Here is a 56,364-nt window from a genome sequence, read left to right as displayed (position 1 = left end):
CGACCCGCCGCAGCCTTATCCTGACCGCGCTGGCCGTGACGCTTGTGCCGCCGTTGGCGCGGGCGCAGAGCATCTTCACCGACGAGGGGGTCGCGTTGCGCGGCTACGATCCGGTCGCCTATTTCACCGAAGGCGCGCCGGTGCGCGGGCGGGCCGAGCATGCCGCCGATTGGGCCGGGGCGCGGTGGCACTTTGCCAGCGCGGCCAACCGCGCGGCGTTCCTGGACGATCCCGAGGCCTTCGCGCCGCAATACGGCGGGTACTGTGCCTGGGCGGTGGCGCAGGGATACACGGCGCCGATCGACCCCACCGCCTGGCGCATCGTCGACGGCCGGCTTTACCTGAACTTCGACGCCCGCATCCAGCGCCGGTGGGAGCGCGACATTCCGGGCTTCATCGCCGAGGCCGATGCCAACTGGCCGGCGCTGGCGAACTGAGGGCGCGGGGGCGTCTGATGACCGATGTCGGGCGGATCAGGCCGTGACAGGGGTGGATGCTCAAGCTTGAGCAATCGCGTAACGCTTTGAGCAGAAAAGGAATCGGTTTTTTTGTTAACCTGAAATCAACCACTCAAGAGGGGGCCGTCAGTCCTGACCCATGCCTTCGAGCAGCGGCACGAAGCGGACCGGGCGCAACTCCTCGTAGTCGAAACCGCTTTCGAGGCGGCGGACCTTGATCAGGTTCTGCACCGAGTCCGACTGGCCGACAGGCAGCACCATGATGCCGCCGATGCGCAGTTGCTGAAGCAGCGGGCCGGGGGGGTCCTCGGCGGCGGCGGTGACGAGGATGCGGTCGAAGGGGGCCTGTTCGGGCAGGCCGAAGGAGCCGTCGACGGCGAGTGCCGTGATGTTCGACAGGCCGAGCTTGTCGAAGATCTCGCGCGCTTCCTTCACGAGCCGGCGGTGGCGTTCGACCGTGTAGACGCGGCGCGCGAGCTTGCTGAGGATCGCGGCCTGATAGCCCGATCCGGTGCCGACCTCGAGCACCTTGTCGCGGTCGCCGACCTCCAGCGCCTCGGACATCAATGCGACGACGGTGGGCTGGCTGATCGTCTGGCCGCAGGCGATGGGCAGCGGCATGTCCTCGTAGGCGCGTTCGGCGAAGATGCCGCGCACGAAGGCGCCGCGATCGATCGCCTCCATCGCCCTGAGCACGCGCGGGTCGGTCACCCCGCGCGAGCGCAGCGTGTAGATGAAACGCATGATCCGTTCGGCGCGGTCGGGTTCGGGGTCGTCGGGTTCGGGGGTCATTCCAGCCGCTCCCTCAGCGCGTCGAGCGCGTCATGCGCGGTCAGGTCCGCGCGCATCGGCGTGACCGAGATCCAGCCGTCGAGATTGGCCGCGGCATCGGTGCCTTCGGCGGTGGGCAGGTGCTGCGGGCCGCCCTTGATCCACAGGAACTTGCGACCCGATGGCGAAATATGCGGTTCGACCCCGAAAAATGTATCTTTTCTATAGCCTTGCGCGGCGACCTTCATCCCCTTCACCTCGGTCGCGGGGACCGGTGGGAAGTTGACGTTGTAGAACAGCCGGTAGTCGCCCGCGTCCCACAACCCCTTGTCGAGAAGCGCGCGCACCAGCGCGGTGCCGTGGGCGATGGCAGGCTCGAACGGATCGGACATGTCCTCGGTCTTCGGGCCCATGTATTGCGAGAGCGCGATGGCGGGCAAGCCTTGAAGTGCTGCCTCCATTGCGCCGCCCAAGGTGCCGGAATAAAGCGCATTTTCCGCCGAGTTGTTGCCCCGGTTCACGCCCGACAGCACGAGGTCGGGCTTGGCCCCCTGAAGCACCTCGTAATAGCCGGCCAGCACGCAATCGGCGGGCGAGCCTTCGGCGGCGTAGCGCCGCGAGTCGAGCTTGGCGATCATCATCGGATGCGTGTAGCTGATCTTGTGCGCCACGCCCGACTGCTCGAAGGCGGGCGCGACCACCCAGACCTCGCCCTTCGGCCCCGCGATTTCGGCGGCGATTTCCTCGAGCACCTTCAGCCCGGGCGCGTTGATGCCGTCGTCGTTGGTGACCAGAATGCGCATGTCTTCCCCTCGATCGGATGGGGAATGCTTAGTGCAGCCGGCCTCAGGCGGCAAGGGCGGGCTCAGCCCAGTCGGTCCAGAAGGCGCGCCAGCGCCATGCCGGCGCGCAGCGCGGGACGGCGCAGGGCGGGCAGGGGAAACCGCCGCGGCGGGGTCCGCGTGACGGCCGGCGCGCGGTTTTCGCCGCCGACCAGCGCGGCGGCAATCCGGCGGCCCCCTTCGGATGCGGCCGCGACGCCGTTGCCGTGCCAGCCGAGGGTGGCGAAAAGCCCCGGCGCGCCGGGGACTTCGCCGCAGAACGGCGTGCCACTGCCGGTAAGGCAGACGAGGCCCGACCAGTACTGCTCGGTCCCGGCGGCGGCGAAGCCGGGAAACATCGCCTCCATCTCGGCGCGCAGCGGGGTGTGGAAGGCCGCCAGCGCCGCGGGCGCGGCGGAGGTGCCCCCGCGACCGCCGAACAGGAACCGCCCGCAGGGCAGAAGCCGGAAGTAATGCAGCAGCCGGCGGCTGTCATAGGCCATGATCCGGCTGGTCCAGCCCTGCGCGGCCAGTTCCTTCGCGCTCAGGGGGCGGGTGACGAGGATCGCCGAGAGCACGGGCAGGATGCGGCCGCCGAGAAAGGGGGTCAGCGCCTCGTCGCTGTAGCCGTTCGTCGCGATCAGGACGCGCGGCGCGGTCAGTCGGCCGCGGACGGTCTGGAGAACCCAGTCGCTGCCGTCCCTTGAGAGCGCGGTGACCGCGCTGTCGCCGTGGATGCGAGCGCCGGCCGAATGGGCCGCCCGCGCCAGGCCGCGGGCGTAGTTCAGCGGGTGGATCGGGAAGCCGAGGGGGCGGAAGAGGCCGCCGTGCGACCCTGCGGCGTGCAGCCCGCGTTCCTGAAGCGCTTCGGGGGGCAGCCATTCGTCGCCCGGCCCGGCCTCGGCCGTCAGGCGCCGCGCGGCACGGGCGGAATGGGCGAGGCAAAGCTCGCCCTCCGGCCCCGGATCGGCGTCGATGGCGTAGCGGTTGAGGTTGTCACGCACCCGGTCGACCGCGTCGCGTTCGAAGGCCGCCCATTCCTGCGCGGCCTCCGCGCCGTGGTGGCGGCGCATCGCCGGCTCGGACAGCGGGGCGCCGCCCTTGCAGGCAAAGCCGCCGTTGCGCCCGGATGCGCCCCAGACGGGCTGCGCGGCCTCCAGCACCGTCACGGCCACGTTGTGCCGTTCGGCCAGTTCGAGCGCGGCGTTCAGGCCCGCGTAGCCTGCGCCCACGATGGCGACGTCCGCGCGCGCGTCACCGGGCAGCGGGTCGAAGGGGGCAAGCGGCGGGGCCGTGGCTGCCCAGTGGCTGCCGGTCCAGACCGCGGCGTCAAAGGCGGAAGCATCGTAGAGGCGTGCCATGCGCGGCTCCGTCGGTTGGGAATTTCGCTTCCTTTCGGATTTGATAGGTGCAAGCCTGCCGGCGCGCAATGAAGGCGGGACGCAAAGGAAGGCGGCGATGAATTACGGGGTGATCGGGCTGGGCAATCTGGGGGCGGCGCTGGCGGGGTCGCTGGCGCGCGCGGGGTTTGCGCCCCTGGTGCACGACCGGGCGGAAACGGCGCGCGCCGGGCTAGAGGCGCAGGGCGCCCGCTGGGCCGAGAGCCCCGCGGCGCTGGCCGCCGGGGTCGACGCGGTGATCACCTGCCTGCCGTCGCCCGAGGCCTCTGCCGCGGTGCTGGACGCGGTGCTGCCGGCGGTGCGGCCCGGCATGGACTGGATCGAGATGTCGACCCTGGGCCGGGCGGAGTTGATGGCGCTGGCGGCGCGTGCGCAGGCGGCGGGGCTGGGCGTGCTGGAGGCGCCGGTCACCGGCGGCGTTCATCTGGCCGCGCGGGGCGAGATCACCGTGCTGGTCGGCGGCAATGAGGCGCTGATCGCGCGCCACCGCCCGGCCCTTGAGGCGATGGGCGGGCAGGTGATCGAGATGGGGCCGATGGGGTCTGCGTCGCTGATCAAGGTGATCACCAACATGCTGGCCTTCATCCACCTTCTGTCCTGCGGCGAGGCGCTGATGCTGGCGCGCCGCGGCGGGCTGGATCTGGGGCGGGCCTGGCAGGCGATCGCGGCGTCTTCGGGGACGAGTTTCGTGCATGAGACCGAGGGGCAGCTGATCCTCAACGGCAGCTACGACGTCGGATTCACGATGGACCTGGCGCTGAAGGACCTGCGCTTCGCGATGGAATTCGCCCGCGAGTTCGAGGTGCCGCTGGATCTGGCGGCGCTGACCGAGCAGACCTTCCGCCGCGGGCGCGCGGCCTATGGCGGGCAGGCGCAGTCGACGCAGATCGTCAAGCTGATGGAGGATCTGCTGGGCACCGATCTGCGTGCCCCGGGTTTTCCGGCGCGGCTGGAATAGCTCGGTTGCACCCGACCCGGGATTTGACCATATCCCGTCCCGTTCAGAGTGAAGGAGACGCCGGATGGCGCTGGAAGATGCAGGAACGCAGGTCGATCTGGCCTTCACGCGCAAGGACCGCCGCGGGCTGGCGCATGAGAATGCCTTCGGCGGCGCGGTCAGTTTTTTGCGGCGGCGCTATACCAAGGACCTGGCCGGGGTGGATCTGGCGGTCACCGGGGTCCCGTTCGACCAGGCGGTCACGCATCGGCCCGGCACGCGCTTCGGGCCGCGGGCGATCCGCGAGGCGTCCTGTCTGCAACCCTTCGATCCGCCCTATGGCTGGGGATATGACCCGCTTTCAGAACTGGATGTGGTGGATTACGGCGATCTGGCCTTCGATTACGCGCGCGTCGCGGATTTTCCGGCCGCGCTGCACGCGCATGCGGCGACGATCCTGCAGAGCGGCGCGGGCATGCTGATGCTGGGCGGCGATCATTACCTGACGTTGCCAGTGTTGCAGGCCCATGCCGAGCGGCACGGGGCGATGCGCGTGATCCAGTTCGACGCGCATTCCGACCTCTGGGCCGACGACGACCTGACGCGGATCGACCACGGCACGATGATGTACAAGGCGGTGAAGCAGGGCCATGTCGATGCGGCGCATTCGGTCCAGGTCGGTATCCGGACGGAATGTGATGATTACCTGGGCTTCAACGTCATCGACGCGCCCGAGGTTCACCGCGCCGGCCCCGAGGCGGTGGCGGCGCGCATCCGCGAGATCGTGGGGGACGGGCCCTGCTACATCACCTTCGATATCGATGCATTGGACCCGGCCTTCGCACCAGGAACCGGCACGCCGGTCTGGGGGGGGCTGGCCAGCTGGCAGGCGGCGGCGATCCTGCGCGGGCTGGCCGGGATCGACCTGAAGGGGGGCGATGTCGTCGAGGTGTCGCCGCCCTATGACACCACCGGGGTGACCGCGATCGCCGGGGCGCATGTGGCGATGGAGCTGCTTTGCATCTACGGCTGGACCCGTCGCGGGGGGTGAGCGCGGGGGTTGGGACGGTGCCGTTCCGGCCGCATTCCGGCCGCCGGCAGGGTGCTGGCGGGCGTATGGCAAGCGGCTGGCAAGCGTATGGCAAACGTATGGCAGTTCCGAACGCTGCGGCAGGGATTTGGCAGGGATTGCGCCCGCGGGTTTCGGGACATTGCCGGGGCGCGGAAGGGGGGCGCTGCCCCCCTCTTGGCTGCGCCAATTCACCCCCCGGGATATTTTCGGACAGAAAAATGCCGGATGGCGGTAGGGGCGGCCCACCATTGGCGGCGGAGCCTCTTTTCGCCGCGCGCGTAGCGCGCGGCGCCCGGCCCAACGCGAGGAAGGTTCGTGCGCGGAACGCGCACAGCCTGACGAGGGGCGGGAGAACATCCGGGGCACGTTCCTGCGGTCGGGGAATAGCGTGCGCGTCGGCGGCCTTGCCCCCGGGCGCCGAATTCGGGCGGTTGACGTCGGCGGCGTGTCTGGTCTTTGGCGGGACGCGGGGCTAGGTCTGGGCGCAGGGATAACGGGAGGCCGGGATGGCGACGCAGACGGAGTGGGAAGGCGCGGTGGCGGGCAAGGCGGTGCTGATCACCGGGGCCAGCAAGGGGATCGGCGCGGCGGCGGCGCGGCTATTCGCCGACAAGGGCGCGAAGCTGGGTCTCGCCGGCCGGCCGAGCCGGGAGTTGGAGGCGGTGGCCGAGGAAACCGGCGCCGAACTGCTGGTCTGCGACGTGTCCGAGGCCGGCGCGGTCGACGCGGCAGTCAAGGCGATGGTGGCGCGTCACGGCGGGCTTGATGTGCTGATCAACAACGCCGGCACCATCGACCCGATCGTGCGGATCGAGGAGGCCGACCCCGCCGCCTGGGCGCGACAGATCGACGTCAACCTGAACGGCGTCTTCTACGGCATGCGCGCGGCGCTGCCGGTGATGCGCGCGGCCGGCGGCGGGACGATCCTGACCGTCGGGTCGGGTGCGGCCTACAACCCGCTGGAGGGTTGGAGCGGCTACTGCGCGTCGAAGGCCGGGGCGATGATGCTGACGCGCGCGGCGCATCTGGAGGCGGGCGACGTGGTGCGCGTGCTCAGCCTGTCGCCCGGCACGGTGGCGACCGGGATGCAGGCGGCGATCCGGGCGTCGGGCGTCAATCCGGTGAGCCAGCTCGACTGGTCGATGCATGTGCCGCCCGAATGGCCGGCGCGGGCGCTGTTGTGGATGTGCAGCGCGGACGCCGACGACTGGCGCGGCGCCGAGGTGTCGCTGCGCGAGGCGTCGATCCGGCAGCGGCTGGGGCTGCCCGGATGATCCGGCGGGCGGTCGACGGCGCGGTCTGGACCCTGACCATCGACCGGCCCGAGAAGGCCAATTCGCTGACCCGCGCCATGCTGGGCGCGCTGCTGGAGCATCTGGAGGCGGCCGAAGGCCGGGCGCGGGCGGTGATCCTGACCGGGGCGGGGGGCGTCTTCAGCGCCGGGGCGGACCTCGACGAGGCGCGGGCGGGGCTGGCGACCGACCCGGCCTGGGAGGCGCTGTCGGCCCGGATCGCCGCGCTGCCCTGCCTGACCATCGCCGCGCTGAACGGCACGCTGGCCGGCGGCGCCTTCGGGATGGCGCTGGCCTGCGACATCCGGCTGGCGGTGCCGGGCGCGCGGTTCTTCTACCCGGTGATGAAGCTGGGCTATCTGCCGCAGCCCTCGGACCCGGCGCGGCTGGCGGCGCTGGTCGGGCCGGGGCGGGCGCGGGTTCTGCTGATGGGCGGCGCGAAGATCGCCGCCGAGGAGGCGCTCGCCTGGGGGCTGGTCGACCGGCTGTGCCCGGCCGAGGATCTGCCCGCCGCCGCGCGGGCGCTGACCGAGGATGCGCTCACCGCGCCCGAGGGGCATGTGGGGCGGATCAAGGCGATGATCCCGCGGATCTGGTCGCAGGGCTGAGGCGCCGATGGCGCTTTCGTTCGCCACCGCCGGGCGCTAGGAAAACGCATGCGGATTGCGCGCGCCCTCACGCTGAGTTTCCTGGTGCTGGTCCTGTCGCTGGCCAGCGTGACCATGGCGCTGGCGCGGCATCAGGCGCGGCCGGTGGACGCCGTTGTCCTGTGCACCGGCTACGGGATGGTGACGGTCAGCCTGGATGCCGAGGGGCGTCCGACCGGACCGGTGCTGCCCTGTCCGGAGTGCACCCCGCCGATGGCCGGGCTGACCGGCGAGACCGGCGCGCTGCCGGGGCCGGCGGTGCGGCTGGTGGCGGTGGATTTCGACCGCCGCGCCCGGCCCGCGCCCGCGCGTCTGCCGCTGCGTCCATACCCGCCGAGGGGGCCGCCCGGAAAGGTCTGACGCCTGCCTTCAGACCTTTTCAGAGACCGGAGACCACGATGTTTCGAAATTTCTCGCTTGCCGCCGCGGCGGCGCTGTTTGCGGCTCCCGCCCTTGCCTGCGACGGGTTCGAGGTGCGCGACGCCTATGCCCGCGCCACGGGCGCGATGGCGCAGGCCGGCGCGGCCTTCATGAGCCTGCACAATACCGGCAGCCGCGATTGCCATGTCGTCGCGGTCCGGTTCAATGCTGCGGCGCGGACCGAGTTGCACACCCATCAGGAGGACGATCGGGGCGTCATGCGCATGGTCGAGATCGACGCGGGAATTCCGCTGCCGGCCGAAGGCGTGCGCGTTCTGGATCGCGGCGGCGACCATGTAATGTTCCTGGGCCTGACCCGGCCCTTCGCCCAAGGCGACACGATCGAGGTGACCTTCGTGTTCGAGGACGGGGCCGAGCGGACCGTGCCGGTGACCGTGGACAACGAACGCCAGCCCGGGGGGCATGGCCATTCGCATTCGCACGGGCATTCCCACGGCAAGCAGGACTGAGCGGTCGCGCCCGGTCGGTCAGTCGGCCGGGCGCAGGCGGCGCAGGACGGGGCCGCTGCCGGCGGCCTCGATCCGCGCGATGGTGGCTGCCAGCGGCTCCTCGACCGTCGCCAGATGATAGGCGTTGGCGTGGACGATCCGGTCTGGCGCGCTGACCATCGCGACATGCCCCTTCCAGAAGATCAGATCGCCCGGCCGTTCGGCGTCCGGGGCGATGTCGGTTCCGGGCAGGGCGCGCTGCAGGTCGCTGTCGGGCGGGCAGGGCAGGCCGCAGGCGGCGCGCGCGGTCTGCACCAGGCCCGAGCAGTCGATGCCGGCATGGCTGTTGCCGCCCCAGAGGTAGGGTGTGCCGAGGAAGCCGCGGGCGACGGCGACCGGATCGTCCGCCCGGTCGTCCAGTGGCCGCAGGTGACGGGCGAAGATCCAGCCGTCGGCGGTGCGGGCAAAGCCGTTCTCCTGCCCCTCGACCGCCACTTCCGCGCCCATCGAGAGCGGCGCGATCTCGTGCAGTTTCAGGTCGGGGCCGGGGTAGAGGTGGCTGGCCGGGACCGCGAGCCAGTGCGTGGGCGGCAGCGGGTCGGCCAGCGCGTCGGCGCTCAGCCAGCCGCAGTAGCCGTGGCGTGCCTCGAACCCGAAGGCGTGGCCATCGCGTTCCTCGAGCACGGTGAAGCCGGTGCCGAGCAGAAGCTGCCGGTCGCGCGCGCCGCCTGGTGCGGCGCAAAGATCGACCAGCGGCGCGGCGATGCGCGCCGCGCGGCCGGCGGTGAAGGCGCGCGCGTCGATCCGGCCGCGCAGGCTGTCATGCGCGACGCGGTCGGTGGCGCGTCGGAAGCGGCGGTCGGGGGACAGGGCGCTCATGACAGATTCAGCACGCTGGGCAGGGCCGCGAAGAGCGCGCGAGCGCCCTGGCCCACGCCGCCTTTGGGGCGGGCCGGGGCGTCCTTTTGTTGCCAGCCGTAGATGTCGAAATGCGCGAAACGCGGCGTGGCGCGGACGAACCGGCGCAGGAAGAGCGCGGCGGTGATCGAACCCGCCATGCCGCCCGAGGGGGCGTTGTCCAAATCGGCAATGCCGGGTTCGATCAACGGCTCGTAAGGATCGTGAAAGGGCATGCGCCAGACCGGATCGCGCACCGCGGCTGCGGCGCGAGCAAGGGCGGCGGCGAGGGGTTCGTCATCGGTGTAGAGCGGCGGCAGGTCCGGCCCCAGCGCCACCCGCGCGGCGCCGGTCAGGGTCGCCATGCAGATGATCGCGTCCGGGGCCTCCTCGTCCGCCAGCGCCAGCGCATCGGCGAGCACGAGGCGGCCTTCGGCGTCGGTGTTGTTTACCTCGACCGTCTGGCCGTCCCGCGCGGTCAGGATGTCGCCGGGGCGGAAGGCCACGCCGGCAACCGCATTCTCGACCGCCGGGACCAGCACGCGCAGCCGGACCTTCCAGCCGGTGGCCATGATCATCTGCGCGAGCCCAAGCACCGTCGCCGCGCCGCCCATGTCCTTCTTCATTAGCCCCATCGAGGCGCCGGGTTTCAGGTTCAGCCCGCCGGTGTCGAAACAGACGCCCTTGCCGACCAGCGTCAGCCGCGGGCCGTCGGTGCCCCAGCGCAGGTCCAGCAGGCGCGGCGCGCGGGGCGAGGCTCGGCCGACGGCATGGATCAGGGGCAGGTTGGCCCCGAGCAGGGCGTAGCCGGTTGTTGCGGTGAGGTCGGCACCATGCGTCGCGGCCAGATCACGCATCGCGGTTTCCAGCTCCTCCGGCCCCAGGTCGGCGGCGGGTGTGTTGATCAGATCGCGGGTCAGCGCCTCGGCCTGGGCGATGCGGGCGAGGCGCACGGTATCGACGCCCGCGGGCGCGACGAGTTGCGCGCGCGCAGGGGGCTTGTCCTTGCGATAGCGGTCGAAGCGATAGCCGGCGAGCAGCCAGCCCAGCACCTGCTCGTCAAGATCGTCGTCGGTGAGCCGGCAGTCGAGACGAAAGTCGCGGGCGGGCAGTTTGGCCCGCGCCGCCGCCAGGGCAAAGCGGGTGCGCCGCCGCGCGGCCGCATCCCCCAGGCCCGCGGCCGCCATGACGAGTTTGCCCGAACCGTCCGGCACCAGCACGACCTGTCCGATCCGGGCGGAAAACCCGGCGGCGTCGACCCAGTCGCGGGCGGCGTCGGGCAGCGCCTGGCGCCAGTCCGCAAGGTCCTCTGCGCGCAGGGCATGCAGGGGCAGGGCGGCGGAATCGCCGTCAGCGAAGTCAGGTTCGATCGGCATGTCAGGCTCGCGTCGAGGAAGAGTCGCGCGGAACCTAGAGGATCGCCAGGGGAAAGAAAATCGGGCGCGTGCGCCCGGTCAGAGCGAAAGCCCCGGAACTTCCCAGACCTGGGCGAGCGACCGATCGCCGATCCGTACCAGACGTTGCCAGACGGCGCGAAAGGCGATCATGTCGCCCCGATCGGCGGAAATGCCCAGGTCGCGCACGACGCGCGCAAGCGAGATCAGTCCGATCTCGCTGCTGAGCCGCGAGACGATTTGCGCTTCGCGCGCAAGTTCGGTCAACGACCCCTGGCGATAGCGCCACTCGATATCGGCCAGCCGTTCCGAGATGTCCTCGACACGGTCCATGACAAATTCTTCTGCGCCACGCTGACCCATGCTCTGAAAAAGCCGGTCAAGCCGCGTCGTGTCAATCACGACGCGCTCATGATGACGCAAGTCGACTAATGTCCTCACACCCACACCTCGATAGATCTACCCCGCGCAGGAGCCTGCTGGGCGGCACCTAACAAAGTCTTGCGGCAACTACCTTATAACTCTCGCATTCGAGTCGACTGTTAGACGTCGGCTGAAGCGACCGCCTCTCTCTACTGCCGGTTGATTTCAACACTCAGGGTCTGCAACCGAAAATGCAACCAAAATTAACAATGGTTGTGAAAAGGTATATCGTGTTCGCCTTTCAATCAAGTCTGGAAACGGGGGGCGAGAGCCGGTAACTGCTTCACAACCCCGGCGCCTGAGGGAGGCACGATGACGTCCGACGCGATTCTCAAGTTGCCGTCATCAGCCGCGCTTATCAAACCTTGGGCGGAAGCGCTGAGAAGCCGGGACGCGGAGAAGCTGGCCGCGCTCTATGCGCCCGAGGCGATCCTGCTGCCGACGCTGTCCCGGGAGATCCGTCGCACGCCCGCGGAGATCGTCGAGTACTTTCGGGCTTTCCTCGAGAACGGGCCGGAATGCCAGGTGCTGGAGAGCTCGGTCCAGCGCGCGGGCGGGGTGATCCTGCACGCGGGCATCTACCGCTTCACGATGACCGCGCAGGAGGGTCGGCCCGAGGTCGATGTCCGCTTCAGTTTCGTCCACCAGGGAAAGGGCGAGGGCTGGGAGATCATCCTGCACCACTCCTCGTTCATGCCCGAGGGATAACCCGGGATCGGCGTGGTGCCAACGGGATGGACAGGAGCGCCCGACGGCGCTGCTTCTTTTGGCGAGGATCCGCGAAAGATCGCCTTTAGCGTGAACGCTTGCTTGCCCAGCCCGGCTGGGTTGCGTAATGCTGCGTCGCACAGGTAGGAAACGCGAGCCGGTTTCCACGGGCGTTCGGGGCTTCGGCGCCGCGTGATCGGTGGTTGCACCCAGGCAAGCGGCGTTCGGTGAATGGGGCAGCGAATGCTCGGTTTCGTCAAATGGCTTTCGCGGCCGCAGAAACAGGCGATCATCCTCGCCCTCGATGTCGTGCTTGTGCCGATGTCGATGCTTTCGACGGCGGTGCTTCAGTACGGGAGCGGCCTTTCGCCGACATGGCTTCTGGACAACTGGCTGGCGATCGCGCTGATGATGGCGTCCTGCGCGGCGCTGTCGGTGGCGCTAGGACTGCCGCGCATCCAGATGAAATCCTACGAGATGTCCGCGATGGGGCGCAGCGCAATCCTCGCCGCGGTTCTGACCGTTCTGCTGTCGCTGCTGAACGGTCGGCCGGGAACGATTCTGCTGACCACCGGGCCCGTGATCTTCGGGCTAAACTTCCTTTTCCTGAGCGCCGCATGCCGACTGGTGCTGCTGCATGTCCTGATGCGGGTCTACCGCGGCGGTCAGCCGATGACCCGAGTGTTAATCTACGGCGCTGGCACGACTGGCATGCAGCTTGCGCTTGCGCTGCGCACGCATGCGACGATCCGTCCGCAAGCCTTCGTCGACGACAACGCCGTGCTGCACGGTTTGACCGTTGCCGGGCTGCGGGTGCATCCGCCGCAGAAGCTGGCGGCGCTGATCGCCGATCTGGAAATCGACCGCGTGATCCTGGCCATGCCCTCGCTCAACTCGCCGCGGCAGGCGCAGATCGCGCGCCGGATCGCCGACCTGGAGGTTGAAGTGCAGAGCGTGCCCTCGTTCTCGCAGTTGATCGGGGAGGAGGAGATCGTCGCGCAACTGGCCCCGGTGCTGCCCACGACGCTGCTGGGGCGGACGCATCTGGGTGACCAACTGGGGAGCGGTTGCGAAGGCTATCGCGGGCGCTCGGTCCTGATCACCGGTGCCGGCGGTTCCATCGGGTCCGAGCTTTGTCGGCAGGTGCTGAACTGCCGGCCGGCGCGGCTGGTGCTGATGGAGTTGTCGGAATTCGCGCTCTACTCGATCGAAAGCGAGTTGCGCGCGCTGGCGGGGAAACTGGATTGCACGATCGTTCCGGTCCTGGGCACGATCACCGACCGCCGGCAGGTCCGCCATGTGCTGGAGCTTCACCAGATCGAGGTCGTGCTGCATGCGGCGGCCTACAAGCATGTCCCGATGGTCGAGGCCAATCCGTTGGCCGGGGTCACCAACAACGTGCTGGGTACCAACACGCTGGCGCGCGAGGCGCTCGATTTCGGGGTCGAGCGGTTCATCCTGGTATCGTCGGACAAGGCGGTGCGCCCGGTCGGCGTGATGGGCGCGACCAAGCGGCTGGCCGAACTGATCGTCGCCGACCTGGCGCGCGAGTCGCCGCGCACCGTCTTTGCTACCGTGCGCTTCGGCAACGTGCTGGGCTCGTCGGGCTCGGTGATCCCGCGGTTTCGCGAACAGATCCTGCGCGGCGGTCCGGTAACCCTGACCCACCCCGAAATCACCCGCTACTTCATGACGGCGCAAGAGGCCACGCGGCTTGTCCTGTGGGCGGGAACGATCGCAAAGGGGGGCGAGATCTTCGTCCTAGACATGGGGCGCCCGGTACGGATCGCGGATCTGGCGCGGCAGGTGATCGAAACCTCGGGCTATTCGGTGCGCGATCGATCGAACCCGGAAGGCGATATCGAGATTGCCGTGATCGGGTTGCGGCCGGGCGAGAAGTTGCACGAGGAACTGTCGATCACCGGCGAGTTGCAGCCGACGCGGCACGACAAGGTCTTCGCCTCGGTCGAGGCGGGGTTGTCGGGGTTCGAACTGGCGCGTGCCTTGCACGCGCTGCGCAAGGCCGTGGCGACCGGCGATGGCGACCAGGCAGTTGCCGATGCGCTTTACTGGAGTCGACGCGATCTGGCAGTGCGGGAAGCGGATATAAACCAACCCGTGGCCGAACGCGGGCGCGGGGCGACCTGATTCCGTCCTCGCCCTGTTTTTGCCGTTCCGGCGCCCGTTTTCGCGCCTAACCCGCCGGCAGATAAATCCCCGTTCCCGGTATGCCGAGATCGGAGTACACTGCACGCGGGCGGCACAGGTCAAGCGATTGAATCAGAGGCTGACACCGGATCTGTTTGGCTTTCCCCTCGAGATCGGGGGGCTTCGCAGTTGCCGGGCGGTCGGTGATGCGCTCTTGCGGGCGATGCGTCCGTTCGAGATGAACACCTACGCGATCGGGGCGTGCCCGCCCCCCGACGACCCCTATCCCGGCGCCTTTACCGTCAGCAACTGGCCGACGGAATGGACCGAGATGTACATCGCCGGGCAAATGGGGCCGCACGATCCGGTCCAGCGGGCGGTGCAACTCAATTCGGTTCCGATGTCGCTGTCCGAGATACGCGCGGGGTATGCGGGTTTCGTTCCGTCCGCCGAGGAGGTGACCCTGCTGGACGCGGCTGCGCGGATCGGGCGGTCCAACGGCCTGGCGATACCGATCTACGGCGCGCAGGGCTATCGCGGCATCGGATGTGTCTGCGGGCCGGGTCCAGACCCGGATCCGCGCGCGCGCGTCGTGCTGCAGTTCCTGGTCTGGCACGCGCACGACAGGATGCGCGCGCTGCACGCCACCGAAGGCGACGTCGCGCTGCCGCGGCTGTCGCTGCGCGAGCGCGAGGTCCTGACCGCGGCGCGCCGGGGTCAGAGCGATGACGAGATCGCGCAGGCGGCCGCGATCTCGGTCCGGACGGTGCGCTTTCATTTCGAGAACGCGCGGCGCAAGTTGGAGGCGCGCAATCGCACCGAAGCCATCGTCAAGGCGGTGCAGTTACAGCTTCTGGGTGTATGAACTTTGGCTTTGCACCTGTGAAATCTGACAGTTGTTCGTTCACGTTCCCGCAAGCTAACTGGACCCATTGAGAGGCGTGTTCCAGTTCGACATTGAGAAGCGGCCTTCCGGCAAACCCGGAAGGCCGCTTTCGTTGTTACGCCGACGCGATTTGAATTCGGAAGCCTTCCGCCCCAAATTGATCCTGGAGACAGTCATCGAGGAGGATTGGAATGCGCATTGTATCGAGTCTGGCAATTGGCGCGCTGGCGTTGGGTTTTTCGGCCGCGGCCGAGGCCGAGAACGGATATGCGGTGGAGGTGCTGGCCGAAGGGCTGGAGAATCCGTGGGCGCTGAATATCCTGCCCGGCAGCAGTGACCTGATTATGACCGGCCGGCGCGGGAAGGTGATGATCTACGAGGCCGAGAGCGGCGAGATCGTCGAGATCGCGGGCGCGCCCGAGGTCGATACGCGCGGCCAGGGCGGGTTGCTGGACATCGTCCCGGCGCCGGATTTCGCCGAGACCCAGTTGCTCTACATGACTTGGAGCGGCGCGACCGAAGGCGGGCGGACCACCACGCATCTGGGACGCGCGCGGCTGGACCGCGCCGGCGGTGCCTTGAGCGATTTGGAGGTGCTTCATGTCGTCAGCCCCGCCATGGACAGCCAGGCGCATTACGGATCCCGCATCGTCTTTGCCGATGGGCATGTCTTTGTCGGACTGGGCGACCGCAATCAGAAGGATTTCGGACCCGAGCATATCGCGCAGGATCTCTCCAGCGAGAACGGCTCGGTCATCCGGCTGACGCTGGAAGGCGAGATCCCCGCGGACAATCCTCTGGTCGGACAGGAAGGCGTGGCCGAGGCCATCTGGTCCTATGGTCACCGGAACATCCAGGCCATGGCGCGCAACCCCGAGACGGGCGAGATCTGGGTGGCCGAACATGGCGAGGCCGGTGGCGACGAAATCAACGTGGTCGAACGCGGCGGCAACTTCGGTTGGCCGCTGGCCGCCTTCGGTGTCGACTACCGTACGGGCGAGCCCTTTGCGCAGCCGCACGAACCCGGCGATGGCTTCATCGCGCCGGTCTTTCACTGGGCCCCGGGGCGGAGCGATCACTTCCCCCCTTCCGGCATGGCCTGGTACGAGGGCGAGGCGTTTCCCGAATGGCGCGGGCATCTGCTGGTCGGCAACCTCTTCCATCGATATCTTGGGGTCTTTGCCGTCGACGGGCACGAGGTGAGCGCGCCGATCCGTGTGCTGGACGGGCAGGGATGGCGCATCCGCGATGTCGCGGTCGGCCCTGAAGACGGCTATATCTACCTGATTGCGGACGACGATTCGGCACCATTGCTGCGTCTGGTTCCTGACAACGAGGAAGATTGATGTCCGACACAGACGGCGCCCGCATGCGCGCGATCCTAGTGCTGGCCGCGGCAGTCGCGTTCATACTGTTTTCGTACCTGGCGCCGGACTTTCAGGGCTATCGGACCGATCAGATGCCCTATGGCGAGCCGCGCCCGCCGATACAGCCCGCGGGCTACGCCTTTGCCATCTGGGGGCTGATCTACCTGTGGCTGATCATCGGTGCCGGTTTCGGCCTGCTGCAACGGGCCGACGCGCCCGATTGGGACGCGCATCGCCTGCCCCTGATCGGCGCGCTGGTGCTGGGGGCGGGCTGGCTCTGGGTGGCTGTGCAGAGCCCGATCCTGGCGACGGTGATGATCTGGGCGATGCTGGTCCTTTCGATCCTAGCGCTGGCGCGCGCGCCCGTGCGGGACTTCTGGTTCGCGCGGGCGCCAATAGGGCTCTTTGCCGGCTGGCTGACCGCGGCGAGTTTCGTCTCACTCGGGTTGGTGCTGGCGGGCTATGGATTGTTCGCGTCGGGATGGCTGGCGGCGCTGGTTTGCCTGCCGCTGGCCGCGGCCTTTGCCGTTGCCATCTACCTGTGGCTGGCGCCGGGGGGCGGCTACGCTTTCGCGGCCGGCTGGGGATTTGTCGGCATCGCGGTTGCCAACATGGAACGCCACGCCGAAATCGCCGTTCTGGCAGTGATCGGCGCTGCGGTTCTTGCGGGGCTCTGGTGGCGGCAACGGTTTCGGCGTGGCTGATCCCGGTTAGGGCAGGGCGATGTCGACCCAGACCAGAGCATGCCGCCCTTCGTCAGGCCAGATGGTCCCGGAATCGAGCACCTGCAGATCGCGCGACGGTAGGATGTAGCTGACCCGCATCGCCCCGGGTCCCCGCGGCCAGTAGGCGGTCGTCCGATCCGCCCCGTCGGCGCCGGGGCGCGTTCCGGTGGGGGCGGGGTCCTGCAGCGCCGGATGCGCGAGCAGGTTGCGGATGGCGGCGTGGATCCCGTCGCCCACTGAGGGGTCGAGGTTCGCATTGCCGATGACCACGAAGGGGCGGTCCGGGGGTGGCATCGGCAGCGCGTCGTCCAGAAGGTGGTGCCAGAAGGCGGTCTCGTCATGGTTTCGTCGGCGGTTGCGCGCGTGCGGGCCGCCGAAAACGGGTGGGCCGGCGTGCCAGGCCAGCAATGAGAGGCGTGTACCGGCGGGAGTGACGATGGGCACTTGCCAGTGTCCGGTCGATGAAAGGCGCTGAATGGCGAAGACCTCTTCCGATGGAAAGTTCCTTCCCTGATGCTCGGGCAAGAGGGCGCCAGGTAGGTCGCGCCAGAGAAACCCGGAGTGATCGCGCACCCCCGCGTCGTCGAACGGAAGCCGGGACAGGATCGCCATTCCGCCGGCGCCCGCAAAACGCCCGTAGCCCTGCGCGTCGTCGGGCGTGCCGAGGCGTCCGTCGCCATCAAGGTCCAACCCGGTGGCGAGGCCGCTGTTGGGGCGAATTGCAAAGCGATGGGGCATCGGATGACCGGCCTCTGCCAGGCGCTCGGCGAACGCGCCGAGTGCGACACCGTCCAGATCGTAGTCGATGCGCAGCAGCAACAGGACGTCGGGTCTTGCCGCTGCGATCAGGTCGCGGACGGCAAGAACATCGGGGGCGTCGCGCCGGATGTCACGCAGGAGGAGCCCGGGTCCATCCCGCCCCAGTCCGGAGTTCAGAACCGCAAGTCGCAATGACTCCGCATGCGACAGGCCGGGGGAAGCCAGCAGGAGCGCAACGACGCTTGCCGCGATGCGGATCAGGCGTCGGTGTCGGACAATGCGATGCCGATGCGCGTGCGGCGTTCCTCGATCATCTGCGCGATACGCGCCATCGCCATGCCGCGCATGATCAAGGCGCTGGAAACGTAAGCCCACAACACGATCCCCCAGACAAAGCCCAGCGGCGAGGTCAGGCTAACCGGTTGCATGAGGATGGTCGAGGCCAAGATCAAGCCCGGGGTGAGGAAGGGCAGGGCACAGCCCAGAATCAGGCTGAACGATGATTGCCGGCGCAGGCGTGCGACCACATCGCGGCCGGCGGTGGGTTCGAAGGTGGGCAGGTTGATCCAGACGTTGAAGGGCCGCCCACCATGCGGCCAGCAACCCAGGTGCATCGCGCTACCGAAGAGCGCGATCACGCAAATGCTGAACATCAGGATCAGTGCCGCACCATCGCGGACCAGATCACGCTGCGCATCGGAGACACTGTCTGGAAGCGCTTGGGCCAGCAGGGCGACCGGGCTTGGGGCGCCTGCGAGCAGGTCACCGCAAATCGCTGCGAGCGTGGCAACGACGCCACTCAGCGCGCCGGGATCGGTCTCATGCCGTTGAAGCAGCGCCAGGAGTGCGGCTGCAATCCCGATCAGCAGGAAGCGCGTACGGTTGTAGGGCGCGCCGAAGCGAAACTCGAGCAGGCCCGGATAGGGCGAGGCGTATTCGTAGGCGGTCAGTGCGGCCGCGAAGAGCGCCAAGAGGACGACGAGATGCGCGGTTTCGGGGGGAATCCCAGGGATCACCAACGCCGGAAGCAAGACCAGTCCCGCGATCGCCATCCCGCGGGCGAGCGCCCCGGGCAAGCCTGGACCGCGGAACACATGCGGTTCGGGGTTCTGTTCGGCCGTTCCTGGCTTCACGAGAACGGAGCCCACGACCGGCTTTGCGGTTATGGGCGAGAAGGGGCGATGGGCGGCGCGGAATTCGAAGCTCATGTTCCACCGGTGTTCCGTCGCCCAAGAGCTAGGCGATTCGGGGGCGGTGGCGCGAGCGAAATTCTTGCGGTCTTTGGATCAAAATTGGCGAAAATTCCGGGGTTTACCGGTCAGGACCCCGTCTTTTTCCGCGGTTTCCGGGGTCATGCCCAGGGGAATCGGGTTTGGGCGGTCGCCTCGAAAGCATCAATTGCCGACACTTTTTCCAGCGTGAGGCCGATATCGTCGAGCCCGTTCATCAAGCAATGTTTCTTGAAGGGGTCGACTTCGAATTCGAAAACCTGACCATCGGACGAGGTGACGGTCTGTGTCTCGAGGTCGACGCTGATGCGGGCGTTGGCGCCCTTGCTGGCGTCGTCCATCAGGATGTCGACCGCTTCTTGTGGCAGGACGACGGGCAGGATGCCGTTCTTGAAACAGTTGTTGTAGAAGATATCGGCGAAGGAGGTGCTGATCACGCAGCGGATACCGAAATCCAGCAGTGCCCAGGGCGCGTGTTCCCGGCTGGATCCACAGCCGAAATTGTCGCCGGCGATCAGGATCTCCGCCTCGCGATAGGCGGGCTGATTCAGAATGAAGTCAGGGGTTTCCGCGCCGTCCAGAGTGTAGCGCATCTCGTCGAAGAGATGGATGCCGAGACCGGTGCGCTTGATCGTCTTCAGATACTGTTTTGGGATGATCATGTCGGTGTCGATATTGACCAGCGGCATCGGTGCCGCGATCCCGGTCAGCTGTGTGAACTTGTCCATTCCGGTACCCTGCGTCGTCTGAGTGGGCGCGCCAAACCGGTGCCAGAAAGCGTATGGCAAGCGTATGGCAAGCGTATGGCAGATGTATGGCACCTGATGGCAGACACCGCAACCCGGCAGGGGGCGGGACGCAAGAGCCTGACGTAGTGCAAGGCAGCGGCGAAATGCAAAGGCCCCGCTTTCGCGGGGCCTTCGACATTCGGTACGTCAGAGCCGGATCAGGCCGACTTGCGGCGGCGATGCGCCGTCAGACCGAGCGCGCCCAGACCACCCAGCAGGAGCCAGGCAGCGGCAGGCAGCGGGATCGGAACAACCGACAACTGGGCATACAGCCCCGCCGGGTTATTACCGCCTTCGGGCGACTGGAAGAAGTTCTTGATCGTCGTCCCGCCATCGGTGCTGAAGCCCAGCAGCGAGAACGTGTACCTGTCCAACCCAACGGTCAAAGTCGTCGACCCGGACCCGGCAGCGAGCGAGACGTCGACGAAGTCGTCACAGATCGTCGACACGGGATCCGATCCAGCGGGTTGCTCGCATGGTGACGTGTTCGGGGTCTCGTTGTGGTCGAAGCGCCAAGAGGGCGACAGCGAGAACGGCATGCCGTCGACCGTGCCGGCCAGCGTCAGTTGAAGGTCGACGCTGGCGATCGCAGACCCGGTCGGAATCGGCTGGTTGAGGTGGGTGAAAGTGCCGATCAGGAAGGGGCCACTGGTCCACGGCCGATCGGGAGGAATGATACCCGCCAGCGGGGTGGGAACCGCTTCGAAATCATACCCGGACTGGTTTCCGTCATGATCGGGCCAGCGGATCGTGCTGAGCGGGTCACCGTTGTTGATCACGGTTCCGCCGCCATCGCCGGTAACGTTCACCCAATCTCCCAATATTGTGTCGAGGGATACGGGGGTTGCCATCGCGCTCGTGCTGACCAGCGCAGCGACCGCCGTAGCGGCAAGCAATCTTGTATGTTTCACGTTCAATACTCCCAATACTGTTCCTCGGTATGCCGCCGAAACAGCCGACGCCACCGATTAAGGAAAAGTTAACGGAAATCGGGCCTTCAGGCCAACATATTCTTGCCGATCGCCGGGATAAATTGGCCTTGCGGGCCGCTTCTTCAACCGTCGGTAGAGGGGCTGGGCGGCGGGATCACGCCTGCCGGGCAGAAGTTGCAAATCGCCGTCTTCCTGAGGGCTACGCGCGCCGTTTCCGATGGTATGGCGAATCACCTGACCAGATGGAAGTGGGGCGCCGGGGCGGCAGGGTTCCTGCCCCGGCGCCATTGCAATCAGGCGTCCGCGGGGGCCGTCATCAGCTCGCGGATGTCGGTCAGCCGGCCGGTCACGCCGGCTGCGGCGGCCATCACCGGCGACATCAGATGGGTGCGCCCACCGCGGCCCATCCGTCCCTCGAAGTTGCGGTTCGAGGTGGCGGCGCAGCGCTCGCCCGGTGCGAGCTGGTCGGGGTTCATGCCGAGGCACATCGAGCAGCCGGCGAGCCGCCATTCGAAGCCTGCGTCGAGGAAGACCTGAGCCAGCCCCTCCTCCTCGGCCTGGGCGCGTACGAGGCCCGAGCCGGGGACGACCATGCCGCGCACGCCCGGTGCGAGCCGGCGGCCGCGCAGCACCCCCGCGGCGGCGCGCAAATCCTCGATCCGGCCATTGGTGCAGGACCCGATGAAGACCGCGTCGATGGCGATGTCGGTCAGTTTCATGCCGGGCTTCAATCCCATGTAGTCGAGCGAGCGCTTCGCCGCGCCCGCCTTGCCGCCGGGAAAGCTGGCGGGGTCCGGGACATCGGCGGTGATGGGCAGCACATCCTCCGGCGAGGTGCCCCAGGTGACGACCGGCGCGATATCCTCGGCGCGGATGGTGACGACCTTGTCCCAGTGCGCGCCGTCGTCAGATTTCAGCGTCTTCCACCACGCCATCGCGGCCTCCCATGCCGCGCCCTTGGGGGCGTGCGGGCGGCCCTTGACGTAGGCGAAGGTCTTTTCGTCGGGCGCGATCAGGCCGGCGCGGGCGCCGCCCTCGATCGCCATGTTGCAGACGGTCATGCGGCCCTCCATCGAAAGCTCGCGGATCGCCTCGCCGCAGTATTCGATCACGTGGCCGGTGCCGCCGGCGGTGCCGGTGGCGCCGATGACCGAAAGCGTGATGTCCTTGGCCGTGACCCAGGGTGGCAGCTTGCCCGAGATCTCGACCTTCATGTTCTTGGCCTTGCGCTGGATCAGCGTCTGCGTGGCGAGCACATGCTCGACCTCGGAAGTGCCGATGCCGTGGGCCAGCGCGCCGAAGGCGCCGTGCGTCGCAGTGTGGCTGTCGCCGCAGACGATGGTCATGCCCGGCAGGGTCCAGCCCTGTTCGGGGCCGATGATGTGGACGATCCCCTGGCGAATGTCGCTGACCGGATAGTAGTGGATGCCGAAGTCGCGGGCGTTCTTGTCGAGTTCGTCGACCTGGATGCGCGATTCCTCGTTCTCGATGCCCTTTTCGCGGCCTTCGGTGGTGGGCACGTTGTGATCGGGCACGGCGATGGTCTTTTCGGGGCAGCGGACCGTGCGGCCGGCAAGGCGCAGACCTTCGAAGGCCTGCGGGCTGGTCACCTCGTGCACCAAATGGCGGTCGATATAGAGAAGGGCAGTGCCGTCGGCGGCGTTTTCCACCAGATGGGCATCCCATATCTTGTCATACAGCGTTGTCGGAGCGGTCATGGCTCTGTCCAGTCCTGGAAAGTGTGGCGAGACGAACCGGCGCGCGGCCGGCGGCGGCGGGTCAGCCGAGGTGCGACAGGACCGAACGGCCTTCGCGGCAGAAACGCTGCGGCAGCCGGGCGTGATCGGTGATGTCGAAGAAGCGTTTCATGGATCAGGTGATACGCCGAAAGCGGCGGTCTGACAACCGTCCTCGGGCTTGGGCAGGCGGCGCGAAAGGCGGATCGGCGGATGGCCGGATGCCCGGAACCGCAAGCGATGCCGGTCCCTGCATGCGGGAGCCAGGATTTGTCTGCGGACACATCGGGGGCTAGGTCATCAAAGACCGCTCTGCGCTGCCTTTGATGGCCCGCGCCTGCTGGCGCCCTGTGGGGGCGACCCGAAGCGGCGAAGAAACGAGGAGAAGTGATATGCAGCACATGCAACGACGGACGCTCCTTCTGATGCTCGGGTCCGGGGCGCTGGGGGCTTGCGCGCCGCAGCCCTATACCAACCCGCTGAGCCGCGAGGCGCGGGCGGCCCTGGGGATCACGCGCATCGAGGTGGTCACGACCGGCACCGCCTTCGAAAGCGCGCTGGCCGCGGAGTCCGCGACGCGCCTGGGTCCCGATCTGACCGGTGCGCTGCGTCAGGAGTTCGCCGACCGCATGCGTCCCGACGGGGTGGTCATGTCGGTCGAGTTGGCCCGTCTGAACATGGCCAGCAGCCTGCGCACCGCCTTCGGGCGCGACCAGTCGCGGCTGCAGGGCACCGTGCGGCTGCTCGATGCCTCGGGCAGGCTGCTGGCGGCATACCCGGTGCAGGTCGAGGCCGGCGCCGCCGCGGCGACCCGCACCGGCGCCCTGGCCCGCGCGAGCGTCACCACCGCAGAGGGGTTCTACCGCGACCTGCTGCGCGCCTTCGCGCGCGCCGCGCGCGAGCAGATCCTGGGCGCCGGCATTCCCGGTCAGCGGCTTCTGCGACGGGTCACGTCCGGCTAGCACCTTCCGTCAGCGGACAAATGGCGCAGCGCGGCCCGCGAAGGGCCTGCGCTTGTGAGACGCTGAGTGCATGCTAAGGTGACCTTCGGGCCAGGAACGGACGCGGGAATGGAGCTGATCGATCAGGGGATTCTGGACGCGGGCGCGGGCCTGATCGGGCAGATCGAGATCTTTGTTCGTTCGATGCTGCTACCCTGGCGGCTCTATCAGTTGGCGATCCTCGGGGTGCTGTTCGCGGTCGCGCATCTGCTGGGGCTGGCGGCGCGCCACCGGCTGGAGGCTTGGGTGCGCAGCCGCGAGGGCTGGCCGAAATGGCGGCTGCGACTTGCGGTCATCGTGTCGAGTCGGATGCGCGGCGCGATCTTCGTGCTGCTGGCCTGGCTCGTCTGGGCGGTCATGCAGCAGGTCACCTGGCCGTCGCGCAGTTTTCTCATCGGCCTCTGGGCGACGATCGCGACCGCCTGGGTGGCGGTGGGATTTGCGGCGCAATTCATCCGCAACCGGCCGCTGCGCCGCGCGATCACCTGGTTGGCCTGGACATACATCGCGCTGCATTACCTCGGCTTCCTCGACGGGGCGGCGGCGTTTCTCGACTCGATCGCGGTCACCTTCGACGATTTCCGCCTTTCTGCACTTGGGGTGCTGAAAGGTCTGATCGTAACCGGCATCCTGCTGTTCGTCGCACGCGCGCTGACGCAGGCGTTGATCCGCCGCATCACGACGAATGAGGATTTTTCGCCCTCGATGCGGGTCCTTTCGGTCAAGGCCGTGCAACTGAGCTTCTTCGGCATCGCGATCGTCATCGGCCTGCGCGCCATCGGATTCGACCTGACGGGCCTTGCGGTCCTGTCCGGCGCGATCGGGCTGGGCATCGGTTTCGGCTTGCAGAAGGTGGTGTCGAACCTTGTGTCGGGTGTCATCATCCTGCTGGACAAGTCGATCAAGCCGGGCGACGTCATCAGCCTGGGCGAAACGTTCGGCTGGATCAACGAGTTGGGGGCGCGATACGTCTCGGTCGTCACGCGCGACGGACGCGAATACCTGATTCCGAACGAGGATCTGGTCACGGGGCAGGTGGTCAACTGGTCGCATTCGGACGAATTTGTACGCATCGACCTGCACTTCGGCACTTCCTATGCCGACGATCCGCATCAGGTGCGCCGGATCGCGGTCGAAGCGGCAACCGGCGTGCCGCGCGTCCTGGCCGACCGCGAGGTGCGGTGCCACATCACCGATTTCGGAGACAGCGCGATCAATTTCGTGCTGCGTTTCTGGATCCGCGACGCGCACGAGGGCTTGGCCGGCGTGCGCGGCGCGGTCTACCTGGCGCTCTGGGACGCCTTCCAGGCGCATGGGATCACCATTCCTTTCCCGCAGCGCGAACTGCGCGTGCTGGATTCAACGGTGAAGGTCGAAAGCGCCGGCGTCGCGGCACGCCAAGCGTCGGGCGGCGCCCCGGAGCCCGGCTGACAGGGCACTTGCACGCTTGACGCAGGGGGCGCTTTCGGGGATCGTTTCCCCGCCTGGCCCCTTGCATCCGCGAGCGACAAGGGTTATCCCGCCCTCCGACGCACCCGTAGCTCAGCTGGATAGAGCACCAGACTACGAATCTGGGGGTCAGGAGTTCGAATCTCTTCGGGTGCGCCATCTTTCCACGGATCGGTGTTCTGGATTGGCGGCGATGTCGTCTCAGGCGATGCGCCGACGCTAGAAGATCGGCTTCGCTGGTATTCCCGACATGCATCCAAGGCGTTTTGCGGATCATGCCGCCGGGTCCTTGCCCGCGCTTGCGGGTTATATGCGCGAGCGGGTGGGGTGGTTAAGAAAAGCTTGCCGTGGCGCGTCCGGGGTTTCGGCCGGGGCGGGCATGAGAGGCCTTATGCGGCTGATATTGCGAGATTTGTGCCTGCCAGAAAGTGGCTGGCAGGCGTATGGCAAGCGTATGGCAAGCGTATGGCAGTTTCGAGCGGTGCGGCCATGAATCGTCAAGGTTTCGCGCTTGGGGCGGCGAGCCCCCCGGCGGTTGCGGGCCGCGGCGGCCGGGCGCCGGAACAGGGGCGTGTCGCGTAAGCGGAAGCGCGCGCTGGTATCTTCGGTGGCCCTGACCGCACCCGTCCCGTGGAAGCGAAATCCGAGTCGGTTCTGGCGGATGGTCACGCGGAAGTCGGGCGGGCGAGCGCTATGATCTGTCGGTGACTGCGCGCAACCTTGATTGCAGATTGTCGATGCAGGGTGCGCCGGCCTCTGCCGCCTTGGCTTCGAAGGTTCTGTAAATGCTCAGAACCTCGCGCCCGGCCGGGGTCAGTATCGCGCCGCCGCCGCGCCGGCCGCCGCGCGTGCTTTCGACCAGCGGGTCACGGAACATCGCGTTGAGGGTGCCGACGAGTTCCCAGGCGCGTTTGTAGCTCATGCCCATTTCGCGCCCCGCCGCTGCGATTGACCCGCACCGGTCGATGCCTTCCAGCAATTCGGCCTTGCCCGGACCGATCATCTCGTCCTCGCCGAAGGCGATCCGTATCCGCAGTCGGGGGCGTGGAAAATTCCGAGGCATGCCGCGATGTTCCTGCGAACGCGCGCGAAACACAAGATGCCAGACGGCGCGGGTTGGCGCACGGGACGGTGCCTCCGAGGGCGGGTTCGGGGGGCCCCGTGAGAGATGGCCTTCGATCCGGCGCCTCGACGAAGTTTTGGCCGCGGTGCACGCATTCTGATGGAACCTACGTCGCCGCTTGCTTCCTGCTGTCGGTAAGAGGGCCCTTAGGAAGGTCCTGACGATCGTTCGAACCCGAGGGCTTGAAACTGCCCGAATACCCGGGTTCAACGTGACCGCAGAAATCCGTTCTACCGCGCAGCGTTCGTCGCGTCGTCGCGTTCTAGCATGAAGGGCCACAAATCATGAACTCCCCCGATCCCTCGGATCAGCCCTATTGGTGGACGACCCAGGCGCTGCCGGAACTCCCTGAAGCAACCCCTCCGGGGCGCGTGGACGTCGCGATTGTCGGCGCGGGCTATACCGGGCTTTCGGCGGCGATAACTCTGGCGCGCGCCGGGCAGAGCGTGGCGGTGCTCGACCGCATGCGGCCCGGCGAAGGGGCGTCGACGCGAAACGGGGGCATCACCAGCGGCAACCTGCGCCTGAGCCTTGCGCAGATGACGCGGCGGTTCGGACCGGAAAGGGCGCAGGCGATCCTCGAGGAAAGCCGCTTTGCGCGCGAGGATCTCTACCGCTTCCTGAGCGAGGAGAAGCTGGAGTGCGATTTCGCGCTGACCGGGCGCTTCGGCGGGGCGCTGACACCGGCGGATGCCGACAGGCTGGCGCGTGATGCCGACGCGTTGCGCGAGCGTTTCGGGATCGAGGCCCATCCGGTCAGTCGCGCCGAGGTCCGCGCCTATATCGGGACGGATCTGTATTGCGGCGGCAACGTCCGAATGGATATCGGCGGGCTCAATCCCGCGAAGCTGCATGCCGGGATGCTGCGTTTGGCCCTGGACACGGGGGCGACGGTGCATCCGCGGACGGCTGTACAGGGGCTGGAGCAGCGCGGCGACGGGCACGTCCTGGCCACCAGCAGGGGTCAGGTCACGGCGCGGCATGTCATGATGGGCACCAATGGCTACACCGATGGCGCCGACAGATGGCTGCGGCGTCGGCTGGTACCGGTGCGCAGCCGGATCATCGCGACGGCAGAACTGCCTGCCGATATGATGCAGCGCCTGGTTCCGAAACGGATGATGTTGGGCGATACGCGCAAGCTGAGCTACTATTATCGACCGAGCCCGGACGGACGGCGCATTCTTTTCGGCGGGCGAGACGGGGCGACCTCGGGTGATCCCGGCTGGTCCACCGCCCATCTGCGGCGCGAACTGGTGCGAATCTGGCCCGAACTGTCGGACGTTCCGATTTCGCACAGCTGGTACGGGCATGTCGCGATGAACCGCGACATGGTGCCCCGCATCTTTTCGCATTCGGGCCGGCGCTATGCGACCGGGTATTGCGGGTCCGGGGTGGTCTGGGCGCGGTGGGCGGGCCAGAAGGTGGCCTGGCAGATCCTGGGCGGCGACGCCGGAGAAAGCGCGCTGGATTTTCGCGCGCCGGCTGCCGTGCCGTTCTTCAATGGATATGCGTGGTTCATGCCGGGCGTCTACGCATGGCTTTCCGCACAGGACAGGTTCCGGCTGGGCAGCGGCGCCCGCAGGACCGGAACGGCGGGGTGAGCGGATGCAGCGCATGAGCGACGCGATGTCCCTGCCCATCGATCATTTCGTGATCCCGGTGCGGGATCTGCAGGCGGCGCGCGACGCGTGGATCGGCGCGGGGTTTGTCGCGTCGCCGATTTCGTATCACGACTCCGGCCTGGGGACGGCCAACAGCTGCATCGTGTTCGAGAACAGCTACATCGAACTGATGGGCGTGGTGGAGCCGACCGAGGCGAATGCGGGGTGGCGGGCGTTGCGCGACGCGGGGCCGGGGCTGCGCGGCGTCGCGCTGCGCAGCGACGGCATCGAGGCCAGCGCCGAGGCCCTGTCGCGACACGGGCTTGCGCACGATCCGATCCGTCGGTTCGCGCGGCGCGTCGGGTCGGATGAATTGCGGTTCTCGGTCATTCGCATCGCCCGAAGCGAAACGCCGGGCCTGCTGTGCCTGTTCTGCCAGCACCACACGCCCGAGCTGTTCTGGACGCCCGCGGCGCTGGCGCATCCCAACGGGGCGCGGCGTATCGTCGGCGCGGCGTTGCCGGGCATCGCGGCGTTGCGGCCCTTGGCGACGGCCGAGCCGGCAGATATTTCGGTCGAGGAGGGGGCGGATCGGTTGCGCCTGCTTTTCGCGTCGAACGGCGTGGGGGTCGAGACTGACGCTCTGGCGGGAAGTTGCGGGCTGGTCCTGAAGGCGGTTGCGGGATGAGCGAATGGCCGCAAGAGCCGCCCGCCGCGCTTTGGCGCGAGTTGTCGCGAGAGCGGTTCTCGGCCCCGGCGCTTGTCGGCGATCGGATCAGCGATGTGGCGGTCATCGGGGCCGGGATCTCGGGCCTTTGCACGGCGCTGGAGCTTGCGCGCCGTGGGCGTAGTGTGACGGTGCTTGAAGCCGCGACGGTGGGTGCGGGCGCTTCAGGCCGGGCCAACGGGCAGGTGATCTCCGCCCTGACGCGGCACGGCCCGGAAGCGATCGTCGAGGCTTTGGGCGAACGGTTCCTGCGCCTTCTGTCCGGCGCGGCGGATCGGCTGTTCGATCTGGTCCGGCGTCACGACATCGATTGCGACGCGGTGCAGGCCGGCTGGTTGCAACCGGCCCACAGTCCCGGCCGTCTGCGCCGCGTGCAGGGGCTGGCCCGGCAATGGGCGCAGGCGGGGGTGCCCGCCGCCGCGCTTGATGCGCCCGAGATGGCGGCGCGGCTGGGCACCTCGGTCTATCCGGGCGGATGGGAGAATTCGCAGGGTGGGCATATCAATCCCTATGCCTTCACGCTGGGTCTGGCGCGGGCGGCGACCGGTGCCGGGGTGGTCGTGCACGAGCAGAGCCCGGCCTTGCGTCTGACGCGGAGCGCGTCGGGGTGGCAGGTCGATACGCCCGAGGGCCGGGTTCTGGCGCGGAAGGTGGTCTTGGCGACCGCGGCGCATACCGGCGACCTCTGGCCCGGGTTGCGCAGGTCGATCGTGCCGGTGACCTCGTACCAGGCGGCGACCGCGCCGCTGGGTGCGCGCGGGGCGGCGATCCTGCCGCAGGGGCACGCCTTTTCGGACACGCGGTTCGATTTGCACTACATGCGCAAGGATCGCGACGGCAGGCTGGTGTCGGGCGGGGCGCTGGCGGTCCAGGCTTTGGCGGGGCGGCGGTTGCCGGCGCGGGTGCGGCAGCGGATCGCCGATACGTTTCCGGATCTGGGCGCGATTGATGTGCCGTATTTCTGGGCGGGGCGCATCGCGATGACGGTCGACCGGCTGCCGCATCTGCACCGCACGCCCGACGGGCTGGTGACGTGGATCGGGTGCAACGGACGGGGTCTGGCACTCGCCTGCGCGATGGCCGAGGTCGTGGCGGATGCGGTCTGCGACGTGCCGGACGCCGAGTTGGCACTGGCGCCGGTTCCGGTGCCGCGCGTGCCGTTCCATCCCATCGTGTCGCGCACAGCCCGGCTGATCTTGCCGTGGTACCGCTGGTGCGACTCGCGGGACGTGGCCGCGGGCTGACCGGGCGGGTCGCGGTCCACGCGTGGACTTATCTTCAGATCATTGATTCGGAACGGAAAAGATTTTTCTGTTAACCGGATTTTAACCTGGTTTGCAGGCGCTGTCGTGGCAGCGTCGGTGCCCTTTGCCGGCAGGCGGGGAGGCCCGGCGCGCGGTTGCGATTCTGTCGTTCGGGGCCCGCGCGGCCGGGAGTTTCCGGCGGGAACTGCCTGTTTCAAGGGCGGTCGCGGCGGGCTTGGGCGCGAAAATCGTCGGTGGATGCTGAGGATCGAGGCGTTTCGTGACGCGGCGTCACTTGGGGCCGCGAAACGTGTTGACTTGTGCCCAGTTCCTGACATTCTGAACTCATGTCAGAACAAAGTTCACATATATGAACGAAGTCAAGTCAGCCGCGCGGGTTCTGGAGCTGCTCGAACTGCTGTCGATGCAGGCCGAGCCGACGCGTTTCGTGACGATCGTCAAGGAATTGGGTTATCCCAAGAGCAGCGCGCACGCGCTGCTCAACACGCTGGTCGAACGCGGCTACGTGATGCGCGACAAGAGCGACCACTATGAGCTGGTCGCGGCGTTCCGCGACGGCTTCAACTGGGTCGGCGGGTTCGAGACGCTACTGAAGCGGCACGCCATGCCGATCATGACGGCCGCGCGCGACGAATCCGGCGAGACGCTGTTTCTCTGCGTGCGCGACAAGAACCTCGATGCGAAGCATGTCCACAAGGTCGTGAGCACGCACCCGATCCGTTACGACAGCGGCAGCCGGGCAACCGTACCGGCCTATGCGTCGGTCATGGGGCGCGTGCTTCTGGCCTATTCCGAACCCGCAGAGATCGATGTCTATTTCGCGCGCACCGAATTGCGTCAGATCACGCCCCTGACCCTGACCGACGAGCAGGCGATCCGCCGGACGCTCGAGTCTATTCGGGAGCGGGGCTACGGGACGATCGAGGAAGAATACGCGCTGGGCGGCTGCGGTATTGCCGCGCCGGTGCGCGACCGGACCGGCAAGGTGATCGCCGTGCTCGACATCGCGACGGTGGCCCAGCGCTACGCGCTCAGGAAAGACGAGATGCTGTCTTGCGTCCTCAAGGCCGCGGCGGAGTTGAGCGCGCGGCTTGGATATCAACCCGAAGAGAACCAGGGGAACTGAATGGCCTACCGCGTTGGCGTGGATATTGGCGGGACTTTTGCGGATTTCTGCGCCTTCGACGAGGAAAGCGGACAAATCGAGACTGTAAAGGTCCTGTCCACCCCGGATACTCCCGGTCAGGAAGTGATCGACGGGCTGCGCGCGCTGGAGGAGCGGGTCGGAATTGCGCCTTCGCAGATCTCCTACTTCACGCATGGCACGACGGTCGGGATCAATTCGATCATCATGCGCAAGGGGATCCGGCTGTGCCTGCTGACCACCGAGCATTTCAGCGATGTGCTGGAACTCGCGCGGCTGAAGATGCCCGATCCCTATGACCTTTTCTCGGTCCGACCCGAGCCTCTGGTGACGCGCGACCGGGTATTCGGCGTGCGCGAACGGCTGCGCGCGGATGGAAGCGTCGACGAGCCGCTGGATCTGGACAGCCTGCGCGATGCCATCGCACGGGTGCGCATGGTCGGGGGCGAAGGCATCGTGATTTCATTCCTGCATTCCTATCGCAACCCGCAGCACGAGGCGGAGGCGGCGGCGTATATCGCCGAGATCGCGCCGGAACTGCACGTCTATTGCTCGCACCAGATCCGGCCGATCATCCGCGAGTACGAGCGCACCTCGACCGCGGTGATCCACGGCTATGTGCAGCCGCGCGTCGCCGGCTACCTGGACGCGCTGCAGGGCGCATTGCGCCGGATCGGGGTCACGCCCGAGGCGATGATCACCAAATCGAACGGCGGCGTGATGTCGGCGGAACTGGGCAAGACCGCCTGCGTCGACATGCTGCTGTCGGGGACCGCGGCGGGGGTCATGGGGGCGGCCTATGTCGCCCGGCTGGCCGGGGCGGACAAGGTGCTGAGCCTCGATATCGGGGGCACCAGCGCGGATGTCGCCATCATCCAGGACGGCGCGCCGGGCTTCGGCACCGCCGAATACATCGGTGATTTCCCGATCTTCGTGCCCACGGTTTCGGTGACGTCGATCGGCGAGGGCGGCGGCTCCATCGCGCGGATCGACGGTGCCGGGCTGTTGCGCGTCGGTCCCGAAAGCGCGGGCTCGACCCCCGGGCCGGCCGCCTACGGGCGCGGCGGCGTCGAAGCGACGATCACCGATGCCTTCGTGGCGCTGGGTCTGATCGACCTGGGCGCGGTCGGTTACGGGATGGTCAGCATCGACCGTGGCAAGGCGGTCGAGGCGATCCGTCCACTGGCCGAGAAGCTGGGCCGCAGCGTCGAGGAAACAGCCGAAGGGATCATCGGCATCGCCGTTTCGGGGATGTACCGCGAGGTCAGCAAGCTCTGTTCGCGGCGGGGCATCGGCGAGCAGGAATTCACCCTCATGGCCTTTGGCGGCGGGGGGCCGATGATGGGCTGTTTCCTCGCGCGCGAGCTGGGCATGACTGAGGTGATCGTGCCGCCGGTGCCGGGGGTGCTGTCGGCGTTGGGCGGGCTGACCGCGGATATCCGCAACGATTTCACCTCGACCGCGTATTTCGATCTGGCGCCGGAAAATATTTCGCGCATCCGCGAAACGGTGGCGGAGCTGTCGACGCGGGCGTTGGAGTGGATCGTCGAGGCGCAGAAATATAGTGGCCAGCCGGTGCTGATGCCCTCGGCCGAGATGCGCTATCGCGGGCAGAGCTTCGAGATTGAGGTGGCGCTGGATCCCGAGGCCTTGGCGGCGGGCGATCTGGCGGCAATTACCCGCGCGTTCTACGATGAGCATATGCGCCTCTACGGGCATGCCGACGACGGCGCGCCAATCCAGATCATCGCGATCAACATGGTGGTGACCGGACATTCGGCCAAGCCGAGCCTGCCGGAAAGCGAGGTCCACGACCGCGAGGTGGCGCCGTCGCGGATGATGGATGTCTATCTGGACGGACGGCCGCAGCAGATCGGCCTTTACGCGCGCGAGATGCTGACGCCGGGGGCGCGACCGCGCTGTCCCTGCGTCATCGCGCAGAACGACACCACGACCATTGTTCCCGAAGGGTTCACCGGCCGGGTGGATGCGTTCGGAAACCTGATCCTGACCCGCGGAGACCGCCATGCGCATTGATCCCGTCACCCTCAAGGTTCTGGAGAACCACGCGCAGGCTGTCGCCGAGAGCATGGCCTACACGCTGTTCCGGACCGCGCATTCGACCTTCGTGAAGGAGACCGAGGATTTCACCACCGGGCTGGTCACGCCGCAGGGCATGACCTTTGCCAGCCCGCGCGATCTGGGGGCGACCTGGTTCATCGGGCTTGATTATGCCGGGGCCATAAGCCTGATCGACAATTACGAAGAGGGCGACATCTGCGTCACCAACGACCCCTATAGCGGGTTCGTCTGTACCCATACGCCGGACATGCACATCTGGAAGCCGATCTTCTGGGAAGGCGAGATCATCGCCTTCGCGGTCGGCCATATCCACAATACCGACATGGGCGGCGCGGTGCCGGCCTCGCTGTCGCGGGCGAATACCGAGGTCCATCAGGAGGGCATCCGGTTCAAGCCGACGAAGCTTTACACCGGGGGCGTGCTGAACAGCCAGCTGGTCGAGACGATGATGCTGAACGTGCGCATGCCGGATCAGAACTGGGGCGACCTGAAGGCGCAGATCGCGGCGGTGAACACCGGCGAGCGGAAGGTCCACGAGATGATCCGCAAGTTCGGCGTCGATGTCGTCCGCGACGGAATCCAGGATCTGCTGGACGTGGGCGAGGCGCGCGCGCGGCAGGTCATCGCGGGGCTCAAGGACGGGGATTACCGGTTCGTCGACTACTTGGACGAGGACGGGCCGAACGGCCTGCCGGTGCGGCTGGAAGTGACCCTGCGCGTCAAGGGCGACCGGGCGGAGATGGATTTCACCGGCTCGGACCCGCAGCTGCAGTCGGCGCTGAACATGCCGACGGGGGGCAACCCGCGGCATATCCTGCTGATGGTTGGCTATAATTACTGCATCTACACGCTGGACCCGAGCGTGCCGCTGAATGGCGGTATCCTGCGGGCGGTCGACTGCGTCGTGCCCGAGGGGACGATCCTGAACCCGCAGGCGCCGGCCGCGGTGGGCATGCGATCGCTGACCTGCAACCGGCTTCAGGGGCTGGTCATGGGCGCGTTCCATGCCGCGGCGCGCGACCGGCTGCCGGTCGGGCCGGCGGGGGGCGGTGGCATCGTCAACGTGAAGACCTTCGACAACCGCACCGGCAAGATCGCCATGGCCTCGATCGATCCGGTCGTGGGCGGCGCGGGCGGGTCGGCCTTTGGCGATGGCTCGGACGGGTCGGGGGCGAACAGCTCGTTCCTGAAGAACACGCCGGTCGAGATCAACGAGGTCGAGGTGCCGATCAAGCTGCGCCGCTACGGACTGGTCAGCGACAGCGGCGGGGCGGGCTGGGCGCGCGGCGGGCTTGCCACCGTGCTGGAGGTCGAGGTCTTCGCGCCCGACAGTGTGGTGACCGCACGAAACCGCGACCGCTCGATCTTTGCCGCCTGGGGTGGCAGCGGGGGCAAGGCCGGGCAGACGTCGAGCTTTACGCGCAAGACGGCGACGGGCGAGGTCTTCGATCTGGGCAATACCGATGTGATCGTGCTGGATCCGGGCGATGTCTTCACGCTGACATCCGGCGGCGGGGCGGGCTATGGCGATCCGCTGACCCGGCCGGTCGAGCTTGTCGCGCAGGACGTGGCGCGCGGCACGGTTGGCGTCGCGGCGGCGGAGGCGGAATACGGCGTCGTCATTCGGGATGGCGCGGTCGATACCGCCGCGACCGAGGCGCTGCGCGCCGCGCGACCGGCGGCGGATACCGACGCGGTCTATTCCTACAACGGAAGCCGGATCGAGTTCGAGTCGGTCTGGACCGACGCGAACTACGCCGCGCTGACCGAGGCACTGGCGGCGGTCCCGGTGAACTGGCGCCATTTCGTCAAGCGCAGCGTCTTCAAGCACGTTGCCGCCCTGCCGGAGAGCGACCGGCGCGGCGATGGCAGCGAAGTGCGCGCGGCGCTTTCGACGGTGCTGGAACGGCTGCCGAACCAGCCCCGCAAGTTGCCCGAGGCTGCGGAATGATCGCACTCGACTTCACGGGCCAGAAGGTCGTGGTCACCGGTGCCGCGCGCGGGATCGGCACCGGGATCGTCGGCGCCTTTCTGGACGCGGGGGCCGCGGTCACCGCCGTCGACATTCTGGGCGACGGGCTGGCTGAACTATCGGAGGCCCACGACGGTGCCACGCTGCGTTGCCTGACGCTGGATCTGGCGGACGAGGGGGCGGTGCAGTCGGCGATGGCGCAGATGGCGCCCGATGTGATCGTCCATGCCGCGGGAGGCGTGCGCGGCCAGAAGCCGCGACCGATCGAGGAGATCAGCGACGACGACTGGATGCAGATCTACGAGGGGAACGTGTTATCGGCGCTGCATGTGCTGCGCAGCGCGATTCCGGGGATGAAGGCGCGGGGCAGGGGGCGGATCGTCACCATCTCCTCGGGGGCGGGGCTGCGGCCGAGCCTGACCGGCATCCAGGCCTATTGTTCTGCCAAGCATGGGCTTATCGGCCTGACCCGGCAGCTGGCGCTGGAACTGGGGCCTTTTGGGATCACCTGCAACTCGATCGCGCCCGGTTTCCTGCGCACCAGCCCCGACTACGAGCGTCAATGGCAATCCTACGGCGCCGAAGGGCAGAAGCGCATGGTCGAGGGCATCGCCATGCGCCGGCTGGGCGAGCCGCAGGATATTGCCGCGGCGGCGCTTTTCCTGGCGTCGCAACATGCGGGCTGGATCACCGGGCAGGTGCTGCCGGTGACCGGCCACCCGTTTCCGTAGCCCACCCCTTCCGATCCCGGAGCAGCCGAAAGGATATCGAATGACGGACGAGCAGAACCCCTGGGAATGGAGCGAGGCGGAATGGCGGGCCAAGGTCGAGCGCGTGCGCGCCGGCCGCAGCTACCGCCCGTCTAGCTGGCCCGGCGGGGCGCGGTGCGCGGTCGGGCTGTCGTTCGACGTGGATCACGAAACCAATGAGTTGCGCGACGGCGGCAAGTCGATTGGCGCCATGAGCCGCGGGCAGTACGGCAACCGGCAGGGGATTCCGCGGATCATGGCGCTGATGCGCAAGCACGATATCCGCACCAGTTGCTATGTGCCGGCGGTGGTGGCGATGCTGTACCCGGACGAGGTGCGCGGGTTCGTCGCCGACGGGCACGAGGTCGGCATTCACGGCTGGATCCACGAGCGCAACTCGATCCTGCCGCCGGTCGTCGAACGCGACCTGCAGATGCGATCGGCCGACACGCTGGAGCAGATCGCCGGGGTCCGTCCGGTCGGCATCCGCACGCCGTCCTGGGATTTTTCGGACATCACGCTGGAGATCACGCGCGACATGGGGCTGGCCTATGACAGCTCGCTCATGGCCGATGTCGACTGTCATGAACTGCTGCTCGACGGGCAGGAGACGGGCGTCGTCGAATTGCCGGTGGAATGGATCCGCGACGATGCGGTCTATTTCAACATGAACCGGTTCTCGGCTTTGCGCCCCTACACGCCACCGGAGGCTGTCTTCGACATCTTCTGTCGCGAATTCGAGAGCGCCTATGCCGAAGGGGGCATCTTCCAGTTGACGATGCATCCGCATGTCATCGGCTACCGCTCGCGCATGTGGATCCTGGAGGCGCTGATCGAGCGCATCAAGGACAAGGGCGACGTGTGGTTCGCGACCCACGCGGAAATTGCCGCGCATGCGCGCGCCAATGGAGACTGACCTGGAAGTCGTGTCCGCACGGCGTTCCAACAAAGAACAAGAAAACACCGAACCAAATAGAGAGGAATGGAAAGATGAAATCCAGATTGCTTGCGTTATCCGTGGCTTTAGCCCTCGGGGTCTCCTCGGGCGCTGTGGCGCAAAGCCGGTATGTCCACGCCAACAACTCGTCCTACGACACGCTGGACCCGCATACGGTTTTCGACGTGGCGCGCGTGGCGTCGCGGCTGAACTTCTACGACGGGCTTTATCGCTGGGTCGACAACCCGCCGGAACTGATCCCGTGGCTGGCGACGGGGCACGAGGTGTCCGAGGACGGGCTGACCTGGACCTTCACCCTGCGCGACGACGTGCCGTTCCATGACGGCCGGATGATGACCGCCGAGGACGTCGTCTATTCGGTCGAACGCATGCTGGCGATTGCGCGCGGTTCGGCGGCGCTGTTCCTGCCGGTCCTCGACCCCGGCAACACCGTCGCGGTCGACGAGCACACCGTCGCCTTCACGCTCAAGGAGCCCTCGGCGCTGTTCGGATCGTTCGTTGCGGACCTGCTGGTGCTGAATTCGGAACTGGTGAAGGAAAACGAGGTCGACGGCGACTGGGGGCAGGCTTTCCTGACCGAGAACGTCGCGGGCAGCGGGTCCTTCACGCTGACGCGCTATGACCCGGCGCTGGGGTTCATCGGGACGCGGTTCGCCGACCATTTCGCCGGTTGGGGCGAGAACTACCTCGATGAGATCGAGTTCCGCACCGTCCTGGAGACGAACACCCGTATCCAGGGGCTGATGCGCGGCGACTATCACGGGCTGGACGGCTATCTGGCACCGGATCAGGTGCAGCGGCTTCGGGCGTCGGACGCGGTCCAGATCTTCGAAGAGGAGTCGATGCGCGTCTTCTACTTCGCGGTACACAACGGCCGCGAGCCGATGGACGACCTGAACTTCCGCAAGGTGCTGGCGCATGCCTTCGATTACGATGGCTACATCAACGGCATCATGCAGGGGACCGTGGCGCGCAACCCGACGATCAACCCCAACAACCTCTGGGGCGTGCCGGACGTCGAGCCCTACACCTACGACCTGGACAAGGCGCGCGAGTATCTGGAACTGGTCGAGGGGCCGATCCGCACGCTGCGCATCGGCACGCTTGCCGGTTTCAGCGAAACCGAACAGGCCGCGGCGCTGCTGCAGAACGGGCTGGCCCAGCTGGGGATCAATGTCGAGATCGAGAGCGCGCCCTGGCCGGTGGTCAGCAGCAACATGCAGGACCCGGACACCATGTACGACATGGTCCCGCTGTGGAAGAGCACCTACTATGCCGATCCCAACAACTGGGTAGGCGAGCTTTACGGATCGCGTTACGCGCCGACCCGCAACGCGTCTGCCTACCACAATCCGGAGTCGAACGAGCTTCTGGAAGAGGCGCTTGTCGAGACGGATCAGGCCCGCCGTGCCGAGCTTTATGAAGAGGCGACGCGTATCATCTACGAGGATGCCGCCGGCATCTGGATCTACAACACCAAGTGGTTCGGGCCGTATTCGAGCCGCCTGCAGGGCGTGCGCTTCAGCCCGGTCGGCAACGGCCAAGACATGCGCTGGGCCTATTTCGAGGACTGAGTTGACCGGTCTACGACCATCTCCCGTGGCGCGCCGCGCGCCACGGGAGCCGCTTTCCAACCTGTCCGCTTCCTGAGGAACGCCTATGCGCCGCCTGGAAATCATACTTTCGCGCTTCGTCTGGTTCATTCCGACGCTCTTCGGGTTGCTGCTGGTGGTGTTCCTGATCGCCAATGTCGTGCCCACCGATCCGGCGCGGATCATCGCCGGCGAGAATGCGACCGAGGCGCAGCTGGCCATCCTGCGCGCGCAGCTTGGCCTCGACGAACCGATTTACGTGCAGTTCTTCATCTATGTCCGTGACCTGCTTTCGGGTGATATGGGGCGGAGCCTCTATACCCAGCGCGAGATTTCGGACGATCTGTTGCGCCGTCTGCCGGCGACGATGGAACTGACGCTGGTGTCGATCACGCTCGCCATCCTCATCGGCGTTCCGTTTGGCGTGATCTCGGCGATCCGGGCGAATACCTGGGTCGATCAGACGCTGCGGGTCATTTCCGTCTCAGGCCTTGCCGTGGCGAGTTTCTGGTTCGCGATCGAGCTGCAGCTCTTCTTCTCGACGCGACTGGGCTGGATGCCGCTGAATGGCCGGATAGCAGGTTTCGGACCCGAACGGATCACGGGCTTCCTGCTGATCGACAGTGTCATCACCGGCGACTGGGCCAGTTTGCGATCCGCGATGTGGCACCTGATATTGCCGACCCTCACGCTGGCCTTGCCGGCCGCGGCGACGCTTTTGCGCTTCACGCGCGCGGGCGTGCTGGAGGTGATCAACAGCAACTATGTGCTCTATGAGACCGCAATGGGCTTTCCGCGCGCGCTGGTGGTCTGGAAGTATGTCCTGCGCAACGCGCTGATCTCGACCGTGACGCAGATCGGGCTGATCTTTGGCACGCTCTTCGCGGGGGCGGTCGTCGTCGAAGCGGTGTTCGACTGGCCGGGGCTCGGTACATATGCGGTCCAGTCGATCCTTCAGTCCGACACGAAAGCGATCCTCGGCTTTTCGATACTTGTCGGCGTCGTCTTCATCGGGATCAACCTGCTCGTCGATATCGTCCACACATTCATCGACCCGAGGATGGTGAAATGAAAGCGATCCGTATCCTGCTGACCGATCGGGCCGCCACCTTCGGCTCAGGGATCATCCTTTTCCTCGTCGCGGTGGCGATACTGGCGCCGTGGATCGCGCCGCATCCGGGGGATGTGAACACCTTTCATCTGATGAATCGCCTGCAACCCCCGAGCGCCGAAAACCTTTTTGGCACCGACAGGATGGGCAGCGACATCTTCAGCCGGATCCTGTTCGGCGCCCGCATCACGATCACCATCGCCGTCATCGCGGTCGGCGTGGCGGTCATCATCGGTGTGCCGATCGGGCTTCTGGCCGGGTACTATGGCGGCTTTCTCGGCGGGTTCCTGATGCGGACCTCGGACGTGTTTCTGGCCGTGCCGCAGATCGTCCTGGCGATTGCGATTGCGCAGACCCTTGGGCCGAGTCTGGAGAATGTCATCCTTGCCCTGTCGCTGACCTATTGGCCGTTCTGGGCGCGACTGGTCTACGCCGAGACGCGTGCGTTGAAGAACCAGACCTTTGTCGAAGCCGCGATTGCGCTGGGGGCGTCGGACTTCCGGGTGATCGTGTTGCATATCCTGCCGAATACGGCGTCGGCGATCATCGTGCGTACTTCCATCGGGATGGGGGCGACGATCCTGACCGCGGCCGCACTGGGCTTTCTGGGTCTGGGCGCGCCGCCGCCGACCCCGGAATGGGGGCGCATGATCTCGGAATCGCGCGAGTATCTGCCCGAGGCCTGGTGGTACGCCACGGCGCCGGGGATCGCGATCTTCCTTGTGGTGATGGGGTTCAACCTGCTGGGCGATGGCCTGCGCGACATCCTCGACCCGAAGACACGCCGCCGAGGTGGAAAATGAGCCAACCGCTATTGAAGGTCGACGGGCTGAGCCTGGGGTTTCGGGGCGATGGCGGCTTCGCGCATATCCTGGACGGGGTGAACGTCACCATCCAGCCCGGCGAGATCATGGGGCTGGTGGGCGAAAGCGGCTGCGGCAAGACGACGCTTGCCCGGGCGGTTCTGGGCGTGCTGCCCCGCAACGGGCTGCAGATCCGCGGCGGGGCGATCCGGTTGCGCGATATCGACATGCTTTCGCACGAGCCGGCCGAAGTGGGCCGACAGAACCGGGTGCGCGGGCGCAAGGTGACCTTCATCCCGCAGGATCCGTTCACCAGCCTCAACCCGGTGCTGACCATCGGCGAGCAGATCGACGATCTGATGAAGTGGAAGTCGCCGCTCCGCGACCCCGATGAGCGGTCTTACTGGCCGACGCTGTTGCGGCCCTATCCGCGCGCCGCGCGCAAGGCGGACCGCGAGAAGGTGATGGAAACGCTGGACGAGGTGCAATTGCCTCAGCCCGCGCAGATCCTGAAGAAGTACCCGCACGAGGTTTCGGGCGGCCAGCGTCAGCGATTGATGATCGCGATGGCGCTGCTGCCCGAACCGGAACTGATCATCGCGGATGAGCCGACGACGGCGCTGGACGTGACGATCCAGGCGCAGATCCTGGGGGTCCTGCGCAAGCTGGCGTCCGATCGCGGCGTCGCGGTGATGCTGACCACCCATGACCTTGGATCGGCCTACGAGATCTGCGATGCGATCACCGTCATGTACGCAGGGCAGGAGGTCGAAGCCGCGCCGGTCGGCAGCTTCTTCAACGCGCCGGCGCATCCCTATACCGCGAAGTTGCTGGCAAGCCGGCCGGATGCGGGGGGCAGCATGACCGGCATCCCGGGGGAATTGCCGAACTTCTATGCACCGCCAGCGGGATGCCGGTTCATCACCCGCTGCGACAGGGCGACGGAACGGTGCACCATCCGCCCGGAACCGACGCGCTTCGCCGCCGGGCATGTGGCGCGATGCTATCATCCGCTGACCGCCCCAGAGTCCGACCGGAAGGAGAAGCGCGCATGACCCGCCCCCCGATCCTGACTGTCCGCAACCTCAATGTCCGGTTTCCCATTCGCGCCGCGTTCGGTCGCAAGGTCGGCGAGATCGCGGCCGTCGACGATGTCACCTTCGATCTGGGCGATGGCGAGATCCTGGGCCTGGTCGGTGAAAGCGGGTGCGGAAAGTCCACGCTGGGCAAGACCGTGATGGGCATCCAGCAGCCCGACTCGGGCGATATCGTGTTCGAGGGCAACAACGTCGCGGGCCAGTCCCCGAAGCAGGCGCGCGCTCAGCGAAGCCGCCTGCAATACGCGTATCAGGATCCGGGCGCGTCGCTCGATCCGCGCTGGCGCATTGGCCGGTCGCTGGAGGAGCCGCTGATCATCCACACCGATCTGGGCGGGAAGGCGCGCAAGGAAAAGGTCAGCGAGGTCCTCGCCTCGGTCGGGTTGCCGAAGAGCCATCTCGACCTTTTTCCGCACGAGATTTCCGGGGGACAGCAGCGCCGGGTCGGACTTGCGCGCATCCTGATGCTCAACCCCCGGGTCGTGATTCTGGACGAACCGACGGCCGGGCTGGATGTCTCGGTGCAGGCGACGGTGCTGAACCTGTTCCGCGACCTGCGCGAAAAGTTCGACCTGACCTACATGTTCATCAGCCACGACCTGTCGGTGGTGCAGATGATGTGCCACCGGGTCGCGGTGATGTACCTTGGCCGGATCGTCGAGATCGGGCGGACCGAAGACATCTTCAACAACCCGCAGCATCCCTACACCCAGTCGCTGCTGGCGGCGATCCCGCGCATCAACGGCCCGCGAGTGACCGAGAATTTCTGGTTGAAGGGCGAGCCGCCCGACGCGAGCCGCCTGCCGCAGGGCTGCCGGTTCCAGAGCCGCTGCCCCCATGTTCAACCGCTGTGCCTGGCGGAGGATCCGCCGCTCCGCTCGCATGGCGCGCATGCCGCCGCGTGTCATTTTGCAGGTGAGGTGTCGCCCCCGCGGACGAAGGAGAGTGCCCAATGACTAAGACCGCAATCGTGACCGGAGGGGGGCGGGGCATCGGTCGCGGCACCGCGCTGGAACTCGCCGCGCGGGGTGTGGATTTAGCACTGGTCGATCTGATCCCCGAGGATCTGGCCCGCACCCGGGCCGAGATCGAGGCGCTGGGTCGCAAGGCGCTGACCTATGAGGCCGATGTCGCCGATCACGCGCGCGCCGCTGAAGTGGTGGCGGACGTCATGTCGCACTGGGGCCGCATCGACATCCTGTTCAACAACGCCGGAAAGTCGAACGCCAAGCCCCTGCTGGAGATCACGGAAGCGGAATTCGACCGAACCATCGCGATCAACCTGAAGGGGGCCTTCAACTACACGCATGCGGCCGCGCCGCACATGAAGGCGGCGGGGGCGGGAAGGATCATCAACATGTCCTCGCTCAACGCCCATACCGGGGGGGTTACCGGCGCGGTGAGCAAGTTCTCGTATGCAGCAGCGAAGGCCGGGCTTCTGGGGATGACGCGGGCGCTGGCGAAGGAGCTTGGCCCCGAAATCCTTGTCAACGCGATATGCCCCGGGGTGATCAAGACCGAGCGTAGCAACGACCTGATCCGCGCCCGCGAGGCCGAACTGGTCCGCGGGATCGCCGCGGGGCGGGTGGGCACGCCGGCCGATGTGGCGCAGGTGGTGGCGTTCCTCGGTCTCTCGGAGCCCTGCTTTCTGACCGGACAGGACATCAAGATTGACGGTTTCCAGTGGATGATATGAATTGAGGCCAGCCGGCGGAGAAATTTCCGACGCCCTACGCCCCGACTGGCGCGCGCTTGTGGCCATCATCACGGCCATTCAGTCGGTGCTGGCGCTGATGACCCGGACGCTGCCGCTGTTCGGGCTTCCCTTGACGCTGGCTGCCGGGATCGCGCCGGCGGCGGCGGGGCAGATGGCGGCGGCAACGAGCCTCGGCAGCATGCTCTACTTCCTGTGGGGGCCGGCCTTTGTCGCGGGAATCAGCGCGCAGCGCCAGCTTCAGGGCGGGGCGATCCTGACCGCTTTGGCCGTGCTTCTCTGCCTTTCGGGGAGCTGGGGGCTGATCCTGCTGGGTGCGCTGCTCATCGGTGTGGGCTATGGGCCTTCGGCGCCGGCGGGCAGCGACCTTCTGATGCGGATCGTGCCGGCGCGGCGGCGGGGCCTTGCGTTTTCGATCAAGCAGGCGGGCGTTCCGGTCGGCGGGCTGGCCGCGGGGCTGATCCTCCCGGTTGTGGCGATGAGTTTTGGGCTTTCCGCCGCGCTCTGGCTCGCGGCGGCCATCGCGCTTTCAGCGTCGATGCTGCTGGGGTTCTGGAGCGGGGCACTGGCGCGGGTCGAGGGGCCGCTGCGACAGGCCGCCTTGCCCCGGCTTACCGAACTGATGAGCGCGCCCTTGCGACTGTTCCGGATGATCCTCGGCGACCCGAGGCTGCGGCTGATCACCTATGCGGGTCTCGGTCTCGGCATCGCGCAGGGGGTTCTTTTCGCCTATTTCCCGGTCGTCCTGACCGATCATGTCGGCTACTCGCTTGCCGCCGCGGGCCTGGCCTTCGCGCTGCTGCAGGGATTGGGGATCGTCGGGCGGGTCTTTCTGGGCTGGCTCTCTGACCGGATCGCGCGCGAGCGCGCGGTGCTGGCCTTTCTGTGCGTCGCCTCGGGCGGCACCATGCTGCTGATTGCCACGTTGGGCCCTGGCAGCGCGCCTGCGCGGATCGCGTCGCTTTCGGCCCTGGCTGGGATCACGGTGGTTTCGTGGAATGGGGTTTTCCTGTCGCTGCTGGCGGCCTCCGCCCCTGAGGGCCAGGTGGGGGAGGTGACCGCTGCGGGCACCTTCGTCCTGTTCAGCGCCTTCGTCGTCAGCCCGCTTGTCGCGCAACTCTTCTTTGCCGGGGGCGACGGGTATGCCGCCGGGCTCGTCTTTGCGGGGCTGGCGCCGCTGGTATCCGCAGCGCTTCTTGCGTTCCACCGCCCCTGAACAATTATCACGAAAGGAAAGCCGATGGACAATTTCTCGACCAGCCAGATCGTGCGAAAGGCGGTCGTGCCCAGTGCGGGCGGGATCGTCGCCGCGCAGCACAAGCGTGCCGCCATGGTTGGAGCCGAGGTGCTGCGCGCCGGGGGTGACGCCATTGACGCCGCTATCGCCACGTCCTTCGCCATCGGCGTAGTGGAGCCGTGGATGAGCGGGCCGATGGGGGGCGGGATGATGACGATCTGGCGGGCCGAGACCGGGCAGGCGCATACCGTCCAGTTCGGCATGCGGTCGCCGAAAGGGTTGCAGCTGTCGGACTATCCGCTCGATCCGTCCGGCACGGCGTCCGACCTCTTTCCTTGGACCAAGGTCGAGGAGGATCGCAACGTGTTCGGCGCGCTGGCGGTCGCGGTGCCAGGCACGGTGGACGGGATGTCCGTCGCACACCAGGCCTTCGGCACCATGCCTTGGAAGGATCTGGTGTTGCCGGCGGCGGCCATGGCGCGCGAAGGAATGCTCATCGACTGGTATGCGTCGCTGGTGATCGCCTCGGCCACGCGCAATCTGGCCCGCGATCCCGATGCCGCGGCGCTGTTCCTGATCGATGGCCAATGGCCGAACGTGTCCGGCTGGACGGCGCTGTCGGATGCGCGGCTGGACCAGCGGCAGATGGCCGCGACGCTGGAACGACTGGCCGAGGCTGGGCCGCGCGATTTCTACGAGGGCGATATTGCGGCCGCGCTGGTTACTGATCTTGGGGCGAAGGGTAGCCGGATTGCCGCGGCGGACCTCGCGTCCTATCGCGCGCGCCTGACGCCGACGATCGAGGTGCCCTATCGCGGGGGGACGGTCTACGCGCCCGCGGGTCTGTCTGCCGGCGCGGATCTGGCTATCGCGCTAGGCGAAATGGAGCATGCGTTCACCCCGGGTCCTGCGCCTGGCCCGCAGAGCTTTGCAGCGCTTTCAAATGCCCTCGGCCGCGCGTACGAGCGCCGCTTGGCAGAGGCCGGCGACCGGCCCGACCCTGAGGGCGCGCCGACCTCGACCACCCATTTCAGTGTCGTGGATCGCCACGGGAACATGGTCGCCGTGACGCAGACGCTGCTGTCGATCTTCGGTTCGCATGTCGTCTCGCCGTCGACCGGGTTGCTTCTGAACAACGGGATCATGTGGTTCGACCCCGAGCCGGGGCGACCCAACTCGCTGGCCCCCGCAAAGGGCTGCCTGATGAATGTCTGCCCCGTCATCGGCGAGACGCGCGGCAAGCGCTTTGCCTTTGGCGCGTCCGGCGGGCGCAAGATCATGCCGGCGGTCGCCAATCTCGTCTCGTCGGTGATGGATTTCGGGATGGGTATCGAAGCGGCCTTCCATCAGCCGCGGATCGACAATTCCGGCGGCGGCACGGTGATCGCGGACGAAGCGCTTTCCGACGACATCCTGAACGCGCTGAAGGACCAAGGCCCCGTCGTGACCGCAAAGCGGTCGGTCTTTCCCTACGCGTTCGCGGTGCCGGCCGGGGTCATGCGTGAGGGCGAAACGAATACCGGCTGCACCGAGATCATGACCCCCTGGGGGGACGCGATTGCCGAGGATGCGGTCGACTTGCTGCGCTGAGCCGAGCCAAGCAGAAAAGGAAAAGACACTGAAATGAGTAGCGTTCATAAACTTGAGGAAATGCCCCAACCCAGCGGGCCGCGACTGCTCAGCCCGTTCCGGCTTCGCGACGTGAGTTTTCGCAACCGGGTTGTGCTGTCGCCGATGCAGGTCTATCAGGCGACGCCCGACGGGTTGGCGAACGACTGGCATCTGCAACATCTGGGCAAGTTCGCCGTGGGCGGCTTCGGTTGCGTCGTGACCGAGGGGCTGATCGTCGATCCGGTCGGGCGCGCGACCTGGGGCGATCTGGGCATCTGGTCGGACGATCACATCGCGCCGCTGCGCCGGATCACCGATTTCGTGCGCTCGGCGGGTGCGGTGCCGGCGGCGCAGTTGCACCATGCCGGGCCGAAGGCGGCGCGACAGCGCCCGTGGGAGGGGTTTGGCCCACTGACCGAGGTCGAGGCTGCGCGGGGGGAGCCCGCCTGGGTTCCGCTCAGCAGCAGCGCGGATCGCTCGGCGCCCGGTTGGCACCTGACGCGCGAGATGACGCTGGACGACATTGAGGCGGTGATTGCCGCCTATGGCGCGGCCGCGCGGCGTGCTGATTCGGCGGGGTTCGACGTGATCGATATCCATGCTGCGCACGGCTACCTGCTGCACAGCTTCTTGTCGCCGGTTGCGAACCGGCGGACGGACGGATACGGCGCCGATATCGACGGGCGGATGCGCCTGCTGCTGGAGATCGCCGAAACCTTGCGCGCGAACTGGCCTGAGGGGAAGGCGATCTTCTTCCGGATTTCCTGTGTCGACTGGCGCGCCGATATCGAGGAGCCGTTCGACGGCTGGACGATCGAGGACAGCTGCCGGCTGACGCGGGAGTTGCACCGCCGGGGCGTCGATCTGATCGACTGCTCGTCCGGGGGGATCCGCGGGGCGACTTCGATGTCCGGCGCCGCGGCCAAGCGAACCGGTCTGAAGCGCGGCTTTCAGGTGCCCTACGCGGCGGCGATCCGGCGGGAAACCGGCGTGCCGACGATGGCGGTGGGGGTGATCCTGGACGGGGCGCAGGCTGAAGGGATTATCGCGCGCGGCGAGGCTGATCTGGTAGCGATCGGGCGGGAGGCGCTTTTTGATCCGCATTGGGTGTTGCATGCGGCGCGGGATCTGGGGGCGGATGAGGACTGGGCGCTTTGGCCGCCGTCCTATGGGTGGTGGCTGGCGGCGCGCGAGCGGATCGGGATCGCGCAGGAGCGTGGTTGATCGGGCGGCTCAGAGGCGGGGTGCGCAAATTTGCGCACTTCGCCAAGGCTCTGATATGAAATCATAAATCTCTTCGGTTAACCGCAATGAAACTTTTGGCCCGCGCGCCGGAGGAGGGCGTTGGGGCGCCGTTCAGGAGGACGCGACCCCGGCCCGGCAGGGCGATTTCGGGTGCTGGCAAGTGTATGGCAAGTGTATGGCAAGCGTATGGCACCCGGCTGGCAGATTTGCCCGCCAGGGCGGGCGCGGGGGGCTTTCACCGCCCCCGGCGTCCCACCCCGCCACGCTCAGGCGGCGATGCGCTGGGCCTTGGGCGTCTCGATCAGTTCGGCGTGCAGCGCGATGATGGCGCGGTTCAGGTCATCGCGGTTGAGCAGGAACTGCACGTCGACATTGCGGCTGGGCTGCTGCGCGGCGAGGATCGGGATTTCCGCGGCCTCCAGCGCCTGAAGCCCGCGCAGAAGCACGCGCTGGTCGCTCAGATCGCGGCCGATGGCCGAGGCGATGGCGGCCGAGCGCGCGGTGACCTGTGCCGACGGGTAGCTGCGTTGCAGGTCGCGTTCGATGCGGCGCGCGACCTTGAGCGAGACATCCAGATGGTGCGTGATGGTGTTGGCGTTCGAGGTCTTCGAGACGATGAAGGCGTCGTGCCGCTTCAGGATCTCGAGGATCGTCGAATCGTAGCCCTTGACGCCCACCATCTCGGGTTCGAACAGTTCCAGTGCGATGACCGGCAGGCCGGTGACAATCTCGGTTCCGGGCTTGTCCGCCGGTGCATCGTCGATCAGCGTGCCCGGGTCATGCGGTTCGAACGCGTTGGTCACGCGCAGCGGCACGCCCGCCTGGCGCAGGGTCTTTGCCGCCTGGGGGTGGATCGCCTCCATCCCGAGGTTGGCGAGCTGGTCCGCGACGTCATAGTTGGTGTGGCCCAGCTTGCGCACCGCGTCTGCCCCGACAAGGCCCGGGTCGGCCGAGGAAAGGTGGAATTCCTTGTGGATGATCGCCTCGGCGGCGCCGGTCAGTGCGGCGAGGCGCGAGAAGGTGACCTCGGAATAGCCGCGGTCGTATTCGGCCATCAGCCCCTCGGTGCATTGCGCGTAGCCGGTCACGATCGGCAGTTCGGCGGTCAGGTCGATCCCTTCGAAGCCGGCGCGAAGCCTTTCGTCGAGGTTCAGTTCGCGTTCGTCGCGCCAGCCGCTCAGGTCGACGCAGCGTGCCGCGACCCCGGCCCGGTTCAGAAGCAGCGTCGCGACGAAGGCGGAATGCGCCTCGCCCAGTCCCGACAGCAGTTCGCGGATAACCAGCATGTGCTGGGTCAGCCGGAAATGGCCGTAGCTGCACAGCCGTTGCAGGTCGAAAAGGCAGGAGCGCGCCCCCTCGATCCGGTCGCGGACGAATTCATCGGCCTGCGACAGATCGGCGGAATGCTCGAGGATGCCGTGATGCGCCTCGCGCATCGCCTCGCCGACACGGTCGAGCGCGGCAAGCCAGGTATGCCCTTCGGAGGCGGTGACGAAGCTGGCGTAGACGCCGGGTTCGCCGGACTTCTTGTGCTCCAGCAGCAGGTTGGTGATCCCGCCGAAGGCCGAGACCACGAAGATCCGGTTGTAGAGGTCTGCGCCCTTGCGATCGCCGACGAGCAGCGTGTCGCGCAATTCCTTCAGGCGGCTCATCGAAGTGCCGCCGATCTTTTCAACGGTGTGGGCGGTGGGATTGTCGGTCATGGGATCAGGTCCACTAGGGGCGGCGCGTCGGTTCCGCGCCGCCGTTTGATGTTCAGGCGCTGGCGATCAGGCCAGACTGCCGGTTTCGGGCACGATGCCCGCGGGTGTGTCGCGCAGGGCCAGATGCGGCGGATGCGGCGCGGCGGCCGCGAACGGGTCCTGCAACGCGTTCGAGATGGCGTTGAACACGAAGAAGGCGTTCGAGCGCGGGAACGGCGTGATGTTGCTGTTCGAGGCGTGCATCGTGTTGCAGTCGAAGAAGATCAGCGTGCCGGGCGGCATCGCTCCAATGGCCCCAGAGCACCGGGTCCTGGCGGTCCAGGACGGCTTCGCGGACGCGCTGGCGGGTCGGGTAGGCGTCTGAGCCGTGTCGGATAGGCTGATGAATTGTCACTCGCTTTCTCCATTCGGAACGTTGCAAGGCACCGCCGCGGTCCCTTCACGGGCGCCTCGGCGGCTTTCGGTGCGCGCGGACGCGCACAGCCTTGCAACGCAATCAGACGCGTTCGGTTCAGGATGAGGCGGCGTAGCTGCCGTCTGCCTGGTGAACCTCGGTCCCGGTCACCGGCGGATTGAAGCAGCAGGCCATGACCAGTTCCTCGTCGGCGCGCAGGATGTGCTTGTCATGCTGGTCGAGCGCGTACATCACGCCGGGCTTGATCTGATGGGTCTTGCCGGTGTCCACCTCGGTGATGCTGCCGCTGCCCGAGATACAGTAGACGCTCTCGAAGTGGTTCTTGTAGTGGAACTGGTGCTCGGACCCGGCCTCCAGCGTGGTGATGTGGAAGGAAAAGCCCATTCCATCGTTGGCCAGCAGCATCCGCACGCTGGTCCAGCGGGCGTCGCTGACGGCCTTGTCGGTGTTCTTCAGTTCGTTGAAATCTCTGACGATCATGGTGTTACTCCGCTGCGATCGGAACATTCCCGGCCTGGGCGCGGACTGCGCCCTCCAGAATGTCCAGACCCTTGTTCAGAATCTCGTCGGACGTGGTCAAGGGGGCGAGCACCTTGACGACTTCATCATGCGCGCCCGAGGTTTCGATGATCAGGCCGGCCTTGAAGCAGTCGGCGCAGATGGCGCTGGCCAGATCGCCGTTGCCGACATCGATCCCGCGCATCATGCCGCGGCCCTTGAGGGTCGCGCCGGGGATCATCGCGGCGATGCCGGCCAGCCGGTCGCGCAGCATCTCGCCCTTGCGGATCGTGTCCTTCTCAAACGCGTCGTCCGACCAGAACTTCTCCAGCGCCACGCGGGCGGTGACGAAGGCGTGGTTGTTGCCGCGGAAGGTGCCGTTGTGCTCGGCCGGCTTCCAGATGTCGTGCTCGGGCTTGATCAGAAGCGCCGCGAAGGGCAGGCCCATGCCGCTGAACGACTTGGCCTGGGTGATCATGTCCGGCTCCAGCCCCATGCCTTCGATGCTGAAATAGGGGCCGGTGCGCCCGATGCCCGACTGGATGTCGTCGATGATGAAGAGCGCGCCATGCTTGCGCGCCAGGCGCTGGATGCCGCGCAGCCATTCGGCGCTGGCGGCGTTCAGCCCGCCTTCGCCCTGCACCGGCTCGACGATGAAGGCGGCCGGGTCGTCCATCCCGCTGGACGGGTTGTCGAGGACCCATTCGATGTAGTCGAGCGTGTCCTTGTCGCCCATCGCGTTCTCGAACGGCATGTGGGTGACGTCGGCCAGGCTGCCGCCGCCGGCGCCCTCACGCTTGCCGGAATTGCCGGTCAGCGCCAGCGCGCCCATCGTCATGCCGTGGAAGGCGTTGGTGAAGGCCACGACGTTGCGCCGCCCCGTCACCTTGCGCGCGAGCTTGATCGCGGCCTCGACGGCGTTGGTGCCGGTGGGGCCGGTCATCATCACCTTGTAGTCCATGCCGCGCGGGGTCAGGATCAGGCGCTCGAACGTCTCCAGAAACGCGGCCTTGGCGTCGGTGAACATGTCGAGCCCGTGGGTCACGCCGTCGCGGCTGATGTGATCGATCAGCGCGGCCTTCATGTCGGGGTCGTTGTGCCCGTAGTTGAGCGACGAGCAGCCGGCCAGGAAGTCGATGTAGTCGCGACCCTGCGCGTCGGTCAGGATCGATCCGCTGGCCTTGGTAAAGACGGTCGGAAAGTTGCGGCAGTAGCTGCGAGCGGCGCTTTCGCGTCGGTCGAAAACGGCAGTATCCGCTGAGATGTCAGTCGGCATGGGGTACCTCGATGTGGTTAATGTTCGGTGGCGGTGGCCGGCAGTGCCGCGTTCAGCGCCCGAAGCGAGATGTCGCTCGGGTCACCGGACGCTCAGGCGACGCGGGCTACCGGCGCGGGAAAGCGGATGCTGACCAGGTATTCGGTGGCATGCTCGCCGTCGAAATGGTCATCCTTGCGGTAGTGTGGCTCGTCGGTCAGCTTTCCGCCGTGGCGTTCGGCAAGGCTGCCGAACAGGGCCCAACTCGCCTTGTTGTCGCGGGTGATCGTGGTCTTCAGGTGCAGCACGCCCGCCATGTCCTCGCGCGACAGAAGCCGGTCCAGCATCTGGCTGGCCAGGCCCAGTCCGCGCGCTTCCTTGGCGACGGCGACTTGCCAGACAAAAAGCGTGTCGGGCGCGTCAGGCAGAAGATAGCCCGAGACCCACCCCACCGGCACACCGTCCAGTTCGGCCAGAATGCAGGTGTCCGCGAAGTGATCGCACTGGATCAGGTTGCAGTACATGCTGTTGTCGTCCAGCGGCTCGCAGGCACGGATCAATGCCCATACATTGCTGCCATCCTCGGGCGCGGGCTTGCGAAAACTGGGCGCCTTCGACGCGGGGGTCTCGATCATATCCTTCATGCCACGATCCTATTTGGTTCGATAGACTAACTAATGGATCGGCGGCTCAAAAGCAATATCCCACAGGCGTGATCTGTGGGGATAAATGCATAGTACAATGATAAATTTGCGAAATAAAATGCTTCGAGTTCGGAATATCCTGCGCGGTTCCCCGGTCGAACAGGTAGATTGACCAATCAGCCATCAGAACGGTATTGTGTCGTCATTCGGAAGGATCTTGGGCGCGCGATGGAGCGGATCGATTATTGCCTTATCGCCCTGCGCCGAATCCTTCGGGCGACGGAGATGCACGGCAAGGAACTTGCGCAGGCCGCCGGGATGACGCCGGTGCAGTTGCGCGTGGCGCAGATCGTGGCGGAAACCGGCACCAGCACCGGCGGCGCTATCGCGCGGCGCATGCATGTGGCGCCGGCGACCATCACCTCGATGATCGACAAGCTGGAGCGTGCGGGCCATGTGGAACGTCAACGCAGCCATGCGGACCGCCGCCAGACCATCATCGCGCTGACCGACAAGGGGCAGGATGCGCTGAGCCGGGCACCGGATGCGCTGCAGCAACGCTTCGCCGCCGCGTTCGAGGCGCTGGAGGACTGGGAGCAGGCGATGATCGTCGCGGCGCTGGAGCGCGTGGCGACGATGCTCGACGCCGGAGAGGCGGAGCGCGGCGCGGTGCTTTATCCCGGCGAGTTCTGACCGGGCAGGGCCGGTCGCGGTAAACCGGCTTGTCGTGTCGGTTGAAGCGTTGGGCAGTCAGGCTGTTGGCAGCTGCCAATATGGCAAATGAGTGCGCACCTGACTGATTCGTCTCTTGCGACATTGACTGTAACCATAAGTTATTATAAGATTCTTTATGGCGACGTTTGCAGCGCAAGGCGATCGATCGCGCCCTCGCGCCCTCGCGCCCTCGCGCCCTCGCGCCCTCGCGCCCTCGCGCCCTCGCGCTCGATCCGCGTGATCCGATGATATTGGCCGGGGGAGCTTGTGAGACGCTGTGATGCAGCTTCTTCGAACCAGCAATTGTTGCCATCTGCCGCCCGCCAAGCGCTACGTATCGCTTGCAGCGTTGCCCGGCATGGCCGAAGGTCTCCCAATGACGTTCGACCTGAACGACCTGCGGCTCGAGCCATTGCGCGGCGCAAAACCAGGGCCATTTAGGTTTTGGGTGTGACGCGCGCGGCGGTGCGGCGGCGTCGATTTCATCCATCTCCACGATTCCCGACAGCACGACGCTTTCATGGGTCATCATCGCGCGGATGCGATGGCAGAAGCGCCACGCGACCTTGTAGGTGATGCCCGCATCTCCGACAACTTGCGGGCCGAGACGCCCTTGCTGGAGGCAAAGATCAGCCAGATGGCGCTAAGCCATTGACCGCGAGGCAATCGGGTGCGGTGCATCGCCGTGCCGGAGGTGAGTGTGAACTGACGACGGCACGAACCGTAAGAGAAGAAACCGGGTCGCGAGCGGCGGCGCCACTGCCCGGCAGCCTCGGAGGCACCGCATGAAACGCAGCGAATGCCGCTGGGGAAGCGCAGGCGCTCAAGAAGCGCGAGGTACGTGGCTTCGTCCGACGCGACCTTCTCGCTCTCGGCGAAAGTGATGTTGTCGGCGGGGCGTTTGACGAGTCGATGAGGCATGGCCAAGAAATCTTGGCCCTTGCCTCTGATCCGGCAACGAAGACAAAAGATATTGGGACTGATGTGTTACCGGGATAATTCCCTTCAGGGTCGCACTGCGATTGAATGCGGTGACGATCCGGTTCAGATCCTCGGCAAGTGAAACCGTGCAGGTTGCTCAGCTGGTTCGACGTATCGTCCGGATCGAGTGGCAGATTTCTAAACTCCACATAGAATTCGTAGAAATCAGCCTTTGAGAAGGGATCGCCGTCAACACTGAGAGAGAACGATTCGATGTCCAGACAAGATGAAAAGTGGCATGACGGGCTGAGCCCGTTGAACACCACCGTTCCCGTCGCCAAGCTTCCGTCGCCTGCCCGCCACTCGATGTCGTAGCTCGGCGACTCCTGCGCGCCGGCGGAAACCGCTGCCAGAATGATGAGCAGCAATGCGCAGACAGCACTCTGGATCGCCTTCTGAAAGGCGTCGAGAATTCTCTGGTTGCCTACGATAAGGGATTGTCCGGGCATTGGGTATCGGCCTTACGAGCAAGGTTCTGGCAGAACCGTTGGTGTGGGCTGGATGCCCGAAGCGCGATCTGATCCGGCTGATCAGGGCGAACGATCTGGCAGCCCGCGCTCTGTCCACCCGGAATAGCCGGGCGGCGATTAAGGAGCCCTTGAGTGTGGCCTGGTCGCCCCCAGCCCCGATCGTGCTTTTTTCAAGATGCGGTTCTCAAGGGTCGGGTCAGCGACCACTTCCTTGAGGGCCAGTGACTCTGTGCGCAGATCCTTGATCTCTGTGCTGCAATCGTCGGGAAAACAGTCCACCGGACTGGATCATCCCGCCGCTCCCGTGGCAGACTTTCTAACCGGCGTTCTCACCTGTTTCCGGATGTGCAGGCCGAACTGCTCCGGATGTAGCGGGCCGAGCGGCAACAGGCCGCGATCCTCGATGCCCTGCCGGCGCAACTGGCCATTCTGGACGAAACCGGCACAACCGTCGCGATGAACGAGGCGTGGCGGGTCTTTGCCCCCGCACAGAACGGTGCCGACGGAATTCAGCCGTCGGTCGCAGCTATCTTGAGGTCTGCGGGGGCTCTCCCGGAACAACATGAATGTTATCGTGACGGTGTCCGACAACGGCGGTGAGATGAGCAATTCGAGGCTGGCCCGAGTTTTTGAGCCGTTCTACACCACCAAGGAGGTGGGCAAGGGCAGTGGTCTTGGCCTGAGCATGGTCTACGGATTCGTCAAGCAGTCGGCTGGTCGTTTCGAGATCTTTTCGGAGCCCAAAAAAGGTACGACTGTGAAAATGTATTTCCCAAGGTTTTTTTGGCAAGCAGGAGCCCGGAATTGACGATGACTCGGAGCAGCACGGCACGGAAACCATTCTGGTTGTCGTGGATGATCATGCATTGCTGAAGCAGCTCACGACGCAGCTTGAGGCACTGAGATACAAGGTTTTTGCCGCCTCGGAAGGCGCGCCAGCCCTGGACATCTTGCGCGAACGATCGGACATTGATCTGCTGTTTTCCGACATCGTCCTACCTGGTGGGATGAACGCTCCAATTGTCGAAGCGTCGGCAGCTATGCTTCCAGAACGTGCCTGACCTTCAGGGCGAGATCTGTGCGACGGTAGGGTTTGCTCAGAAGATGCACGCCGGGGTCAAGCCGCCCCTGGTGAACGATCGCATCCTCGGTGTAGCCCGAAGTGAAGAGTACGTTCAACTCGGGCTGTCGGAGCAGCGCGGCGTCAACAAACTGCCGCCCGTTCATGCCGCCGGGCATCACCACGTCGGTGAACAGCAGGTCAAAGGTACTGCCACCGTCCATGATCTTGAGGGCGGCGGCCCCGGAAGCTGCTTCCTTGATATTGTAGCCAAGGCTGCCGAGTTGCGCGACCACATGCCTACGAACCATGTCATCGTCCTCGACGACGAGGATGCGTTCTGTTCCCCCGATCAATCCAGCATTGTTCACGGTTGCGGACTCCTGATCTTCTCTCATGTCAACAGCGGGGAAGTACAGCTTGACTGACGTGCCTTCACCGGGCTCCGAATAGATCCGTGCGTGGCCGTTCGACTGCTGAACAAACCCATAGACCATCGACAAACCAAGCCCTGACCCCTTGCCGGTCTCCTTTGTCGTGAAGAAGGGTTCGAACGCCCGCTCCGTGACGTCCGACGGCATGCCGCAGCCGTTGTCGGTCACCGAGATCATGACATACCGGCCCTCCTTGATCCCCTCGACGCTTGGCAGGTCATCTGCCATCAGCGTTACGTTCGACGCCCCGATCGTCAGTCGCCCGCCGTCCGGCATGGCATCGCGGGCGTTGATCACGAGATTCAGGATTGCGTTTTCGAGTTGGCCCGGATCGACCTCGATCGGCCAGACACCGGCAGCAGCACGGATCTCGATCTCGATATCTTCATTGATCGTGCGGCTTATGAGCCCCTCAAGCCCGGTCAGTACCTTGCCCGGGGCGAGATGCGTTGGCGCAAGTGCCTGGCGGCGTGCGAAGGAAAGCAGCTGACTGGTCAGGTTCGCCCCGCGTTCCGCGGCCTGCATCGTGACTTCGGCCAGTCGTCTGGCTTTCGGGTCGTCGGCATGGGTGTCCGCGAGGGCCTCGGCACTCCCCACGATGATCGTCAGGAGGTTGTTGAAATCGTGGGCGATACCGCCGGTCAGCTGTCCGACTGCTTCCAGCTTCTGCGCATGGCGCAACTTCTTCTCCAGAGCGCGCAGTTCCGTGACATCGGTCGTGCTGCCGATGATCCTGACCGGCTGACCCGAGTCATCGCGTAGAACAAGGCCGCGGGCCACGACATCCAAAGGTCGGCCATCCGCGCAGACGAACAGATACTCGCTGGTCCAGTTGATGCCGCCGCCTTCGATCACGGACTGAAGGCTTTCGACCACGCGGTCGCGGTCGTCGGGGTGAATCCAGCTTTCCCAAGCGCTCAGGTCAGGTTCGGTCTCATTAGGGTCATAGCCGTAAGTGTCGAGCAATTGGTCGTTCCACCAAGTCCGTCCTGACTTCAGATCGGCGTCCCAGACGAGATCGTTTGTCGCAAGGCCAAGAAGCCTGAAGCGTTCCTCGCTCACGCGCAGAACCGCTGCGCTGCGTTCCGCTTCTTCGGCCATGGCCGCGCGCAGAACCTCCTCGTCGCGGTGTCGAGCATAAAAACCGACAAACAGAACGAAGGCGAAGAAGCTAACCAGGAACGACGCGATCGCGCCCACGTCTTCAACTGCGCGGGGGGCCTTCATATACGCCAGCATAAACGCCACGATCGGCACCGGCCCCAAGCTGACGAGCAGACCGATCACGCGCTTGTGGAAGTCAAAATTGGTGAACTGGTGAAACACCACCAGCGGGAAGAACCATGTGATGTAGGGGATGATCGGGACGATCTCTTCGGATGCCCTGTAGGCAAGGATGGCAACGACATTCAGATAGACCACGAAAAAGATGCTCAGGCTGCCGGTG

General features: G+C 66.4%; 53 protein-coding genes and 1 tRNA gene (1 of these 54 only partly in view). 36 read left to right on the top strand and 18 right to left on the bottom strand.

What is annotated here, in order from left to right; all coding sequences use genetic code 11:
* Positions 1-437, top strand: the 3' portion of a protein-coding gene (locus IM708_RS10440; protein ID WP_209426462.1) for a YHS domain-containing (seleno)protein. The gene continues 4 nt to the left of window position 1, outside the view; only the last 437 of its 441 coding nucleotides appear in the window; its start codon lies beyond the left edge, outside the window; its stop codon occupies positions 435-437.
* Between the two features lie 147 nt (positions 438-584).
* On the opposite strand, the gene IM708_RS10435 is transcribed toward IM708_RS10440, so the two are convergent.
* The 3 genes from IM708_RS10435 to IM708_RS10425 all read right to left on the bottom strand — a co-directional run bounded on the left by IM708_RS10435 (position 585) and on the right by IM708_RS10425 (position 3,411).
* Positions 585-1,250, bottom strand: a complete 666-nt coding sequence (locus IM708_RS10435) for a protein-L-isoaspartate(D-aspartate) O-methyltransferase (protein WP_209426461.1) — start codon at positions 1,248-1,250, stop codon at positions 585-587.
* On the bottom strand, positions 1,247-2,032 hold the full coding sequence (surE, locus tag IM708_RS10430) for a 5'/3'-nucleotidase SurE (protein WP_209426460.1): 786 nt from the start codon (positions 2,030-2,032) through the stop codon (positions 1,247-1,249). The genes IM708_RS10435 and surE overlap by 4 nt, the downstream gene beginning before the upstream one ends.
* Positions 2,033-2,094: 62 nt before the next feature.
* A complete protein-coding gene (locus IM708_RS10425; protein ID WP_209426459.1) occupies positions 2,095-3,411 on the bottom strand; it encodes an FAD-binding oxidoreductase in 1,317 nt (438 codons plus the stop codon).
* A 97-nt stretch (positions 3,412-3,508) separates the two neighbouring features.
* On the opposite strand from IM708_RS10425, the gene IM708_RS10420 reads away from it, so the two are divergent.
* From IM708_RS10420 to IM708_RS10395, 6 genes are all read left to right on the top strand, one after another.
* Entirely contained in the window at positions 3,509-4,408 is a 900-nt protein-coding gene (locus tag IM708_RS10420) for an NAD(P)-dependent oxidoreductase (protein ID WP_209426458.1), read from the top strand.
* A gap of 64 nt (positions 4,409-4,472) precedes the next feature.
* Complete coding sequence (gene speB, locus IM708_RS10415; protein ID WP_209426457.1) at positions 4,473-5,438, top strand: agmatinase; 966 nt, start codon at positions 4,473-4,475, stop codon at positions 5,436-5,438.
* Positions 5,439-5,965: 527 nt separating this feature from the next.
* Entirely contained in the window at positions 5,966-6,733 is a 768-nt protein-coding gene (locus IM708_RS10410; protein ID WP_209426456.1) for an SDR family oxidoreductase, read from the top strand.
* Positions 6,730-7,359 carry an enoyl-CoA hydratase/isomerase family protein gene (locus IM708_RS10405; RefSeq protein ID WP_209426455.1) on the top strand — a complete coding sequence of 210 codons (630 nt, stop codon included), beginning with the start codon at positions 6,730-6,732 and terminating at the stop codon, positions 7,357-7,359. Before IM708_RS10410 ends, IM708_RS10405 begins: the two co-directional genes overlap by 4 nt.
* 48 nt (positions 7,360-7,407) lie before the next feature.
* Entirely contained in the window at positions 7,408-7,758 is a 351-nt protein-coding gene (locus IM708_RS10400) for a hypothetical protein (RefSeq protein ID WP_209426454.1), read from the top strand.
* A 38-nt stretch (positions 7,759-7,796) separates the two neighbouring features.
* Positions 7,797-8,288: a copper chaperone PCu(A)C gene (locus IM708_RS10395; RefSeq protein ID WP_209426453.1), complete on the top strand. Its 492-nt coding sequence runs from the start codon at positions 7,797-7,799 to the stop codon at positions 8,286-8,288.
* Between the two features lie 18 nt (positions 8,289-8,306).
* Here the strand turns inward: IM708_RS10395 and IM708_RS10390 are convergent, their stop codons facing one another.
* The 3 genes from IM708_RS10390 to IM708_RS10380 all read right to left on the bottom strand — a co-directional run bounded on the left by IM708_RS10390 (position 8,307) and on the right by IM708_RS10380 (position 10,960).
* Positions 8,307-9,146, bottom strand: a complete 840-nt coding sequence (locus IM708_RS10390) for an NlpC/P60 family protein (RefSeq protein WP_209426452.1) — start codon at positions 9,144-9,146, stop codon at positions 8,307-8,309.
* A complete protein-coding gene (locus IM708_RS10385) occupies positions 9,143-10,540 on the bottom strand; it encodes a leucyl aminopeptidase family protein (RefSeq protein ID WP_209426451.1) in 1,398 nt (465 codons plus the stop codon). The genes IM708_RS10390 and IM708_RS10385 overlap by 4 nt, the downstream gene beginning before the upstream one ends.
* A 78-nt stretch (positions 10,541-10,618) precedes the next feature.
* Positions 10,619-10,960, bottom strand: a complete 342-nt coding sequence (locus tag IM708_RS10380; protein WP_209426450.1) for a hypothetical protein — start codon at positions 10,958-10,960, stop codon at positions 10,619-10,621.
* Between the two features lie 333 nt (positions 10,961-11,293).
* Between IM708_RS10380 and IM708_RS10375 the strand changes: the two genes are divergently transcribed.
* From IM708_RS10375 to IM708_RS10355, 5 genes are all read left to right on the top strand, one after another.
* Complete coding sequence (locus tag IM708_RS10375; protein ID WP_209426449.1) at positions 11,294-11,689, top strand: SgcJ/EcaC family oxidoreductase; 396 nt, start codon at positions 11,294-11,296, stop codon at positions 11,687-11,689.
* A gap of 243 nt (positions 11,690-11,932) precedes the next feature.
* Positions 11,933-13,837 (top strand): nucleoside-diphosphate sugar epimerase/dehydratase, encoded by a 1,905-nt coding sequence (locus tag IM708_RS10370; RefSeq protein WP_209426448.1) that lies wholly within the window; start codon positions 11,933-11,935, stop codon positions 13,835-13,837.
* Between the two features lie 127 nt (positions 13,838-13,964).
* Positions 13,965-14,702, top strand: a complete 738-nt coding sequence (locus tag IM708_RS10365) for a LuxR family transcriptional regulator (protein WP_209426447.1) — start codon at positions 13,965-13,967, stop codon at positions 14,700-14,702.
* A 212-nt stretch (positions 14,703-14,914) separates the two neighbouring features.
* Positions 14,915-16,069: a PQQ-dependent sugar dehydrogenase gene (locus IM708_RS10360; protein ID WP_209426446.1), complete on the top strand. Its 1,155-nt coding sequence runs from the start codon at positions 14,915-14,917 to the stop codon at positions 16,067-16,069.
* Positions 16,069-16,794: a hypothetical protein gene (locus tag IM708_RS10355; protein ID WP_209426445.1), complete on the top strand. Its 726-nt coding sequence runs from the start codon at positions 16,069-16,071 to the stop codon at positions 16,792-16,794. The genes IM708_RS10360 and IM708_RS10355 overlap by 1 nt, the downstream gene beginning before the upstream one ends.
* A 6-nt stretch (positions 16,795-16,800) precedes the next feature.
* Here the strand turns inward: IM708_RS10355 and IM708_RS10350 are convergent, their stop codons facing one another.
* The 5 genes from IM708_RS10350 to leuC all read right to left on the bottom strand — a co-directional run bounded on the left by IM708_RS10350 (position 16,801) and on the right by leuC (position 22,241).
* A complete protein-coding gene (locus IM708_RS10350) occupies positions 16,801-17,766 on the bottom strand; it encodes an endonuclease/exonuclease/phosphatase family protein (RefSeq protein WP_245243109.1) in 966 nt (321 codons plus the stop codon).
* A gap of 65 nt (positions 17,767-17,831) precedes the next feature.
* The gene (locus IM708_RS10345) at positions 17,832-18,782 is read right to left on the bottom strand and encodes a hypothetical protein (RefSeq protein ID WP_209426444.1); all 951 of its coding nucleotides are present in this window, start codon (positions 18,780-18,782) and stop codon (positions 17,832-17,834) included.
* Positions 18,783-18,925: 143 nt separating this feature from the next.
* Positions 18,926-19,531, bottom strand: a complete 606-nt coding sequence (gene leuD, locus IM708_RS10340) for a 3-isopropylmalate dehydratase small subunit (protein ID WP_209426489.1) — start codon at positions 19,529-19,531, stop codon at positions 18,926-18,928.
* Positions 19,532-19,749: 218 nt separating this feature from the next.
* On the bottom strand, positions 19,750-20,502 hold the full coding sequence (locus IM708_RS10335) for a THxN family PEP-CTERM protein (protein ID WP_209426443.1): 753 nt from the start codon (positions 20,500-20,502) through the stop codon (positions 19,750-19,752).
* A 314-nt stretch (positions 20,503-20,816) separates the two neighbouring features.
* Positions 20,817-22,241 carry a 3-isopropylmalate dehydratase large subunit gene (gene leuC / locus IM708_RS10330; protein WP_209426442.1) on the bottom strand — a complete coding sequence of 475 codons (1,425 nt, stop codon included), beginning with the start codon at positions 22,239-22,241 and terminating at the stop codon, positions 20,817-20,819.
* Positions 22,242-22,651: 410 nt separating this feature from the next.
* Between leuC and IM708_RS10325 the strand changes: the two genes are divergently transcribed.
* The 3 genes from IM708_RS10325 (at position 22,652) to IM708_RS10315 (ending at position 24,868) form a co-directional block, all read left to right on the top strand.
* Positions 22,652-23,221, top strand: coding sequence for a hypothetical protein (locus tag IM708_RS10325; protein ID WP_209426441.1), 570 nt, complete (start codon positions 22,652-22,654; stop codon positions 23,219-23,221).
* A 108-nt stretch (positions 23,222-23,329) separates the two neighbouring features.
* Positions 23,330-24,691, top strand: coding sequence for a mechanosensitive ion channel domain-containing protein (locus tag IM708_RS10320; protein ID WP_209426440.1), 1,362 nt, complete (start codon positions 23,330-23,332; stop codon positions 24,689-24,691).
* Positions 24,692-24,791: 100 nt separating this feature from the next.
* A tRNA-Arg gene (locus IM708_RS10315) sits at positions 24,792-24,868 on the top strand.
* Positions 24,869-25,400: 532 nt separating this feature from the next.
* Here the strand turns inward: IM708_RS10315 and IM708_RS10310 are convergent.
* Positions 25,401-25,772, bottom strand: a complete 372-nt coding sequence (locus IM708_RS10310; protein WP_209426439.1) for a LysR family transcriptional regulator — start codon at positions 25,770-25,772, stop codon at positions 25,401-25,403.
* 344 nt (positions 25,773-26,116) lie between these two features.
* Between IM708_RS10310 and IM708_RS10305 the strand changes: the two genes are divergently transcribed.
* The 17 genes from IM708_RS10305 to IM708_RS10225 all read left to right on the top strand — a co-directional run bounded on the left by IM708_RS10305 (position 26,117) and on the right by IM708_RS10225 (position 46,722).
* Positions 26,117-27,436: an FAD-binding oxidoreductase gene (locus IM708_RS10305; protein ID WP_209426438.1), complete on the top strand. Its 1,320-nt coding sequence runs from the start codon at positions 26,117-26,119 to the stop codon at positions 27,434-27,436.
* A 13-nt stretch (positions 27,437-27,449) separates the two neighbouring features.
* Entirely contained in the window at positions 27,450-28,124 is a 675-nt protein-coding gene (locus IM708_RS10300) for a VOC family protein (RefSeq protein ID WP_209426437.1), read from the top strand.
* Positions 28,121-29,407, top strand: a complete 1,287-nt coding sequence (locus IM708_RS10295; RefSeq protein ID WP_209426436.1) for an FAD-binding oxidoreductase — start codon at positions 28,121-28,123, stop codon at positions 29,405-29,407. Before IM708_RS10300 ends, IM708_RS10295 begins: the two co-directional genes overlap by 4 nt.
* Before the next feature lie 370 nt (positions 29,408-29,777).
* Positions 29,778-30,554: an IclR family transcriptional regulator gene (locus tag IM708_RS10290; RefSeq protein ID WP_209426435.1), complete on the top strand. Its 777-nt coding sequence runs from the start codon at positions 29,778-29,780 to the stop codon at positions 30,552-30,554.
* The gene (locus tag IM708_RS10285) at positions 30,555-32,609 is read left to right on the top strand and encodes a hydantoinase/oxoprolinase family protein (protein WP_209426434.1); all 2,055 of its coding nucleotides are present in this window, start codon (positions 30,555-30,557) and stop codon (positions 32,607-32,609) included.
* On the top strand, positions 32,599-34,605 hold the full coding sequence (locus tag IM708_RS10280; RefSeq protein WP_209426433.1) for a hydantoinase B/oxoprolinase family protein: 2,007 nt from the start codon (positions 32,599-32,601) through the stop codon (positions 34,603-34,605). Before IM708_RS10285 ends, IM708_RS10280 begins: the two co-directional genes overlap by 11 nt.
* Positions 34,602-35,357 (top strand): SDR family NAD(P)-dependent oxidoreductase, encoded by a 756-nt coding sequence (locus IM708_RS10275; protein WP_245243108.1) that lies wholly within the window; start codon positions 34,602-34,604, stop codon positions 35,355-35,357. The genes IM708_RS10280 and IM708_RS10275 overlap by 4 nt, the downstream gene beginning before the upstream one ends.
* Before the next feature lie 40 nt (positions 35,358-35,397).
* Positions 35,398-36,291 carry a polysaccharide deacetylase gene (locus tag IM708_RS10270; RefSeq protein ID WP_209426432.1) on the top strand — a complete coding sequence of 298 codons (894 nt, stop codon included), beginning with the start codon at positions 35,398-35,400 and terminating at the stop codon, positions 36,289-36,291.
* Between the two features lie 101 nt (positions 36,292-36,392).
* Entirely contained in the window at positions 36,393-37,907 is a 1,515-nt protein-coding gene (locus IM708_RS10265) for an ABC transporter substrate-binding protein (protein WP_209426431.1), read from the top strand.
* An 85-nt stretch (positions 37,908-37,992) separates the two neighbouring features.
* Positions 37,993-38,997 (top strand): ABC transporter permease, encoded by a 1,005-nt coding sequence (locus tag IM708_RS10260; RefSeq protein ID WP_209426430.1) that lies wholly within the window; start codon positions 37,993-37,995, stop codon positions 38,995-38,997.
* On the top strand, positions 38,994-39,839 hold the full coding sequence (locus IM708_RS10255) for an ABC transporter permease (RefSeq protein ID WP_209426429.1): 846 nt from the start codon (positions 38,994-38,996) through the stop codon (positions 39,837-39,839). The genes IM708_RS10260 and IM708_RS10255 overlap by 4 nt, the downstream gene beginning before the upstream one ends.
* Complete coding sequence (locus tag IM708_RS10250) at positions 39,836-40,894, top strand: ABC transporter ATP-binding protein (RefSeq protein ID WP_209426428.1); 1,059 nt, start codon at positions 39,836-39,838, stop codon at positions 40,892-40,894. Before IM708_RS10255 ends, IM708_RS10250 begins: the two co-directional genes overlap by 4 nt.
* A complete protein-coding gene (locus tag IM708_RS10245; protein ID WP_209426427.1) occupies positions 40,891-41,892 on the top strand; it encodes an oligopeptide/dipeptide ABC transporter ATP-binding protein in 1,002 nt (333 codons plus the stop codon). The genes IM708_RS10250 and IM708_RS10245 overlap by 4 nt, the downstream gene beginning before the upstream one ends.
* Positions 41,889-42,632, top strand: a complete 744-nt coding sequence (locus tag IM708_RS10240; RefSeq protein WP_209426426.1) for an SDR family NAD(P)-dependent oxidoreductase — start codon at positions 41,889-41,891, stop codon at positions 42,630-42,632. The genes IM708_RS10245 and IM708_RS10240 overlap by 4 nt, the downstream gene beginning before the upstream one ends.
* 58 nt (positions 42,633-42,690) lie before the next feature.
* Complete coding sequence (locus IM708_RS10235) at positions 42,691-43,866, top strand: MFS transporter (protein WP_209426425.1); 1,176 nt, start codon at positions 42,691-42,693, stop codon at positions 43,864-43,866.
* A 24-nt stretch (positions 43,867-43,890) separates the two neighbouring features.
* A complete protein-coding gene (locus tag IM708_RS10230) occupies positions 43,891-45,477 on the top strand; it encodes a gamma-glutamyltransferase (protein WP_209426424.1) in 1,587 nt (528 codons plus the stop codon).
* Between the two features lie 60 nt (positions 45,478-45,537).
* Positions 45,538-46,722, top strand: a complete 1,185-nt coding sequence (locus tag IM708_RS10225) for an NADH:flavin oxidoreductase/NADH oxidase (protein WP_209426423.1) — start codon at positions 45,538-45,540, stop codon at positions 46,720-46,722.
* Positions 46,723-47,009: 287 nt separating this feature from the next.
* Here IM708_RS10225 and IM708_RS10220 read toward each other — a convergent pair whose 3' ends face one another.
* The 5 genes from IM708_RS10220 to ectA all read right to left on the bottom strand — a co-directional run bounded on the left by IM708_RS10220 (position 47,010) and on the right by ectA (position 51,258).
* Positions 47,010-48,446 carry an aspartate kinase gene (locus tag IM708_RS10220; protein ID WP_209426422.1) on the bottom strand — a complete coding sequence of 479 codons (1,437 nt, stop codon included), beginning with the start codon at positions 48,444-48,446 and terminating at the stop codon, positions 47,010-47,012.
* 66 nt (positions 48,447-48,512) lie between these two features.
* Complete coding sequence (locus tag IM708_RS10215) at positions 48,513-48,728, bottom strand: phytanoyl-CoA dioxygenase family protein (RefSeq protein ID WP_209426421.1); 216 nt, start codon at positions 48,726-48,728, stop codon at positions 48,513-48,515.
* Between the two features lie 229 nt (positions 48,729-48,957).
* Complete coding sequence (locus tag IM708_RS10210) at positions 48,958-49,341, bottom strand: ectoine synthase (RefSeq protein ID WP_209426420.1); 384 nt, start codon at positions 49,339-49,341, stop codon at positions 48,958-48,960.
* A gap of 4 nt (positions 49,342-49,345) precedes the next feature.
* Positions 49,346-50,635 carry a diaminobutyrate--2-oxoglutarate transaminase gene (gene ectB, locus IM708_RS10205; RefSeq protein ID WP_209426419.1) on the bottom strand — a complete coding sequence of 430 codons (1,290 nt, stop codon included), beginning with the start codon at positions 50,633-50,635 and terminating at the stop codon, positions 49,346-49,348.
* 92 nt (positions 50,636-50,727) lie between these two features.
* On the bottom strand, positions 50,728-51,258 hold the full coding sequence (ectA, locus tag IM708_RS10200) for a diaminobutyrate acetyltransferase (RefSeq protein WP_209426418.1): 531 nt from the start codon (positions 51,256-51,258) through the stop codon (positions 50,728-50,730).
* A gap of 228 nt (positions 51,259-51,486) precedes the next feature.
* Between ectA and IM708_RS10195 the strand changes: the two genes are divergently transcribed.
* The 4 genes from IM708_RS10195 to IM708_RS10185 all read left to right on the top strand — a co-directional run bounded on the left by IM708_RS10195 (position 51,487) and on the right by IM708_RS10185 (position 54,484).
* Positions 51,487-51,951 (top strand): MarR family transcriptional regulator, encoded by a 465-nt coding sequence (locus tag IM708_RS10195; protein ID WP_209426417.1) that lies wholly within the window; start codon positions 51,487-51,489, stop codon positions 51,949-51,951.
* A 541-nt stretch (positions 51,952-52,492) separates the two neighbouring features.
* Complete coding sequence (locus tag IM708_RS21565) at positions 52,493-52,627, top strand: hypothetical protein (protein WP_280860245.1); 135 nt, start codon at positions 52,493-52,495, stop codon at positions 52,625-52,627.
* 1,370 nt (positions 52,628-53,997) lie between these two features.
* Positions 53,998-54,231, top strand: a complete 234-nt coding sequence (locus IM708_RS10190) for an ATP-binding protein (RefSeq protein WP_209426416.1) — start codon at positions 53,998-54,000, stop codon at positions 54,229-54,231.
* A gap of 43 nt (positions 54,232-54,274) precedes the next feature.
* Positions 54,275-54,484, top strand: a complete 210-nt coding sequence (locus IM708_RS10185) for a hypothetical protein (RefSeq protein WP_348524959.1) — start codon at positions 54,275-54,277, stop codon at positions 54,482-54,484.
* Here the strand turns inward: IM708_RS10185 and IM708_RS10180 are convergent.
* Positions 54,462-56,364 (bottom strand): hybrid sensor histidine kinase/response regulator (locus IM708_RS10180; RefSeq protein WP_209426414.1); only part of this gene is annotated, 1,903 nt, incomplete at its 5' end. The genes IM708_RS10185 and IM708_RS10180 overlap by 23 nt on opposite strands.

Origin of the sequence: Pararhodobacter sp. SW119 (assembly GCF_017811755.1) — a bacterium.
In the GTDB taxonomy this organism is placed as follows: domain Bacteria; phylum Pseudomonadota; class Alphaproteobacteria; order Rhodobacterales; family Rhodobacteraceae; genus Pararhodobacter.
Note: the sequence above shows the minus strand (reverse complement) of the source record. Positions and strands in the feature narration are given on the sequence as shown.

What these genes read in the sequence shown, in the direction of transcription:
- IM708_RS10310 (WP_209426439.1), bottom strand. Translation starts at nt 25,772, where the DNA reads ATGCCTCGGAATTTTCCACGCCCCCGACTGCGGATACGGATCGCCTTC.
- IM708_RS10270 (WP_209426432.1), top strand. Translation starts at nt 35,398, where the DNA reads ATGACGGACGAGCAGAACCCCTGGGAATGGAGCGAGGCGGAATGGCGG.
- IM708_RS10230 (WP_209426424.1), top strand. Translation starts at nt 43,891, where the DNA reads ATGGACAATTTCTCGACCAGCCAGATCGTGCGAAAGGCGGTCGTGCCC.
- IM708_RS10290 (WP_209426435.1), top strand. Translation starts at nt 29,778, where the DNA reads ATGAACGAAGTCAAGTCAGCCGCGCGGGTTCTGGAGCTGCTCGAACTG.
- IM708_RS10395 (WP_209426453.1), top strand. Translation starts at nt 7,797, where the DNA reads ATGTTTCGAAATTTCTCGCTTGCCGCCGCGGCGGCGCTGTTTGCGGCT.
- IM708_RS10305 (WP_209426438.1), top strand. Translation starts at nt 26,117, where the DNA reads ATGAACTCCCCCGATCCCTCGGATCAGCCCTATTGGTGGACGACCCAG.
- IM708_RS10225 (WP_209426423.1), top strand. Translation starts at nt 45,538, where the DNA reads ATGCCCCAACCCAGCGGGCCGCGACTGCTCAGCCCGTTCCGGCTTCGC.
- IM708_RS10435 (WP_209426461.1), bottom strand. Translation starts at nt 1,250, where the DNA reads ATGACCCCCGAACCCGACGACCCCGAACCCGACCGCGCCGAACGGATC.
- IM708_RS10195 (WP_209426417.1), top strand. Translation starts at nt 51,487, where the DNA reads ATGGAGCGGATCGATTATTGCCTTATCGCCCTGCGCCGAATCCTTCGG.
- IM708_RS10220 (WP_209426422.1), bottom strand. Translation starts at nt 48,446, where the DNA reads ATGACCGACAATCCCACCGCCCACACCGTTGAAAAGATCGGCGGCACT.
- IM708_RS10375 (WP_209426449.1), top strand. Translation starts at nt 11,294, where the DNA reads ATGACGTCCGACGCGATTCTCAAGTTGCCGTCATCAGCCGCGCTTATC.
- IM708_RS10360 (WP_209426446.1), top strand. Translation starts at nt 14,915, where the DNA reads ATGCGCATTGTATCGAGTCTGGCAATTGGCGCGCTGGCGTTGGGTTTT.
- IM708_RS21565 (WP_280860245.1), top strand. Translation starts at nt 52,493, where the DNA reads ATGGGTCATCATCGCGCGGATGCGATGGCAGAAGCGCCACGCGACCTT.
- IM708_RS10400 (WP_209426454.1), top strand. Translation starts at nt 7,408, where the DNA reads ATGCGGATTGCGCGCGCCCTCACGCTGAGTTTCCTGGTGCTGGTCCTG.
- IM708_RS10210 (WP_209426420.1), bottom strand. Translation starts at nt 49,341, where the DNA reads ATGATCGTCAGAGATTTCAACGAACTGAAGAACACCGACAAGGCCGTC.
- IM708_RS10240 (WP_209426426.1), top strand. Translation starts at nt 41,889, where the DNA reads ATGACTAAGACCGCAATCGTGACCGGAGGGGGGCGGGGCATCGGTCGC.
- surE (WP_209426460.1), bottom strand. Translation starts at nt 2,032, where the DNA reads ATGCGCATTCTGGTCACCAACGACGACGGCATCAACGCGCCCGGGCTG.
- IM708_RS10280 (WP_209426433.1), top strand. Translation starts at nt 32,599, where the DNA reads ATGCGCATTGATCCCGTCACCCTCAAGGTTCTGGAGAACCACGCGCAG.
- IM708_RS10425 (WP_209426459.1), bottom strand. Translation starts at nt 3,411, where the DNA reads ATGGCACGCCTCTACGATGCTTCCGCCTTTGACGCCGCGGTCTGGACC.
- ectB (WP_209426419.1), bottom strand. Translation starts at nt 50,635, where the DNA reads ATGCCGACTGACATCTCAGCGGATACTGCCGTTTTCGACCGACGCGAA.
- IM708_RS10295 (WP_209426436.1), top strand. Translation starts at nt 28,121, where the DNA reads ATGAGCGAATGGCCGCAAGAGCCGCCCGCCGCGCTTTGGCGCGAGTTG.
- IM708_RS10275 (WP_245243108.1), top strand. Translation starts at nt 34,602, where the DNA reads ATGATCGCACTCGACTTCACGGGCCAGAAGGTCGTGGTCACCGGTGCC.
- IM708_RS10255 (WP_209426429.1), top strand. Translation starts at nt 38,994, where the DNA reads ATGAAAGCGATCCGTATCCTGCTGACCGATCGGGCCGCCACCTTCGGC.
- IM708_RS10410 (WP_209426456.1), top strand. Translation starts at nt 5,966, where the DNA reads ATGGCGACGCAGACGGAGTGGGAAGGCGCGGTGGCGGGCAAGGCGGTG.
- IM708_RS10420 (WP_209426458.1), top strand. Translation starts at nt 3,509, where the DNA reads ATGAATTACGGGGTGATCGGGCTGGGCAATCTGGGGGCGGCGCTGGCG.
- IM708_RS10250 (WP_209426428.1), top strand. Translation starts at nt 39,836, where the DNA reads ATGAGCCAACCGCTATTGAAGGTCGACGGGCTGAGCCTGGGGTTTCGG.
- leuC (WP_209426442.1), bottom strand. Translation starts at nt 22,241, where the DNA reads ATGACCGCTCCGACAACGCTGTATGACAAGATATGGGATGCCCATCTG.
- IM708_RS10385 (WP_209426451.1), bottom strand. Translation starts at nt 10,540, where the DNA reads ATGCCGATCGAACCTGACTTCGCTGACGGCGATTCCGCCGCCCTGCCC.
- IM708_RS10260 (WP_209426430.1), top strand. Translation starts at nt 37,993, where the DNA reads ATGCGCCGCCTGGAAATCATACTTTCGCGCTTCGTCTGGTTCATTCCG.
- IM708_RS10285 (WP_209426434.1), top strand. Translation starts at nt 30,555, where the DNA reads ATGGCCTACCGCGTTGGCGTGGATATTGGCGGGACTTTTGCGGATTTC.
- IM708_RS10215 (WP_209426421.1), bottom strand. Translation starts at nt 48,728, where the DNA reads ATGCCGCCCGGCACGCTGATCTTCTTCGACTGCAACACGATGCACGCC.
- IM708_RS10345 (WP_209426444.1), bottom strand. Translation starts at nt 18,782, where the DNA reads ATGAGCTTCGAATTCCGCGCCGCCCATCGCCCCTTCTCGCCCATAACC.
- speB (WP_209426457.1), top strand. Translation starts at nt 4,473, where the DNA reads ATGGCGCTGGAAGATGCAGGAACGCAGGTCGATCTGGCCTTCACGCGC.
- IM708_RS10405 (WP_209426455.1), top strand. Translation starts at nt 6,730, where the DNA reads ATGATCCGGCGGGCGGTCGACGGCGCGGTCTGGACCCTGACCATCGAC.
- leuD (WP_209426489.1), bottom strand. Translation starts at nt 19,531, where the DNA reads ATGGACAAGTTCACACAGCTGACCGGGATCGCGGCACCGATGCCGCTG.
- IM708_RS10320 (WP_209426440.1), top strand. Translation starts at nt 23,330, where the DNA reads ATGGAGCTGATCGATCAGGGGATTCTGGACGCGGGCGCGGGCCTGATC.
- IM708_RS10390 (WP_209426452.1), bottom strand. Translation starts at nt 9,146, where the DNA reads ATGAGCGCCCTGTCCCCCGACCGCCGCTTCCGACGCGCCACCGACCGC.
- IM708_RS10370 (WP_209426448.1), top strand. Translation starts at nt 11,933, where the DNA reads ATGCTCGGTTTCGTCAAATGGCTTTCGCGGCCGCAGAAACAGGCGATC.
- IM708_RS10325 (WP_209426441.1), top strand. Translation starts at nt 22,652, where the DNA reads ATGCAGCACATGCAACGACGGACGCTCCTTCTGATGCTCGGGTCCGGG.
- ectA (WP_209426418.1), bottom strand. Translation starts at nt 51,258, where the DNA reads ATGAAGGATATGATCGAGACCCCCGCGTCGAAGGCGCCCAGTTTTCGC.
- IM708_RS10355 (WP_209426445.1), top strand. Translation starts at nt 16,069, where the DNA reads ATGTCCGACACAGACGGCGCCCGCATGCGCGCGATCCTAGTGCTGGCC.
- IM708_RS10245 (WP_209426427.1), top strand. Translation starts at nt 40,891, where the DNA reads ATGACCCGCCCCCCGATCCTGACTGTCCGCAACCTCAATGTCCGGTTT.
- IM708_RS10300 (WP_209426437.1), top strand. Translation starts at nt 27,450, where the DNA reads ATGAGCGACGCGATGTCCCTGCCCATCGATCATTTCGTGATCCCGGTG.